At 73.4% G+C, this 57,671-nt stretch carries 49 protein-coding genes, 2 tRNA genes and 1 pseudogene (2 of these 52 running past the window's edge); 31 read left to right on the top strand and 21 right to left on the bottom strand.

Going from position 1 to position 57,671, the window contains the following annotated elements:
- Positions 1-948 carry the 5' portion of a dihydroxy-acid dehydratase gene (ilvD, locus tag CFP66_RS12670; RefSeq protein WP_094923311.1) on the bottom strand. The gene continues 894 nt to the left of window position 1, outside the view, so only the first 948 of its 1,842 coding nucleotides appear in the window; it begins with the start codon at positions 946-948; its stop codon lies beyond the left edge, outside the window.
- A gap of 193 nt (positions 949-1,141) precedes the next feature.
- Between ilvD and CFP66_RS12665 the strand changes: the two genes are divergently transcribed.
- Positions 1,142-1,765 (top strand): TetR/AcrR family transcriptional regulator, encoded by a 624-nt coding sequence (locus tag CFP66_RS12665; protein WP_158228080.1) that lies wholly within the window; start codon positions 1,142-1,144, stop codon positions 1,763-1,765.
- Positions 1,762-2,523 (top strand): maleylpyruvate isomerase family mycothiol-dependent enzyme, encoded by a 762-nt coding sequence (locus tag CFP66_RS12660; protein WP_198961416.1) that lies wholly within the window; start codon positions 1,762-1,764, stop codon positions 2,521-2,523. Before CFP66_RS12665 ends, CFP66_RS12660 begins: the two co-directional genes overlap by 4 nt.
- Positions 2,524-2,542: 19 nt before the next feature.
- On the opposite strand, the gene CFP66_RS12655 is transcribed toward CFP66_RS12660, so the two are convergent.
- From CFP66_RS12655 to CFP66_RS12640, 4 genes are all read right to left on the bottom strand, one after another.
- On the bottom strand, positions 2,543-2,977 hold the full coding sequence (locus CFP66_RS12655) for a PH domain-containing protein (protein WP_158228079.1): 435 nt from the start codon (positions 2,975-2,977) through the stop codon (positions 2,543-2,545).
- Between the two features lie 16 nt (positions 2,978-2,993).
- Positions 2,994-4,145 (bottom strand): lysophospholipid acyltransferase family protein, encoded by a 1,152-nt coding sequence (locus CFP66_RS12650; RefSeq protein WP_198961415.1) that lies wholly within the window; start codon positions 4,143-4,145, stop codon positions 2,994-2,996.
- A complete protein-coding gene (locus tag CFP66_RS12645; protein WP_094923303.1) occupies positions 4,142-4,975 on the bottom strand; it encodes a phosphatidate cytidylyltransferase in 834 nt (277 codons plus the stop codon). The genes CFP66_RS12650 and CFP66_RS12645 overlap by 4 nt, the downstream gene beginning before the upstream one ends.
- 361 nt (positions 4,976-5,336) lie before the next feature.
- The gene (locus tag CFP66_RS12640) at positions 5,337-5,930 is read right to left on the bottom strand and encodes a CDP-alcohol phosphatidyltransferase family protein (RefSeq protein WP_198961414.1); all 594 of its coding nucleotides are present in this window, start codon (positions 5,928-5,930) and stop codon (positions 5,337-5,339) included.
- A gap of 281 nt (positions 5,931-6,211) precedes the next feature.
- On the opposite strand from CFP66_RS12640, the gene CFP66_RS12635 reads away from it, so the two are divergent.
- The 9 genes from CFP66_RS12635 to CFP66_RS12595 all read left to right on the top strand — a co-directional run bounded on the left by CFP66_RS12635 (position 6,212) and on the right by CFP66_RS12595 (position 16,646).
- A complete protein-coding gene (locus CFP66_RS12635) occupies positions 6,212-8,128 on the top strand; it encodes an acetolactate synthase large subunit (protein WP_094923299.1) in 1,917 nt (638 codons plus the stop codon).
- A complete protein-coding gene (ilvN, locus tag CFP66_RS12630) occupies positions 8,128-8,634 on the top strand; it encodes an acetolactate synthase small subunit (RefSeq protein WP_094923861.1) in 507 nt (168 codons plus the stop codon). The genes CFP66_RS12635 and ilvN overlap by 1 nt, the downstream gene beginning before the upstream one ends.
- 43 nt (positions 8,635-8,677) lie before the next feature.
- The gene (gene ilvC, locus CFP66_RS12625; protein WP_094923297.1) at positions 8,678-9,682 is read left to right on the top strand and encodes a ketol-acid reductoisomerase; all 1,005 of its coding nucleotides are present in this window, start codon (positions 8,678-8,680) and stop codon (positions 9,680-9,682) included.
- 105 nt (positions 9,683-9,787) lie between these two features.
- Positions 9,788-10,957 (top strand): aminotransferase class V-fold PLP-dependent enzyme, encoded by a 1,170-nt coding sequence (locus tag CFP66_RS12620; RefSeq protein ID WP_369805032.1) that lies wholly within the window; start codon positions 9,788-9,790, stop codon positions 10,955-10,957.
- A 77-nt stretch (positions 10,958-11,034) separates the two neighbouring features.
- Positions 11,035-12,033 (top strand): LLM class flavin-dependent oxidoreductase, encoded by a 999-nt coding sequence (locus CFP66_RS12615; protein ID WP_094923295.1) that lies wholly within the window; start codon positions 11,035-11,037, stop codon positions 12,031-12,033.
- A 158-nt stretch (positions 12,034-12,191) separates the two neighbouring features.
- Positions 12,192-13,796 carry a phosphoglycerate dehydrogenase gene (serA, locus tag CFP66_RS12610; RefSeq protein WP_233159376.1) on the top strand — a complete coding sequence of 535 codons (1,605 nt, stop codon included), beginning with the start codon at positions 12,192-12,194 and terminating at the stop codon, positions 13,794-13,796.
- Between the two features lie 3 nt (positions 13,797-13,799).
- Entirely contained in the window at positions 13,800-14,714 is a 915-nt protein-coding gene (locus CFP66_RS12605; RefSeq protein WP_094923291.1) for a ribonuclease Z, read from the top strand.
- Between the two features lie 3 nt (positions 14,715-14,717).
- Positions 14,718-15,299, top strand: coding sequence for an RNA 2',3'-cyclic phosphodiesterase (thpR, locus tag CFP66_RS12600; protein ID WP_198961413.1), 582 nt, complete (start codon positions 14,718-14,720; stop codon positions 15,297-15,299).
- Between the two features lie 288 nt (positions 15,300-15,587).
- Complete coding sequence (locus CFP66_RS12595) at positions 15,588-16,646, top strand: 3-isopropylmalate dehydrogenase (RefSeq protein WP_094923289.1); 1,059 nt, start codon at positions 15,588-15,590, stop codon at positions 16,644-16,646.
- 43 nt (positions 16,647-16,689) lie between these two features.
- Here CFP66_RS12595 and CFP66_RS12590 read toward each other — a convergent pair whose 3' ends face one another.
- Both CFP66_RS12590 and CFP66_RS12585 read right to left on the bottom strand, forming a co-directional pair.
- The gene (locus CFP66_RS12590) at positions 16,690-17,091 is read right to left on the bottom strand and encodes a hypothetical protein (protein ID WP_143517237.1); all 402 of its coding nucleotides are present in this window, start codon (positions 17,089-17,091) and stop codon (positions 16,690-16,692) included.
- Complete coding sequence (locus tag CFP66_RS12585) at positions 17,091-17,687, bottom strand: hypothetical protein (protein ID WP_143517236.1); 597 nt, start codon at positions 17,685-17,687, stop codon at positions 17,091-17,093. The genes CFP66_RS12590 and CFP66_RS12585 overlap by 1 nt, the downstream gene beginning before the upstream one ends.
- A 160-nt stretch (positions 17,688-17,847) precedes the next feature.
- On the opposite strand from CFP66_RS12585, the gene CFP66_RS12580 reads away from it, so the two are divergent.
- The 3 genes from CFP66_RS12580 (at position 17,848) to cimA (ending at position 22,066) form a co-directional block, all read left to right on the top strand.
- Positions 17,848-19,209 (top strand): MFS transporter, encoded by a 1,362-nt coding sequence (locus CFP66_RS12580; RefSeq protein WP_233159375.1) that lies wholly within the window; start codon positions 17,848-17,850, stop codon positions 19,207-19,209.
- 47 nt (positions 19,210-19,256) lie between these two features.
- Positions 19,257-20,243 carry an iron-siderophore ABC transporter substrate-binding protein gene (locus tag CFP66_RS12575; protein ID WP_158228078.1) on the top strand — a complete coding sequence of 329 codons (987 nt, stop codon included), beginning with the start codon at positions 19,257-19,259 and terminating at the stop codon, positions 20,241-20,243.
- A gap of 197 nt (positions 20,244-20,440) precedes the next feature.
- Positions 20,441-22,066 (top strand): citramalate synthase, encoded by a 1,626-nt coding sequence (cimA, locus tag CFP66_RS12570; protein WP_094923282.1) that lies wholly within the window; start codon positions 20,441-20,443, stop codon positions 22,064-22,066.
- Here the strand turns inward: cimA and CFP66_RS12565 are convergent.
- Complete coding sequence (locus CFP66_RS12565; protein ID WP_094923280.1) at positions 22,063-22,455, bottom strand: hypothetical protein; 393 nt, start codon at positions 22,453-22,455, stop codon at positions 22,063-22,065. The genes cimA and CFP66_RS12565 overlap by 4 nt on opposite strands.
- A 1,057-nt stretch (positions 22,456-23,512) precedes the next feature.
- Between CFP66_RS12565 and CFP66_RS12555 the strand changes: the two genes are divergently transcribed.
- A complete protein-coding gene (locus tag CFP66_RS12555) occupies positions 23,513-23,968 on the top strand; it encodes a hypothetical protein (RefSeq protein WP_143517235.1) in 456 nt (151 codons plus the stop codon).
- A 59-nt stretch (positions 23,969-24,027) separates the two neighbouring features.
- On the opposite strand, the gene CFP66_RS12550 is transcribed toward CFP66_RS12555, so the two are convergent.
- On the bottom strand, positions 24,028-25,284 hold the full coding sequence (locus CFP66_RS12550) for an MFS transporter (RefSeq protein WP_198961412.1): 1,257 nt from the start codon (positions 25,282-25,284) through the stop codon (positions 24,028-24,030).
- A 137-nt stretch (positions 25,285-25,421) separates the two neighbouring features.
- Between CFP66_RS12550 and CFP66_RS12545 the strand changes: the two genes are divergently transcribed.
- Positions 25,422-26,351 (top strand): LysR family transcriptional regulator, encoded by a 930-nt coding sequence (locus CFP66_RS12545; protein WP_094923276.1) that lies wholly within the window; start codon positions 25,422-25,424, stop codon positions 26,349-26,351.
- A 6-nt stretch (positions 26,352-26,357) separates the two neighbouring features.
- On the opposite strand, the gene CFP66_RS12540 is transcribed toward CFP66_RS12545, so the two are convergent.
- Both CFP66_RS12540 and CFP66_RS12535 read right to left on the bottom strand, forming a co-directional pair.
- Complete coding sequence (locus CFP66_RS12540) at positions 26,358-27,224, bottom strand: alpha/beta fold hydrolase (protein WP_198961411.1); 867 nt, start codon at positions 27,222-27,224, stop codon at positions 26,358-26,360.
- 127 nt (positions 27,225-27,351) lie between these two features.
- Positions 27,352-28,653, bottom strand: coding sequence for an FAD-dependent oxidoreductase (locus CFP66_RS12535; RefSeq protein WP_094923274.1), 1,302 nt, complete (start codon positions 28,651-28,653; stop codon positions 27,352-27,354).
- 60 nt (positions 28,654-28,713) lie between these two features.
- Here CFP66_RS12535 and gltX point away from each other — a divergent pair, with 60 nt between their 5' ends.
- The 3 genes from gltX (at position 28,714) to CFP66_RS12520 (ending at position 30,445) form a co-directional block, all read left to right on the top strand.
- Positions 28,714-30,207, top strand: a complete 1,494-nt coding sequence (gltX, locus tag CFP66_RS12530; RefSeq protein ID WP_094923273.1) for a glutamate--tRNA ligase — start codon at positions 28,714-28,716, stop codon at positions 30,205-30,207.
- 46 nt (positions 30,208-30,253) lie between these two features.
- A tRNA-Gln gene (locus CFP66_RS12525) sits at positions 30,254-30,325 on the top strand.
- Between the two features lie 47 nt (positions 30,326-30,372).
- A tRNA-Glu gene (locus tag CFP66_RS12520) sits at positions 30,373-30,445 on the top strand.
- Positions 30,446-31,370: 925 nt separating this feature from the next.
- On the opposite strand, the gene CFP66_RS12510 is transcribed toward CFP66_RS12520, so the two are convergent.
- Both CFP66_RS12510 and CFP66_RS12505 read right to left on the bottom strand, forming a co-directional pair.
- A complete protein-coding gene (locus CFP66_RS12510; protein ID WP_198961410.1) occupies positions 31,371-33,284 on the bottom strand; it encodes an Hsp70 family protein in 1,914 nt (637 codons plus the stop codon).
- Positions 33,285-33,435: 151 nt separating this feature from the next.
- Entirely contained in the window at positions 33,436-34,137 is a 702-nt protein-coding gene (locus CFP66_RS12505; protein ID WP_094923271.1) for an IclR family transcriptional regulator, read from the bottom strand.
- Positions 34,138-34,188: 51 nt separating this feature from the next.
- Between CFP66_RS12505 and leuC the strand changes: the two genes are divergently transcribed.
- The 8 genes from leuC to CFP66_RS12465 all read left to right on the top strand — a co-directional run bounded on the left by leuC (position 34,189) and on the right by CFP66_RS12465 (position 42,736).
- Positions 34,189-35,601 carry a 3-isopropylmalate dehydratase large subunit gene (gene leuC / locus CFP66_RS12500; RefSeq protein WP_198961409.1) on the top strand — a complete coding sequence of 471 codons (1,413 nt, stop codon included), beginning with the start codon at positions 34,189-34,191 and terminating at the stop codon, positions 35,599-35,601.
- Positions 35,601-36,194 carry a 3-isopropylmalate dehydratase small subunit gene (gene leuD, locus CFP66_RS12495; RefSeq protein ID WP_094923268.1) on the top strand — a complete coding sequence of 198 codons (594 nt, stop codon included), beginning with the start codon at positions 35,601-35,603 and terminating at the stop codon, positions 36,192-36,194. Before leuC ends, leuD begins: the two co-directional genes overlap by 1 nt.
- 23 nt (positions 36,195-36,217) lie before the next feature.
- Positions 36,218-36,889 carry an HU family DNA-binding protein gene (locus tag CFP66_RS12490; protein ID WP_094923266.1) on the top strand — a complete coding sequence of 224 codons (672 nt, stop codon included), beginning with the start codon at positions 36,218-36,220 and terminating at the stop codon, positions 36,887-36,889.
- Between the two features lie 274 nt (positions 36,890-37,163).
- Positions 37,164-38,000, top strand: coding sequence for a MurR/RpiR family transcriptional regulator (locus tag CFP66_RS12485; protein ID WP_158228077.1), 837 nt, complete (start codon positions 37,164-37,166; stop codon positions 37,998-38,000).
- 26 nt (positions 38,001-38,026) lie between these two features.
- A complete protein-coding gene (locus CFP66_RS12480; RefSeq protein ID WP_094923262.1) occupies positions 38,027-39,220 on the top strand; it encodes an ABC transporter substrate-binding protein in 1,194 nt (397 codons plus the stop codon).
- 2 nt (positions 39,221-39,222) lie between these two features.
- On the top strand, positions 39,223-40,995 hold the full coding sequence (locus tag CFP66_RS12475; RefSeq protein ID WP_233159374.1) for an iron ABC transporter permease: 1,773 nt from the start codon (positions 39,223-39,225) through the stop codon (positions 40,993-40,995).
- Positions 40,992-42,125 carry an ABC transporter ATP-binding protein gene (locus tag CFP66_RS12470; protein ID WP_094923258.1) on the top strand — a complete coding sequence of 378 codons (1,134 nt, stop codon included), beginning with the start codon at positions 40,992-40,994 and terminating at the stop codon, positions 42,123-42,125. Before CFP66_RS12475 ends, CFP66_RS12470 begins: the two co-directional genes overlap by 4 nt.
- A complete protein-coding gene (locus CFP66_RS12465; protein WP_094923256.1) occupies positions 42,122-42,736 on the top strand; it encodes a histidine phosphatase family protein in 615 nt (204 codons plus the stop codon). Before CFP66_RS12470 ends, CFP66_RS12465 begins: the two co-directional genes overlap by 4 nt.
- On the opposite strand, the gene CFP66_RS12460 is transcribed toward CFP66_RS12465, so the two are convergent.
- The 6 genes from CFP66_RS12460 to cofC form a co-directional block, all read right to left on the bottom strand.
- Complete coding sequence (locus tag CFP66_RS12460) at positions 42,715-43,635, bottom strand: NUDIX hydrolase (protein WP_094923254.1); 921 nt, start codon at positions 43,633-43,635, stop codon at positions 42,715-42,717. The two genes, CFP66_RS12465 and CFP66_RS12460, sit on opposite strands and share 22 nt — an antisense overlap.
- On the bottom strand, positions 43,632-46,007 hold the full coding sequence (locus CFP66_RS12455) for an RNA degradosome polyphosphate kinase (RefSeq protein WP_198961408.1): 2,376 nt from the start codon (positions 46,005-46,007) through the stop codon (positions 43,632-43,634). The genes CFP66_RS12460 and CFP66_RS12455 overlap by 4 nt, the downstream gene beginning before the upstream one ends.
- 33 nt (positions 46,008-46,040) lie before the next feature.
- A complete protein-coding gene (locus CFP66_RS12450; RefSeq protein WP_094923250.1) occupies positions 46,041-46,487 on the bottom strand; it encodes a protein-tyrosine phosphatase family protein in 447 nt (148 codons plus the stop codon).
- Positions 46,484-46,888, bottom strand: a complete 405-nt coding sequence (locus CFP66_RS12445) for a helix-turn-helix domain-containing protein (protein WP_094923248.1) — start codon at positions 46,886-46,888, stop codon at positions 46,484-46,486. Before CFP66_RS12445 ends, CFP66_RS12450 begins: the two co-directional genes overlap by 4 nt.
- 40 nt (positions 46,889-46,928) lie before the next feature.
- Positions 46,929-49,721: a DEAD/DEAH box helicase family protein gene (locus tag CFP66_RS12440; RefSeq protein WP_158228076.1), complete on the bottom strand. Its 2,793-nt coding sequence runs from the start codon at positions 49,719-49,721 to the stop codon at positions 46,929-46,931.
- A 1,596-nt stretch (positions 49,722-51,317) separates the two neighbouring features.
- Positions 51,318-51,983 (bottom strand): 2-phospho-L-lactate guanylyltransferase, encoded by a 666-nt coding sequence (gene cofC / locus CFP66_RS12435; protein ID WP_094923847.1) that lies wholly within the window; start codon positions 51,981-51,983, stop codon positions 51,318-51,320.
- Between the two features lie 70 nt (positions 51,984-52,053).
- Between cofC and CFP66_RS12430 the strand changes: the two genes are divergently transcribed.
- The 4 genes and pseudogenes from CFP66_RS12430 to CFP66_RS49165 form a co-directional block, all read left to right on the top strand.
- Positions 52,054-52,761, top strand: coding sequence for a 1-acyl-sn-glycerol-3-phosphate acyltransferase (locus CFP66_RS12430; protein ID WP_094923244.1), 708 nt, complete (start codon positions 52,054-52,056; stop codon positions 52,759-52,761).
- 71 nt (positions 52,762-52,832) lie between these two features.
- Entirely contained in the window at positions 52,833-53,774 is a 942-nt protein-coding gene (locus CFP66_RS12425) for an NAD(P)H-dependent glycerol-3-phosphate dehydrogenase (RefSeq protein ID WP_233159409.1), read from the top strand.
- A gap of 61 nt (positions 53,775-53,835) precedes the next feature.
- Positions 53,836-54,936 carry a cystathionine gamma-lyase gene (locus CFP66_RS12420; RefSeq protein ID WP_094923242.1) on the top strand — a complete coding sequence of 367 codons (1,101 nt, stop codon included), beginning with the start codon at positions 53,836-53,838 and terminating at the stop codon, positions 54,934-54,936.
- Between the two features lie 301 nt (positions 54,937-55,237).
- Positions 55,238-55,579: pseudogene (locus CFP66_RS49165) on the top strand (transglycosylase family protein); the annotation flags it as partial.
- Positions 55,580-55,668: 89 nt separating this feature from the next.
- Here the strand turns inward: CFP66_RS49165 and CFP66_RS12410 are convergent.
- Together CFP66_RS12410 and CFP66_RS12405 are read right to left on the bottom strand one after the other, a co-directional pair.
- Positions 55,669-57,315: an ABC transporter substrate-binding protein gene (locus CFP66_RS12410; RefSeq protein ID WP_094923238.1), complete on the bottom strand. Its 1,647-nt coding sequence runs from the start codon at positions 57,313-57,315 to the stop codon at positions 55,669-55,671.
- Positions 57,316-57,335: 20 nt separating this feature from the next.
- Positions 57,336-57,671, bottom strand: the final stretch of a protein-coding gene (locus tag CFP66_RS12405) for an ABC transporter permease (RefSeq protein ID WP_094923236.1). Its footprint extends 534 nt past the window's final position; only the last 336 of its 870 coding nucleotides appear in the window; its start codon lies off the right edge, out of view; its stop codon occupies positions 57,336-57,338.

The following is a 57,671-nucleotide window of genomic DNA, read 5'->3' as shown; positions in this document are numbered from 1 at the left end:
GACCTTCGCCAGGCACGGCACCCGGCGCGACACCTCGTCGATGGCGGCGAGGTCGAAGTCGATCTCGCCCTCCTGTGCCGCCGCGAGGATGTGCAGCACGGTGTTGGTGGAGCCGCCCATCGCGACGTCGAGTGCCATCGCGTTCTCGAACGCGTGCCGGCCGGCGATCGAGCGCGGCAGCACCGACGCGTCGTCCTCGCCGTACCAGCGCTTCGCGAGCGCCATCACGGTGCGGCCCGCCTCGAGGAACAGCTCGCGGCGCGCGGCGTGGGTGGCCAGCGTGGAGCCGTTGCCGGGCAGCGCGAGCCCGAGCGCCTCGGTGAGACAGTTCATGGAGTTGGCGGTGAACATCCCGGAGCAGGAACCGCAGGTGGGGCACGCCGAGCGCTCGACCTCGGACAGCCCGGCGTCGTCGACCTCCGGGGACGCCGACGCCGAGATCGCGGTGATCAGGTCGGTCGGCGCCTGGGCGACGCCGCCGACGACCACGGCCTTGCCCGCCTCCATCGGCCCGCCGGAGACGAACACGGTGGGGATGTCGAGCCGCATCGCGGCGTTCAACATGCCGGGCGTGATCTTGTCGCAGTTCGAGATGCAGACCAGCGCGTCGGCGGCATGGCCGTTGACCATGTACTCGACGGCGTCGGCGATCACCTCGCGCGAGGGCAGCGAGTAGAGCATCCCGCCGTGGCCCATGGCGATGCCGTCGTCGACCGCGATGGTGTGGAACTCCCGCGCGACGCCGCCCGCCTCGCGGATCGCCCCCGCGACGAGGTCGCCCATGTCCTTGAGGTGCACGTGGCCGGGCACGAACTGGGTGTAGGAGTTGGCGATGGCGACGATCGGCTTGCCGAAGTCGTCGTCGCCCATGCCGGTGGCGCGCCAGAGCGAGCGCGCTCCGGCGGCGTTGCGGCCGTGGGTGGTGACGCGGGACCGGAGTGCCGGCACGGTTCTTCTTCCTCTCGCGGGGCCGGAACGTGCGCGCGGGCGGCCGGGAGCGGGTGGCCCGGCGCCGTCGCGGCGGTCCGCGCGATCGGACCGGGGGCGTCACCCGGTCGAGGCGCTGCGGATCGAGTCCACCGTACGCGCCGGGGCGGCCGGCCCTTGACGGGTGGTTGGGCCCCGAGGACGATTTCTTATCGTGTTAGGCAAAGCTACTGCTGATTGGCAGAGCAAACGACGTGAGGCAGCCCGGCGCGAGATCCTCGCCGCGGCGTGGGCGGTGGCGCGCGAGAGCGGGCTGGGCGCGCTGACCCTGCGTGAGGTCGCCGCCCGCGTCGGGATGCGGGCGCCGTCGCTCTACTCGCATTTCGCCTCCAAGCACGCGATCTACGACGCGATGTACGGCCAGGCGTGGGCCGAGTACGGACGGGCCGCGGAGTCGGCGGACCGGCGGCTGCCCACCGAGCCGCGGCGCGTGCTCCGGGAGGTCGCCCGGCGGTACTTCGAGTTCGCCACGGCCGACATGTCCCGCCACCAGCTGATGGACCTGCGCACGATCCCCGGCTTCACGCCCAGCGACGAGAGCTACGCCCACGCGGTGCGGGTGTACGACCGGTTCCGCACCGTGATGGCGTCGATCGGCATCACCGCCGGAGAGGACCTCGACCTCTTCGCCGCGCTCGTCGGCGGGCTCGCCGACTCCCAGTGGGCGAACGACCCCGGGGGCACCCGTTACGCCCGCCTCCTCGACCGCGCGGTCGACATGTACGCCGACGCGCTCCACCTGCCGCAGGTCGACGACGACCAGGAGGTATTGCCATGACCGCCACCGCCACCCGCCCGACGCCCCCACCCCGCCGCTCGCTGCTCGGCCGGAGCGCGGCGATGCGGCTCGCCGCCACCGAGTACGGCCGCTACGGCGACCAGCTGCGCTCGCTGGACGCCGCCGACTGGGAACGCCCGACCGACTGCACGCGCTGGGACGTCCGCGCCATGGCCGGCCACTGCCTCGGGATGGCCGAGCTCGCAGCCTCGCTGCCGACGTTCGTCCGGCAGAACACCGTGGCCGGGCGACGGGGTGGCGTGTTCATCGACGCGCTGACCGGCCTGCAGGTGGAGGAGCGGGCCGCGTTGAGCCCGGCGCAGCTCGTGGCGCGCTACGCCGCGGTGGCGCCGCGTGCCGTCCGTGGCCGTCGGCGCCGGTCGGTGCTCGCAGGCCGGCTTCCAATGCCGGGCGCGGAGACGGTCAACGGGACGCCGGAGCGGTGGACGTTCGGCTACCTGGTCGAGACGATCCTCACCCGCGACACCTGGATGCACCGCGTCGACACAGCCCGCGCCACCAGCCGCGACCTGGTGCTCACGCCCGAGCACGACGGCGCGATCGTCGCCGACGTCGTGGCGGAGTGGGCCGGCAGGCACGGCGGTGCCCACGCGCTGACGCTCACCGGCCCGGCAGGTGGGCGGTGGACCTCCGGCACCGACGGCCCCACGCTGGAGCTGGGCGCGGTGGAGTTCTGCCGGTTGCTCTCCGGTCGCGGCCACGCAGAGGGCCTGCTCGGCGTGGAGGTGCCCTTCTAGACGGTCGGAGCGGACTGCCTCACTCGCCGCTCGCCGTGGGGTCGGGGAGGCGGCCGCCGCTCACCGCGGCCAGCCGGGGCAGGTCGCGGACGTGCACGGCGGGCAGGGCGACCTCCGAGCCGTCCTCCAGCACCGCGCTGATCCGCGCGCTCGCCGGGTTGCGGGCCTTCCCGAGGTGCATCGAGGTGATGTCGCCCCACGGCACCCGGCGGCCACCGACGACCCGGCGCACGACCACGGCCTCCGGATCGGCGACGGTGCGCACGCGCAGCGTCCACACGACGACCGCGATCGGGAGCAGGTAGACCAGCCACAGGTACGGGCCGGCGGTCGCGACCGGTGTGACGCAGACGGCGAGCGTCAACGCCACCAGCACGACGAGCTGGGGGATGCGGAAGACCGCGCGCGGCGGGGCCGTGTGCTCGGGCGTCGTGTGCTCGGGGCTCGTGCTCACGAGGCCCATCCTCCCACTACGTCCACCCGCGGACGACGAGCACGAGGCCCGCGGTGAACAGCGCGTACCCGGCGAGGAGCACTGCGGGGTACGCCCGGGGCCACCGGTGCAGGCCGACGCCGAGCAGCGCGCACGCCGCGCCGACGGACGCGATGCGCAGACCCCGATGGGTGGCCGCCGCCGCGAGGAACGGCAGCGGAGCAACCCCCGCCCGGCCCGCCTCGGCGGCGTAGACCTTGAACGGGATCCCGGACAGCGGTTGGTGGCGCGCCGCGTATGCGCCCTCGGCCGCCGTCTGCTGCGCCGCCGCCACGCGCATCCGCTCGGTGACGAGCGGGGCCGCCGGGGCTGCGCCGGCCGCTCCCAGCGCGAGCGTGCACAGCCCGCCCGCCATGCTGGCGAGCACCGCGGTCGGCACCAGCCGGAGACCGGCCCGCGGTGCCGCCACCACCAGCGCGAACAGCACGCACTCCGGCAGCAACGGCCACACGACCGCTTCCGCCACCGCCCACACCGCTACGAGCGCGACGCCCGTCCGGGACGCTGCGAGCCGCGCGGCCCGCTCCCGCGACGGACGTCTGCTGGGCGCTGAGCGGGGCAGGCGCGCGAGGCGGGCCACCGCCTCGCGGGCGGCGTCCGCGTCCGCCGGGAGCGGCGTGCCGATGCGGACCTCCACCCGGTTGCGCCGCAGCTTGCCGTGCTTGGGCAGCAGGTCCGTGGTGCCCACGATGCCCACCGGCACCACCGGCACGCCCGCGGCGGCGGCCAGCCGGAATGCCCCGGCGTGGAAGCGGGCCGGGGCGCCGCTCCCGCGCGTCCCCTCCGGGTAGACGACGACCGCCCGCCCGGCCTGCAGCAGCGCGACGGCGGCGGCGATGTCCGCGCTGCCACCGCCGGTGCGCCGCACGGGGAACGCGGCGGCCAGCGCCCGGCAGATCGCGGAGCGCCACCCGCCGGCGAACCAGTAGTCGGCCGCGGCGGCGACGCGCGGGGCGTGGCGGCTGTCCATCGCGGCGAGCAGGGCCGCGGTGTCGGCGTGCGAACCGTGGTTGGCGACGACGACGCAGCCGCCACACGGCAGCGACCCGGTGACGGTGAGACCCCCGGTGATCGTGAGGACCACGCGCCACAGCAGATGCCGCAGCGCAGCGGCGGCCCGGGCCGTCACCACAGCCCCGGCAGCGTCGTGACCAGCACCGCGAGCGGCAGCGCCACCAGCAGCGAGTCGATCCGGTCGAGCAGGCCGCCGAATCCGGGCAGCCAGCCCCCGGCGTCCTTGCGCCCGGCCTCCCGCTTCAGCATCGACTCGAGCAGGTCGCCCAGCACACCCCCGGCGACGACCGCAACCAGTAGGCCGGCCGACGGCATGCCCAGCGCGAGCAGGACCGCGGCCGCGGCGAGCGTCGCGCCGACGACGCCACCCCAGGTCTTCGACGGCGACAGCGGTGAGAGCGGCCGCGCACCCGGCCCGTGCCTGCCGAGCAGCTTCCCGCCGCACCACGCGCCGACGTCCGCGACGGCCACGGCGAGGCAGACCGCCACGGCGACACCCGGTTCGAGCACGGCGAGACCCGCCAGGCCGCCGCCGATCCAGAGGGTCCCGAAGGTCCCGTACGCGGCGCGTCGCCCGCCGGTCGCCGTGTCGCCCGTCAGCAGCGCGGGCAGCGCCGCGGACACCGCGAGCACCGGCAGGAGCACGCCGAGCAGGTCCGGCCGCAGCAGCGCCACGCCCGGGATGCCGACGACCCGCAGCACCAGCCCGACGGCGTCGGCGCGGGGGAGGGCGGCCAGCCGGGCGAACTCGACGGCCGCGACGGCGCCCAGTGCGGCCGCGAGCAGAGCCCCACCGACCCGGCCCCCCAGCAGCAGCGGGCCGAGCACCAGCGGGGCGGCGAGCAGCCAGGTCCGCCAGCGGGCCGTCAGCTCTGCACGTCGCGCAGCACCGACCGCGGCCCCGCCGAGGCCGAGCGCGCCGAGGGTGAGGGTCACCGGATCCATGGGCCCAGCGTGTCGCCGATCACCCGGCCGGCCATCCGCGAGAGCACCGGATCGGGGTGCGTAGTCCTACGCGACGCGCCCGCCGGGCCCGGCCCGACACCGGCTGATCATTGCGATCCGTACGCGAGTGCGGTGGGCGCGACGGTGGTGTGCGTCTCGCCCGATCAATGCGGCATGATCACCGTGACCCGTGCACCGGAGTGGTCGCCGGGACGTTCAGGTGCGTCTCGTGCCGGTCTTGGGCCCGTGATCGCGGCTCGAAACGCTCATGGCGGGGTCGCATGCCGGGTGGACGGGCAGTTCCCGCCTTGTGTCTGGCCGGCGCCGCCCGGCGGGCCGAGGCTGCCGCCGGGCCGGGTGGTCACGGCGTGACGGTGCGGAGCGTCCGGTGCAGGGTCCGGAGCCGGAGCCCGGCCGTCACGGAGGAACCTGCCGCGAGCACGGCGAGCAGCACGCCGGCGTGGGCCGGCAGCGCGGCCAGGACGACCAGGAGCAGGCAGCGTTCGGTCTTGCCCACCGGGCCACCGTTGACCCGGGCCGCGCCGGCGGCCGCCCCGGCCAGCGCCACCCAGGACGGGGCGCTCGCGCACAGCATCGCGAGCAGCACCAGCCACGCGGGTGCGAGGGCGAGGCAACCGGCGAGGACGGCGAGTTCGGCAGCGCGGTCGCCCACCTCGTTGACGACCGCGCCCCAGCGGGTACTGGTACCGGTGTCACGGGCCAGGGCACCGTCCAGGTTCGCCGCGGCCAGGCGCAGCGCGAGCAGCGTGGCGACCAGTATCGCGGACATCGGAGGGTTCGGCACCGTGGCGAGGGCGAGCCCCGCGAGCGCGCCGAACCCGACACCTGCGGCGGTGACGGCGCCGGGCGGCACCCCGCGCGCGGCCAGGTGGCGGCGCGTCCCGGCGAGACGGTCGGCGTACCAGGGCTTGAGGGCGTAGAGGCCGCGGTTCACCCGGATCACGGTCGCGGAGATGCGTGGCTGTGGCATCCGGGGAACTACGGGGTTCGCTGTCCCACCATCTGGTACGGCCTTCTCACGGAATTGACGCGTGCTCGGCTCTGCAGCTACCGTCGCCCCCATGTCCGCCGTCCGGATTCTCGTACTTCGCAGGCGCGTCGCTGCCTGAGCGAAGTCACTCGGTCGTCGACGCGCCGCCCTCGTTCCGTCCTGCGTGACGGTCGGGGGTTTTTTTCTGTCCAGGTCCCGAAACCCCAATGCGGAGCGATCAGCAGATGACCACCGCAACGCCCCGATCCGGCCCCGCCGCCGCGTCGCAGGCCCCGAAGCCGGGGCCGCCTCCCGGCCGTCAGGGTCAGCCCTCGACCACGGGCCAGGCCGCCCCCGTAAAGCGCTTCGACGAGGTGCCGATGACCGGCGCCCAGTCGCTCGTGCGCTCGCTCGAGGAGGTGGGCTGCGAGGTCGTCTTCGGCATTCCCGGCGGCACGATCCTCCCGGCGTACGACCCGCTCCTCGACTCCACGAGGGTGCGGCACGTGCTGGTCCGCCACGAGCAGGGGGCGGGTCACGCCGCCACGGGGTACGCGCAGGCCACGGGCAGGGTCGGGGTCTGCATGGCGACCTCGGGTCCGGGGGCGACCAACCTCGTCACGCCGATCGCCGACGCGCACATGGACTCGATCCCGATGGTGGCGATCACCGGCCAGCAGAGCCGCGCGCTGATCGGCACCGACGCGTTCCAGGAAGCCGACATCACCGGCATCACCATGCCGGTGACCAAGCACAACATGCTCGTCACCGACGCCACGGAGATCCCGCAGGCGATCATGGAGGCGTTCCACCTGGCGTCCACGGGCCGACCCGGCCCGGTGCTGGTGGACATCCCGAAGGACGTGCTGCAGGAGCAGACCACGTTCTCCTGGCCGCCCGAGATGAAGCTGCCCGGTTACCGGCCGACGACCCGGCCGCACGGCAAGCAGATCCGGGAGGCCGCCAAGCTGCTCTGCGCGGCGAGGCAACCGGTGTTCTACGTCGGCGGCGGCGTGCTCAAGGCCGAGGCCACGGAGGAGCTGCTGGAGCTGGTGGAGCTCACCGGCATCCCGGTCGTCACCACGCTGATGGCGCGCGGGGCGTTCCCGGACAGCCACGACCAGCACGTCGGCATGCCGGGGATGCACGGCACGGTGACCGCCGTCGCCGCCATGCAGAAGGCCGACCTGCTGGTCGCGCTCGGCGCCCGCTTCGACGACCGGGTCACCGGCCAGCTCGAGACGTTCGCGCCGAACGCCGCGGTCGTGCACGCCGACATCGACCCGGCCGAGATCTCGAAGAACCGCCGCGCGGACGTCCCGATCGTGGGCGACTGCAGGGAGGTCATCGTCGAGCTGATCGAGGCCGTGCGCGCCGAGCAGGCGAACGGCGCCGCCGACCTCGGGCCGTGGTGGGCACACCTGAACGATCTGCGCTCGACGTACCCGCTGGGCTACGACTGGCCGGCCGACGGCTCGCTGTCCCCGGAGTACGTCATCGAGCGGATCGGGCAGATCGCCGGCCCGGACGCGGTCTACACGGCGGGCGTGGGCCAGCACCAGATGTGGGCGGCGCAGTTCATCAAGTACGAGAAGCCGCGGTCGTGGCTCAACTCCGGCGGCCTCGGCACGATGGGCTTCGCGGTGCCCGCGGCGATGGGCGCGAAGATGGCGCGTCCGGACGCGGTGGTCTGGTGCATCGACGGCGACGGCTGCTTCCAGATGACGAACCAGGAGCTCGCCACCTGCGCGATCGAGGGCATCCCGATCAAGGTCGCCATCATCAACAACGGCAACCTCGGCATGGTCCGGCAGTGGCAGAACCTGTTCTACTCCGAGCGCTACTCCAACACCGACCTCGGCACGCACAAGCACCGCATCCCGGACTTCAAACTCCTCGCCGAGGCGATGGGCTGCGTGGGGCTGCGCGCCGAGCACAAGGACGACGTCGACCGCGTGATCAAGCAGGCCATGGAGATCAACGACCAGCCCGTCGTGATCGACTTCGTCGTCGGCGCCGACGCCCAGGTCTGGCCGATGGTCGCGGCCGGCACCGGCAACGACCAGATCATGGCCGCCCGTGACATCCGGCCGCTGTTCGACTCGGACGAGATCGTCGCGGACGACGCGGCCGCCAGCACGCAGATGACGAGGGAAGCATGATCCAGCGACACACCCTGTCGGTGCTGGTCGAGGACAAGCCGGGCGTGCTCGCCCGTGTGTCGGGCCTGTTCTCGCGCCGGGGTTTCAACATCGAGTCCCTCGCCGTCGGCCCCACCGAGCACCCGGACGTCTCGCGCATGACGATCGTCGTGGCCGTCGACGACTTCCCCCTCGAGCAGGTCACGAAGCAGCTCAACAAGCTCATACACGTGATCAAGATCGTCGAGCTCGAGGCCACCGCCTCGGTGCAGCGCGAACTGCTGCTGGTGAAGGTGCGCGCCGACCCCGGCGTGCGCAGCCAGGTGCTCGAGATCGTGAACCTGTTCCGGGCCAAGGCCGTCGACGTGACGCCCGAGGCCCTCACCATCGAGGCCACCGGCACCGCTGACAAGCTCAGCGCGCTGCTGCGCAACCTCGAACCCTTCGGGATCCGGGAGATGGTGCAATCCGGGATGGTGGCCGTCGGCCGCGGTCCCCGCTCCATCACCGCCACCGCTGTTCGTTGAAGCTGTTCGTGAAGAAATCTCCGAGAGGACGACCCCACCCGTCATGAGCGTGAACATCTACTACGACGCCGACGCCGACCTGTCGATCATCCAGGGCCGCAAGGTCGCCGTGATCGGCTACGGCAGCCAGGGCCACGCGCACTCGCTGTCGCTGCGCGACTCGGGCGTCGAGGTCCGGATCGGTCTGCCCGAGGGCTCGAAGTCGCGGCAGAAGGCCCAGGACGAGGGCTTGACGGTGGGCACGCCCGCCGAGGTCTCCGCGTGGGCGGACCTGATCATGATCCTGGCGCCCGACACCAAGCAGCGCCACATCTACGCCGACGACATCGCGCCGAGCCTGAAGGACGGCGACGCGATCTTCTTCGGGCACGGCTTCAACATCCGCTACGAGCTGATCAAGGCCCCGGCCAACGTCGACGTGGCGATGGTGGCTCCGAAGGGCCCCGGCCACCTCGTGCGCCGCCAGTTCGTCGACGGCAAGGGCGTGCCCGCGCTCATCGCCGTGGAGCAGGACCCGAGCGGGAACGCGAAGGCCCTCGCCCTCTCCTACGCCGCGGCCATCGGCGGCGCCCGCGCGGGCGTCATCGAGACCACGTTCAAGGAGGAGACCGAGACCGACCTGTTCGGTGAGCAGGCGGTCCTCTGCGGCGGTGCCGCTGCGCTGGTGCAGACCGGGTTCGAGGTGCTCACCGAGGCCGGCTACGCCCCGGAGATCGCCTACTTCGAGTGCCTGCACGAGCTCAAGCTGATCGTCGACCTCATGTACGAGGGCGGCATCGCCAACGAGCGCTTCTCCATCTCCGACACCGCGGAGTACGGCGACCTCACCCGCGGCCCGCGCGTGATCACGCCCGCGGTCAAGGACGAGATGCGCAAGATCCTGACCGAGATCCAGGACGGCACCTTCGCCCGCGAGTGGGTGGCCGAGGACGACAACGGCCGACCCAACTTCACCAAGCTGCAGGCCGAGGGCCAGCAGCACCCGATCGAGCAGGTCGGGGAGAAGCTGCGCGGCCTGATGAGCTGGGTGGGCAGCAAGGCCACCTGAGCCACGCCCAGCTGTACGAACGGTCCTTTCGTCCCGCTCCATCGGACGAAGGGGCCGTTCGTACGCGATCTTGCGTGCTTGACCCGGTCGGGCAGGATCGGCCCCGTGGACGTCGACGCCCTGCGGGCCCTGACCCCCGGCTGCGCTCACCGGGTGCACCTCGACAACGCGGGCGCGGCGCTGCTCGCGCAGCCCACCCTCGACGCGATGCTCGGCCACCTGCAGCGCGAGGCCGAGATCGGCGGGTACGAGGCCGCGAACGCCGCGCAGGACGACATCGCGGCCGCCTACCGCGCGGTGGCGGAGCTGCTCGGCGGCTCCGCCGACGAGGTCGCGTTCTTCGACAACGCCACCCGTGCCTGGAACGCGGCGTTCTACTCGGTCCCGCTGCGGGCGGGCGACCGGATCCTCACCGGCCGCGCCGAGTACGGCAGCAACGTGCTGGCCTACCTCCAGGTGGCGCAGCGCACGGGTGCAGAGGTCGTCGTGGTGCCGAACGACGAGAGCGGGCAGCTCGACACCGCGGCCCTGGCCGAGCTCGTCGACGAGCGCACCCGGTTGATCGGGGTCAGCCACGTCCCGACGAGCGGCGGGCTGGTCAACCCGGCCGCGGAGATCGGACGGATCGCCCGGGAGGCCGGCGTGCTGTTCCTGCTCGACGCCACGCAGTCGGTGGGCCAGCTCCCGGTGGACGTCGAGGAGATCGGCTGCGACCTGCTGAGCGCCACGGGGCGCAAGTTCCTGCGCGGCCCGCGGGGCACCGGCTTCCTCTGGGTGCGCCCGGCCGCGCTCGAACGCCTCGAGCCCCACGTCGCCGAGATCCGCTCCGCCACCTGGGACGGCGGCCGCGGCTTCACCTGGGCCGAGGGGGCTCGGCGGTTCGAGACCTGGGAGAACAGCTACGTCAACCTGCTCGGCCTCGGCGCCGCGGTGCGCCAGGCCCTCGACCTGGGCATGGACGCGATCACCGCGCGCACCCTCGCGTTGGGGGAGCGGTTGCGCGAGCGGCTGGACGCGCTGCCCCGAGTGGCCACCCACGACCTGGGCAGCACCCGGTGCGCGATCGTCACCGCGAAGGTCGACGGGGTGCCGACGGCCGACGTCGTCGCCGCCCTCGCAGGGGCCGGGGTCAACGTGACCGCCACGGTGGCGCAGGACACGCAGTTCGACACCGAGGTCCGCGACGTGCACCCACTGGTGCGGCTGTCGCCGCACTACTACAACACCGAGGAGGAGCTCGACCGCGCCGTCGAGGTGGTCGCTGCACTCGGGTGAGACGTGACGAGGTCGCGGGAAGACGGGGCCGCGTCGGCGGGTTGATCCGGGTGTCCCCGCAACGAAAGGCCGCCGCCGTGTCCCTCCCCCTGCCCCTCTCGATCCTCGACCTCGCCACCGTCGGGGACGGCGAGACGATCCGCGAAGGCCTCGATGCGAGCGTCGCGCTCGCCCAGCGCGCGGAGGAGCAGGGCTTCCGGCGGATCTGGTACGCCGAGCACCACAACATGCGCGCCGTGGCCTCGTCGGCCACGAGCGTGCTCATCGCGCACGTCGCCGCGCACACCGAGCGGATCACGCTGGGCTCCGGTGGCGTCATGCTGCCCAACCACTCGCCGCTGGTGATCGCCGAGCAGTTCGGCACCCTCGCGACCCTGCACCCCGGCCGCATCGAGCTGGGCCTGGGCCGCGCCCCCGGCACCGACCAGCAGACCGTCGGCGCGCTGCGCCGCGACCCCCGGGCCTCCGAGCAGTTCCCGCAGGACGTCCAGGAGCTGCAGGCGTTCCTGTCCGACGAGAGCCTCGTGCCGGGCGTGCACGCCTTCCCGGGCCGGGGCACCGCGGTGCCGCTCACGATCCTGGGCTCGTCGCTGTACGGCGCGCAGGTGGCCGCAGCGCTCGGGCTGCCGTACGCGTTCGCCTCGCACTTCGCGCCGGACGCGCTGGAGCAGGCCGTGGCCGTCTACCGCCGAGAGTTCCGTCCCTCGGCGCAGCTCGCGGCGCCGCGGGTGCTGGCGGCCGTGAACGTCGTGGCGGCCGACTCCGCCGACGAGGCCGCGCAGAGCCTGCACGCCGTGCAGCGCGACCGCGTGAAGCGGTTCCTCTCGCGCGGCGGCCAGGAGCTCACCGACGACGAGGCCGAGGCCGTCCTCGACGCGCCGGCCGGCGCCCAGGTCCGGTCGATGACCCGCTACACGGCCTCCGGCACGCCGGACGTCGTGGTCGGCTACCTTGAGGAGTTCGCGCGCAAGGCCGACGCCGACGAGCTGATCGTGACGTTCCCGGTGGTCGACCGGCCCGCGTGGTTCCGCTCCTTCGAACTGCTCGCCGAGCAGGTGCGGCCCGTGGGTGTCTGACGGCACCGTGTGTGATGGCGTCCGCTTCGCTTCGGTCCGATCCTGGGGAGTTCGTCCCGCTCGCGTGTCACCCCGCCCACGCCGCCGGGACCGCACACGAGCTGCGGCTCTACGATCGGGCCCGTACCACCCCTCGATCCTGGAGCCATGCAACCGCCGTGAGCACCGTCGCCACCCGCCCTGTCGTCCTGCTCGCCGAGAAGCTCGCGCCGTCCGCGGTGGCCCTCCTCGGTGACGACGTCGAGATCCGGCACGTGGACGGCACCGACCGCCCCGCGTTGCTGGCCGCGATCGCCGACGCCGACGCGCTGCTCGTCCGCTCGGCCACCAAGGTCGACGCCGAGGCGCTCGGCGCCTCCACCCGGCTGAAGGTCGTGGCCCGGGCCGGTGTCGGGCTCGACAACGTCGACGTCCCCGCCGCCACCGCCCGCGGTGTCATGGTCGTCAACGCACCGACGTCCAACATCGTCTCCGCCGCCGAGCACGCCCTCGCGCTGCTCCTGGCCGCGGCCCGCCACATCCCGGCCGCCGACGCCAGCCTGCGGGCCGGCAAGTGGGCCCGCAGCTCGCTCACCGGCGTCGAGATCAACGGCAAGGTCGCCGGCATCGTCGGCCTCGGCAAGATCGGTCAGCTGGTGGCGCAGCGGCTCGCGGCGTTCGGCGTCGAGCTGATCGCCTACGACCCCTACGTCGCCCCCGCCCGCGCCGCCCAGCTGGGCATCGAGCTGGTCTCGCTCGACGAGCTGCTGCAGCGCGCGGAGCTGATCTCCATCCACCTCCCGAAGACGCCCGAGACGCTGGGGCTCATCGGCAAGGACCAGCTCGCGCTCACCAAGCCCGGCGTGATCATCGTCAACGCCGCCCGCGGTGGCCTCGTCGACGAGGACGCGCTGGCCGAGGCGGTGCGCAGCGGTCACGTCGGCGGCGCCGGCATCGACGTCTACGTCACCGAACCCACCACCTCCAGCCCGCTGTTCGAGCTGCCGCAGATCGTCGTGACGCCGCACCTCGGTGCGTCCACCGACGAGGCGCAGGACCGCGCAGGCACCGACGTCGCGCGGTCCGTGCAGCTGGCCCTCGCCGGCGAGTTCGTGCCGGACGCGGTCAACGTGCAGGTCGGCGGCGTGGTCGGCGAGGAGGTGCGGCCGTGGCTGCCGCTGGTGCAGAAGCTGGGCACCGTGCTCTACGCCGTGGCCGGGCGGGTGCCCACGTCGGTCACCGTGGACGTCGCGGGTGAGCTGGCCGCCGAGGACGTCTCGGTGCTGCAGCTCGCCGCCCTGCGCGGCGTGTTCACCAACGTCGTCGACGACCAGGTCACGTTCGTCAACACGCCGGCGCTGGCCGCCGAGCGCGGTGTCGACGTCGAGCTGGCCACGGCGCCGGAGAGCGAGAACCACCGCAGCGTCGTGCAGCTGCGCGCGGCGATGCCGGACGGCGAGTCGATCACCGTGTCCGGCACGCTCACCGGCCGCGCCCAGGTGGAGAAGCTGGTGGAGGTCAACGGCCGGCACTTCGACCTGCGCGCCGAGGGCGAGGTGCTGCTCCTGGAGTACACCGACCGTCCCGGCGTGATGGGCCGCGTCGGCTCGCTGCTCGGCGAGGCCGCCGTCAACATCGAGGCCGCGCAGATCAGCCAGACCACCGACGGCACCGACGCCATCATGCTGCTGCGCGTCGACCGGCCGGTCGACCCGGGCGTGCTGGAGCCGATCGGCGCCTCGGTCGGGGCCCGCACCACGCGGTTGATCTCCTTCGAGGGCTGAGCGTTGGCGCGTGAGCTCGTCGTGCTCGGCACGGCGAGCCAGGCGCCCACCCGCACGCGCAACCACAACGGCTACCTGCTGCGCTGGGACGGCCAGGGCTTCCTGTTCGACCCGGGGGAGGGCACGCAGCGGCAGATGCTGCGCGCCGGGGTGGCGGTCAGCGCGGTCACCCGGATCTGCCTGACGCACTTCCACGGCGACCACTGCCTCGGGCTGCCCGGCGTCATCCAGCGGCTCTCGCTGGACGGCGTCGCGCACCCGGTGGTGGCGCACTACCCGGCGTCCGGGCAGGAGTACTTCGCGCGGTTGCGCCACGCGAGCGCGTTCCACGAGGTCGCGGACCTGCGCGAGGAGCCCGTCGAGCGCGACGGGGTGCTCGCGTCCATCCCGGGCGGCACGCTGGAGGCGCGGCGCCTCGATCACCCGGTGGAGGCGTTCGGCTACCGCTTCGTCGAGCCGGACGGCCGGCGCATGTTGCCCGAACGGCTCGCCGCGCACGGCATCGCCGGCCCCGACGTCGGGCGGTTGCAGCGCGAGGGCGTGCTCGTCGTGGACGGGCGCGCGGTGCGGTTGGAGCAGGTCAGCGCGCCGCGGCGCGGGCAGCGGTTCGCCTTCGTGATGGACACCCGTCTGTGCGACGCCGTGCACGCGCTCGCCGACGGCGTCGACATGCTCGTCATCGAGTCGACGTTCCTCGACGAGGACGAGGCGCTCGCGCGTGCCTACGGGCACCTGACGGCGCGGCAGGCCGCGTCGGTGGCGGCGAGCTGCGGCGTGCGGCAGCTGGTGCTCACCCACTTCTCCCAGCGCTACCCCGACCCGACGCGGTTCGCGGCCGAGGCGGCCGCGGTGTTCGACGGCGAGATCGTGGTGGCGCAGGACCTGGCCCGCGTGCCGCTGCCGCCGCGGCGGAGCTGAGCGGTGCGGCTGTTCGTGGCGGTGACCCCGCCCGCGGGTGCGGTCGACGAGCTGGGGTCGGCCGTGACCGGCGTCCGTGCGGCGCACCCCGGCCTGCGGTGGACCCGACCCGAGCAGTGGCACCTCACGCTGGCGTTCCTCGGCGAGGTCGACGAGCGCACGCACGCGGACCTCACCACGCGGCTGGCCCGGGCGGCGGCGCGCCACGCCCCGCTTCGGCTCGCGCTGCACGGCGCGGGCCGCTTCGGCGACCGCGTGCTGTGGACGCGCGTCACCGGTGACGTCGCGGAGCTGAAGCGGCTCGTGGCGTCCGTCCAGGCGGCGGCCCGGCGGGCGCGGCTGCCCGTGGAGGAGCGGCCCTACCGTCCGCACCTCACCCTCGCCCGCGGACGTGAAGGCGTCGCGCTGCGGCCCGCGGTGGACGCGCTCGCCGGGTTCAGCGGCAGCACGTGGAGCGCGACGCAGCTGCACCTGGTGCGCAGCGACCTGGGAGCGGGCCCGGACCGGACCTCCCACCACGAGGTGATGGCGACCTGGCCGCTCGGGCGGCCTGCGACGGACACCGGAGTCGGGAAGCTTTGTTGATCACTCGCCGTCCCGCGACCTCCGCCCGCTCCGCCTTCCGGGGACGCATGTCCGCCGTCCGGGTGCGCGCGCGGGCGGGGGTCGGGTTCGGGCCGGTGGCGTCGCGCGGCAGAATGGCCCGCTCGGGGGTGTTCGCGTGCTTGCAGATCGGGCAGGCGGTCCGCCTCCGGCACCAGCTCGACCCGATCAGAGGACCACGATCGGGTGGTTGACGGAGGAGTGGTGCCGTCGCAGCCGGTAACGTGCGCGCGGCTGCTTCGGGCCAGACGGCAGAGAGGACATCGGCAAATGCGCCTTGCGGTCATTCCGGGCGACGGCATCGGGCCGGAGGTCATCGACGAGGCGCTCAAGGTCCTCAACGAGGTGTCGCCGGGAGCGGAAACCACCACGTACGACCTGGGTGCGGGGCGGTGGCACTCCACGGGGGAGCTGCTGCCCGAGTCCGTGCTCACCGAGCTGCAGGAGCACGACGCGATCCTGCTCGGTGCCATCGGCGACCCGTCGGTTCCCAGCGGCATCCTGGAGCGCGGGCTGCTGCTGCGCCTGCGCTTCGAGCTCGACCACCACGTCAACCTGCGTCCGGCCCGGCTCTACCCCGGCGTCCGGGGGCCGCTGTCGGGCGTCAACGAGGTCGACATGCTCGTGGTCCGCGAGGGCACCGAGGGGCCCTACGTGGGCACCGGTGGCCTGCTGCGCAAGGACACGCCGAACGAGATCGCCACCGAGGTGAGCGTCAACACCGCGTTCGGCGTGGAGCGGGTGGTGCGCGACGCGTTCGACCGCGCGTCCCGGCGCCCGCGCAAGCACCTCACCCTGGTGCACAAGACCAATGTGCTCACCTACTCCGGCCGGCTGTGGTCGCGGCTGGTGGAGGAGGTCTCGCTCGAGCACCCCGAGGTCTCGGTGGCCTACCAGCACATCGACGCCACCACGATCCACATGGTCACCGATCCCGGCCGGTTCGACGTGATCGTCACCGACAACCTCTTCGGCGACATCCTCACCGACCTCTCGGCCGCCATCACCGGTGGCATCGGGCTCGCCGCCAGCGGCAACCTCGACGTGAGCCGGCGCAACCCGAGCATGTTCGAGCCGGTGCACGGCAGCGCCCCCGACATCGCCGGCCAGGGCATCGCCGACCCCACCGCCGCCGTGCTGTCGGTGGCGCTGCTGCTCGACCACCTCGGCAACCGCGACGCGGCCCGCCGCATCGAGGCAGCCGTCGCCTTCGACCTGGCCACCCGCGACCACAGCGCCACGGGCCACACCCAGTCGATCGGCGACCGCCTGGCAGCCCTGGTGAGCGCAAGGGCCACCCCCAGCCCGAGTCCGTCGGCGTCGGCGTAAGCCCCCGGGAGGTTCAGGAAAGCCACATTCATGCCCCACAGGTTCATGAATGTGGCTTTCCTGAACCACGAGGGGCGGCTTTGAGGCCTGGGCGGGGTCTTGCTCGCGCCCGCTCATACGTCGCGCGCAGGGTTGCTGCGACGCCGTTCGGGTCCGTTCGGAACTTGCGTGGTTTCGTCGCGGTGTAGACGGCTCCCGCCGCGGTGAAGGCTGCGGCGCGCTCCACCGTCGCATCGTGGTCGGCCGGGCTCAGGTGCCACTCGGTCGATTCGGTCTCCCACACCATCGCTACGTCGTCCACCCAGCAGCCGGCGATCCCCAGGAACCCGCCGGCCTCGTCGTGCACGGCGACGTTCCAGGATGCCGGCGGCAGGCCCGTCCTGCGCCAGACCGCCTTCGCCTGCCGTTCGGCCGCCGAGCGGATGCCGGCAGCGACGTCACGCATCACACCGCGCGGAACCGCCGTGCCTCGGGTCGTGGTGTCCTCCAGTTCCTGGAGGAGCGCGCCGACCGTGCAGTGACCCTGTTGCACCGCGTCCGCGGGAGCTCCGTCACCTCTCCCGGCTCGTCGCGGCGGCGGGCTGCGTCGATGCAGGCCCGCGCCACGGGTGCGAGCGGCATCCCGCTTCGAACGACCGCTCGCGGCAACCGCGTCGTCCGTTCGACGTGCAGGTAGCCCACCGAGCGCACCTGACGACTCGCGGGAACGAGCACGTGGATCTCGATGGGACCGTTGCCGTTGCGGCCCGCCCTCAGCGGCCCTCGGCGCAGTCCGTGCCGCCGGCAGGCCTCCAATCCGGTGACCATGGCATCAGGGCCGCACAGCAACAGCGCGGCGAGCACGTACTGCTCCGGCGTCGGCGTTCCGGTGAAGAGCCCGATGACGCCGGGGAGCAGCCGCCGCCACGGGCCGCCCGGGAGGCAGCGCTTGTAGACCGTGCGCTCGGTGAACCCGACCGCGACGAGCTGCCGAACCGAGGCCACTCCGTACGGGAACGCAGCTCGAGCCTGCTCGGAGAGTGCACGGGTCCGCGAGGCCATGCCCGGAGATGATCCGGGAGAGGCCCCGGCAGAGGAGGCAGAACGACAAAACTCGGTTCAGGAAAGCCACATTCATGAACGTGCAGGGCATGAATGTGGCTTTCCTGACCTTCTTGGGGCGCGGGCTGCGGCCGCGTGGGTCACTGCTTACGATCTTGTGGTGAACGATCACGAGGGTGCAGTGCCGGCCGTCGGTGCTGCCGATGATGGCTCCGGCAACCGGGTCGATCCGCGCAATCTGCGCACGGCCGCCTGGGGCGGCCTGATCGGGACGGCGCTGGAACAGTACGACTTCGTCATCTACGGCACCGCGACCGCGATCATCTTCAACCGCATCTTCTTCACCGACGCGGACCCGGCGATCGGGGTGCTGGCCGGGTTCGCCACGTACGCGGTGGGTTTCCTCGCGCGGCCGTTGGGCGGGTTGTTCTTCTCCCGGTACGGCGACCGGCTGGGGCGCAAGTTCGTGCTCGTCGCCACGCTGTTCCTGATGGGGATCTCGACCTTCCTCATCGGGGCGTTGCCCAGCTACGACCAGGTGGGTGTGCTGGCGCCGGCGTTGCTCGTGGTGTTGCGGCTGTTGCAGGGGTTCGGGGCGGGCGCCGAGCAGGCGGGCGGTGTCGTGCTGCTCACCGAGGCGGCTCCTCGGGAGCGGCGTGGCCGGTATGCGGCGCTGGTGTTCGTGGGTGCGTCGGCGGGCACGGCGCTCGGGGCGGTGGTCTGGATCCTCGCCCAACTGCTGCCCGAGGACCAGCTGCTCGCGTGGGGCTGGCGGCTGGTGTTCTTCTCGAGCGCCTTCGTGACGATCGCGGCCTTCGTCCTGCGCAGGCGGCTGCGGGACGCGCCGGTCTTCGAGCAGGCCAAGCAGGAACAGGCGCAGGAGCGCAGGGTCGAGGTGTCGCCGGTCAAGAGCGTGTTCACGGTGGGGCGCAGGCCGTTCTTCCGGACGTTCGCGCTGAACATCGGCGGCAACACGCAGTCGTACGTGTTCCAGGTGTTCATGGGCAGCTACCTGATCCAGACGGTCGGGGTCGACGAGCGGCTGGTGCCGCAGGCGCTGCTGGTCGGTGCGTTGTTCGGCTGCGTGTCCGCGTTCGTGACGGGTGTGCTCACCGACCGGTTCGGGCGGCGGCCGGTGATCATCGCCGTGGCGGCGTTCCTGGTGGTCTTCCCGGCGCCGGCGTTCATGATGCTGGACACGGGCAACCCGGCGCTCGTCGTGTTCGTGATCGTGCTGGGCTTCATCTTCGCCGCGTACGGCACCGTGGGCTCGCAGGGCGCGGCGTTCGCGGAGCTCGCCGGCTCGCGCTACCGCTACGCGGGGGTGGCGCTCGGTCGGGAGTTCTCCGCGGTGCTGGGCGGTGGCATCGCGCCGCTGCTGTCGGGCGTGCTGGTCCAGGTCTTCGCGGGCTGGATCGGGGTGGCGGTCTACATGAGCGCCATCATGCTGGTGACCCTGATCACCGCGATCCGGATGCCCGAGACCCGGGGCCGTGACCTCCGCCTCGAAGCCGACGCCTGACGCGCCGGAGTTATGCAGCCTCACCTAACTTCGGGTACGCATACCCGGTGCCGCGCCGCCTGCTGATCGCCCTCGCCGCCACCGCGCTCCTCGCCGGGTGCGCCTCCGGAGCGGTGACGCCGGAGGCGGCCCCGGAACCGGGCTCGGCCTTCCCCGTGACGGTGGCGCACAAGTTCGGCGAGACCGTGGTCCCGGCCAGGCCGCAGCGGGTGGTGGCCCTCGGCTACACCGAGCAGGACGCCATCCTCGCCTTCGGGGTGGTGCCGGTCGGGGTGCGCCACGCGTTCGGCCCGCAGGACGACGTGTTCTTCCCGTGGGCCGACGCCGCGGCAGGCGACGCGCAGCCGGTGGTGTTGCCGCGCGAAGGGCTGGACATCGAGCAGGTCGCGGCACTGGCGCCCGACCTGATCATGGCGGTGACGGCCGGGCTCGACCAACAGCAGTACGACGTCTACAGCAAGATCGCTCCGACGGTCGTGCAGCCGGCCGAGTACGTCGACTTCGGCACGCCGTGGCAGGTGCAGACACGCGTGACCGGGCAGGCACTCGGGCAGCCCGAGCGCGCCGACGAGCTCGTCGCGGGGGTCGAGGCGAAGTTCGCCGAGGTCAAGGCTGCGCACCCGGAGCTGGAGGGGCGCAGCGTCGTGCTGTCCGGGCCGATGTACGACGGCAGCTACCCCTTCCACGCCACCGACGACACCCGCACGCGGTTCTTCGGCGCGCTCGGGATGGTCGTGCCGCCCGAGCTCGACGCCGCGGCGGGCGACAGCTTCTTCGGCACGATCAGCCGTGAGAACGCGAGCATGCTGAACGCCGACGTGCTGGTCTGGCAGTCGGGATCGCCGCAGGAACGTGCGGAGATCGAGTCCGACCCGATCCTCGCCGCGCAGCCCGTCGTGCAGCAGGGCCGGGCGCTGTTCCTCGAGGGCACCGACTACGACGCCCTGCAGTTCTCCAGCGTGCTCAGCCTGCCGCACCTGCTGGACTCGTTCGTCCCGCAGCTCGCGGCAGCGGCGCAGGTGGGAGCGCCGTGATCCCACGATGTGGGCAGTGCCTGTGACAGCGTGGAACGTCGCGTGCCACACTCGCGGCGTGCAGCACCTCACTGTGATCATTATTGACGAGCGCGTCGGCTAACCAGCACCACGGCCGACGCGCAGACCTCTCGCATTCGCGGGGGGTCTTTTTTGTTGCCCGGATCACGCCCGCAACCCGTCCAGGAGCCCCTCGCATGTCCCGCACCGCACCCGCCGGAACCCCGCTCGGCGACGCCTTCCACGTCTACGACACCACGCTGCGCGACGGGGCCCAGCGCGAGGGGATCAGCTACTCGGTCGCCGACAAGCTGGCCGTGGCGCGCCACCTCGACACCCTGGGCGTGGGGTTCATCGAGGGCGGCTGGCCGGGTGCGATGCCCAAGGACACGGAGTTCTTCGCCCGCGCCGCGGCGGGGGAGCTCGAACTGCGGCACGCGGCGCTCGTCGCGTTCGGCGCGACGCGCCGCGCCGGCACGACCGCCGCGCAGGACCCGCAGGTCCGGGCCCTGCTCGACAGCGGGGCACCGGTCGTCACGCTGGTCGCGAAGTCCGACCGGCGCCACATCGAGCGGGCGCTGCGCACCGACGTCGCCGAGAACTGCGCGATGGTGGCCGACACGGTGGCGTTCCTGACCGGCGAGGGCAGGCGGGTGTTCCTCGACGCCGAGCACTTCTTCGACGGCTACGCCTTCGACGCCGACACCGCGCTGCGCGTGCTGGAGGCGGCGGTGACGGCCGGCGCGGACGTCGCGGTGCTGTGCGACACGAACGGCGGCATGCTCCCGCTGGGCATCGCCGAGGTGGTGACGGAGGTGGCCGCGCGCACCGGCTTCCGCCTCGGCATCCACTGCCAGGACGACACGAGCTCCGCGGTGGCCAACTCGGTCACCGCGGTACAGGCCGGCGCGTCGCACGTGCAGTGCACCGCCAACGGCTACGGGGAGCGGGCCGGCAACGCCGATCTGTTCGCCGTGGTCGGGAACCTGGTGGCCAAGCTGGGCATGCCCGTCCTACCGGACGGCGCGCTCGGCGAGCTGACCCGCACCTCGCACGCGTTGGCGGAGATCGCCAACATCGCCCCCGACTCCCACCAGGCCTACGTCGGGGCCTCAGCGTTCGCTCACAAGGCGGGCCTGCACGCGAGTGCGATCAAGGTTGACCCCGAGCTGTACAACCACATGAACCCCGTGGATGTCGGCAACGGGCAGCGGGTGCTGGTCACCGAGATGGCCGGCCGGGCCAGCGTCGAGCTCAAGGGCTCTGAGCTCGGCCTGGACCTGGCCGGCCACCCCGACGCGGTGTCGTCGGTGGCGCGCACGGTCAAGGAACGGGAGGCGGCGGGCTGGTCGTTCGAGGCCGCCGACGCCTCCCTGGAACTGCTGATGCGCTCCGCGCTGGGCACCGACGCCGACCCGCCGTTCACGCTCGAGTCCTACCGGGTGATCACCGAGCACCGGGCGGACGGCGAGGTCGTCGCCGAGGCGACGGTCCGCGTGCGCGTGGACGGCGAGCGGCTGATCGGCACCCGGGAGGGCAACGGCCCGGTCAACGCCCTGGACGCCGCCCTGCGCGCCGCCCTCGCGCCGCGGCGCCCGTGGGTGGCCGGGGTGGAGCTGTCGGACTACAAGGTCCGCATCTTGTCCCACGGCACCGATGCCGTGACGCGGGTGTTGGTGGAGTCCACCGACCACGGCGGTTCCTGGACGACGGTGGGGGTGCACGGCAACGTCGTCGAGGCGTCCTGGCTGGCGTTGGTGGACGCCCTCGCCTACGCCGCCCTGCACGGGCGCCGTCCGGTGGCGGCCGGGGCCGGGAGCTAGCGCGTGGGGCGCTGCCGGGTAGCGGGGGTGTACGGCCGCGGCCATCCCACGGCCACGAGCTCGTCCGACCCGCCGACGACGAGAGCGCCGGGCGCAGGGAGCACGATCGGCCGGAAGTTGCGCTCGGTGGGCAGGTCCGCCCCCTCGAACGACCGCCGCACCACGCCGTCGGTCCGGCCGACGACCCTCAGGCGGAGGGAGTGGTCGCGGCTCGGCGGGCCGGCCTGCTCGACCAGGACGGCGACATCGTCGAGCAACGCGGCCCCGGTGACGGCCCGGTCGCCCACCAGGGGCGAGAAGCCGGGCGGCTGCCACCGGGGTCGGGCCGTGCCGGACTCGTACAGCGCCCCGGAGTTCGTGATCAGTTCGGTGGAGTCGTAGGCCAGCACCGAGGTTCGGTCCGGGCGTCCGTGCCGACGACGTGCGGGGGCCGGCTCCGGTGGCGGACCACCGTCGAGCCCGTGCGACGATCCCCGCTCTCCACGGCGGCGGTGTCCGTGCCGTGGCCTCGTCGTCGCGCCGGCGGAGCTCGCCGGTGAACGCGTCGAAGACGTGCACCCGGCCGTCGAACGACGCGACCACGGTCCGGCCGCCGTCGACGGCGACGAGATCCAGCGCGACCCGCATCCCATCCCGGTGGTAGCGCCAGCGCTCCTCGCCGGTGCGGCCGTCCAGCGCAACGACGCCGTGCCAAGTGGCGACGACGACCCCGGCCCCGGCGGCAACAGCGTCGACGATCCTCCCCCCGGACCAGCGCCACCGCACCCGGGTCGGATCGGCCGGCGGCGCGGTGGCCTCCGCCGCCGCGCCGGTGGTCGCGTCGATCCGGCCGGCCTCGCCCGCGGTGGTGACCACGGTGCCCGCTGCGATGGCCACGGCCAGCACGCCGCCGAGGAGCGCCTCGACGTCGGTCCGCGACCATGGACCGGGCGCCGCGCCGGACGACCACAGGCGCGTCCCGGCAACCTGCACAGCCACCGTGCCGACCAGCACGATCCCGTACGCCAACGCCAGCAGGAGCGCCCGGTCGCCCGGGAACGGGGCCTCGCCGGCCTGCACCGCGTGGTACCCGGCACCGCGCACACGGCCGCGAGCCCGAGCGACAGCCCGGGCCGGTACTGCTCCACCGCTTCGGGCCGGTAGTACTCCTCGTCGGCCACCGTCGGGTACACGCCCTCGGCGAGGACGACGGCCCACCCCAGCACACCGAGACCGGCGACGAGCACGCCGACGCCGGTCCACAGCACCGCCTGCCGGCGCGGGCGCGCCGGTGAGCCGCTCGATGTCGTCCCCTCGTTCATGGTGCCCCCCGCACGATCGATTCCTCCCCATCCTGTCCATCGCGTTCCCCCGGGGGGACCGTAGATCCACGGATGCACCGCACGCACCGGATCGGTCACGATGAGGTCCGTCAAGGCGCCGACGTCAGGGAACGGGTGATCCGACGTGCCGATGTGGTTGCGCATCACGCTGCTGCTCGCGATCGCGGGGTGGAGCATCTACGCCGCCTTCCGCTGGGAGGACCGCATGCTGCGCCGGATCACGAGAGCCGCGCGCGGAAGCGTCCGGCGGGCGCTCCTCGTGACCACCGCGGGCTACCTGGCGCTCGTGGCGGTCCTGGCGCTGTTCGGTCTGGCCGGTGCGATCGCCCACGGCGCCGGCCTGTCGTCGTTGACGGTCCTGGTGCTGCTCATCGGGCTGGCCACGACCGCGCCCTTCCTGTGGCTGCTCGCCCCCGCGGGGGAATCGGGCGGTCCGGCCACCTCGTTCCGCGACCTGCGGCGCAAGGGCGCGAAGCCGGGCGTGGCGCGCGCCATCGCCTACACGGCCGTCGTTCACCACTTCCTCCTGCTGGTGCCCGCGATGTCCGCGACGGCGATCGCCGTGGTCGTGATCGAGTAGCGGGCCCACGGCAGGTGGGGTGGGCATGGCCCGGTCCGCGGCGAGGTCGTGGGAGGCGCCTACGCGGCGCTGCGGTCAGGCACGCCCGGGCGCGGTCCGGTCGGGGGTCGAGCCTCGCGCACGCTGCGCGGCAGCAGGGCGGGCGTGGCCAGCAGCAGCGCTCCGGCCGCCGCGATGGCGGCGCGCGGGCCGAGGACGCTGCCCAGGAGACCCCAGAGCGCGGTGAGGGTCGCGATCATGGCGGTGCTGGTGATCGACCACGCGGTGAGGGCGCGAGCGGTCCGGTCGTTCGGGGTCTGGTCGAGGCGGTACGCGGCGAGCACCGGGTTGTAGATGCTCACCGCGGTGACCAGCCCGAGTTGAACGGCGATGACGGTGATCACGCCCACCGTGCCGGGCTGGACGAGGGCGAGCCCGATCGGCCAGCACACGCGCACGGTGCCGGCGACGCGCAGGACGCGGTGTTGCCCGTGACGGGGAACGAGGTGTCGGGCGAGCCGGGACCCGATGAGCCCGCCCAGGCACGGCGCGGCGAACGCCAGCCCGTACTGCCAGGGGCTGAACCCGAGTTCGCCGAGCATGAGGACGGCGGCGAGCGGTTCGGTCGCCATGATCAACCCGTTGACGAGGACGGTGTTGAGGAACAGCGGCCGCAGTGTGGGGTGGGTGAGCAGGAGGCGCCACCCGTCGAGCAGGTCGCGACTCCGCAGGGGACGTGTCCCGGTGCGTTCGGGGCGGTGCTCCTGGCCGGGGATCGCGGCGATGCCCAGCGCGGAGAGCAGGTAGCCGGCCGCGTTGGCGACGACGGCCACGACCGGGCCGAGCAGCCCGACCACCGCTCCTCCCAGCGGAGGGCCGAGGGTGATGGCGCCCCACGTGGTGGCCTCGAACCGGCTGTTGGCCACGACCAGGTCCTCGGGCGCCAGGAGCGCCTTGAGGTGGGCCCCCGCCGCCGCGTTGAAAGCGATCTTGGCCGCTGCGGCCACGACGGCGACGGCCACCAGCTGCGGGAGCCCGAGCCACCCGAGTGCGAACGTGGCGGGCACGCTGAGCAGCGCCGCGCAGCGGACGAGGTCCGCGGTGATCATCACCGGCCGCTTGCGCCGCGGCTCCATCCACGCCCCCAGCGGGAGGGCGAGCACCGCGCCGATCGCGAGTCCCGCGGCCGAGATGCCCGACACCGCGGCCGGACCGGCGTGCAGCAGCGTGATCGCGACGAGGGACAGCGCGCCGAACCCGAGGCCGGATCCGTACGCGCTCGCCGCGTAGGCCGCCCACAGCCACGCGAACGGCCGGCCCAGCGATCGCGTCGCCACCGCGCCTCCTCGTCCCACCGCGCTCCTCGTACAACGACCTGTGGTGCGGGAGCATCAGATCGAGAGGCGGGCCCTACGCACAAACAACGGCGTGATCGGCACGCCACAACTCGGAGTTGTACCTAGGATCGACCGTCGTGGAACTCGACGCGGTGCGTACCTTCGTCGCCGCGGTCCGCTCCGGCCAGTTCCGGCACGCCGCCACGGATCTCGGCCTGACCCAGCAGGCGGTCTCCAAGCGCATCGCCGCGCTCGAGAACGATCTCGGGGTGCCCCTGTTCCACCGGGGGGCCCGCGGGGTGACGCTCACCATCGACGGCGAGGCGTTCCTGCCGCACGCGCACGAGCTGCTGCGGGCCGAGGAACGCGCGGCCGACTCGGTGCGCAGCGGCAGGCGAGCACTGCGCGTGGACGTCATCAGCCGCCAGATCGCACCCGCGGATCTCCTGCGCGGCTTCCACGCCACCCGCCCGGACATCGCACTCGACGTCGTGGCGCTGGGCCAGACCAGCGTCGCTGCCGCCGCCGACGCGGTCGCCGCCGGCACGATCGACGCGTCGTTCCGGGCGGTGGCGCCGCCCCTGTGCGAGCTGCCCGACGGCGTCACGGCCACGCGGGTGCTCGACGAGCCGCACGAGCTGCTCTGCGGACCGCGGCACCCCCTCGCCGGGCGCGGGGCGGTCACCCCCGCGCAGCTCGTCGGGCACCGGCTGTGGATCCCCGGCGCCGTGGCGGGCACCGAGTGGGCCACCTACTACCAGGACCTCGCCGCGGCGTTCGGGCTCGGCATCGACACGGTCGGCCCGAGCTCCGGCACGGAGCACCTCCTGGACGTGCTCGCCGAGTCGTCGTCGGTGGCCACCCTCGTCGGTAGCCGCACCCGGATGCTCTGGCCCGACCGCTACGGCCTGCGCCGCATCCCGGTGCGTGACCCGCGACCGGTCTACCCGCATTCACTGCTCCGGCGGTGCGACAACCCCCACCCGGGTCTACGCGCGCTGCGCGAGCACCTCGGCCGCGCGGACCGGCTCGACGGCGCGAGCTGGGAGCCGTCCTGGGCGTGCTGACCGCCGTCACCCCTTGAGCAGCTCCAGCAGGTCGGTGTTGAGCTGCTCGGCGTGCGTGACGTGCAGACCGTGCCCGCCCGTCGGGTACTCGACGTAGCGGCAGCCGGGCACCAGCGCGGCGGTCCGGCGGCCGGTCAGGGCGACCGGGGCCGAGGTGTCGGCCGCACCGTGGACGACGAGCGTGGGCACCGTGATCTCGGCCAGCCCGGCCCGGTGGTCGGCGTGGAACATGGACCGGAACAGCTGGGTGGTCGCCCACGGCGAGGCCGACAGGCATTGCCCGATCGTGTGGTCGATGAGCGCGGGGGAGACCTCGTTGCCCAGGTGGGTGGCGTACCAGACCTGCGCCTGGCGGGCGAACCACTTCGGCCGGTCGGTCCGGAACTGCGCGATCGTCGCCTCGAGCGCGGCCTCGGGGAGCCCGTCCGGGTTGTCGTCGGTCTGCGTCACGAGCGGCAGGGCCGCGCTGACGAACGCGACCCGCGCCACGCGGCGCTGCCCGTGGCGGGCCAGGTAGCGGGCCACCTCGGCGCCGCCGAACGAGTGGCCGACCAGCGTCACGCCGGTGAGGTCGAGGTGCTCGAGCAGCGCGCCCAGGTCGTCGGCGGTGGTGTCGACGTCGTAGCCGGTCGAGGGGCGGTCCGATCGGCCGTGCCCGCGGCGGTCGAGTGCGATGCAGCGGTAGCCGCGCTCGACGAGGTACGGGATCTGGTACTCCCACATGTCGGCGTTGAGGGCCCAGCTGGCTGCGAAGACGACGGCCTCGCCGGTGCCCCCGCCGAGCTCGTAGTCCTCGTAGGCGAGCCGGGTTCCGTCGGTGGTGGTGAAGTGCGGCATCGGGACCTCCTGGTGCGCGTCGCTGTCGGGCTCCACGATGGCGCCGCACGGGTAGCGCGGTCGATGACGTCGCAGGTAAGGGAGCGCGTCCCCCCGCGTCGCACACCGATTGCTGTGCTCGCGCACCGACTGCAGTCGGTGTACGAGGCCCGAAGTCGGTGTGTCAGCGCTCGCCGGCGGTCGGGACGGGCTCCGGCTCGCGGCGGGCCCACGCCGGGGCGTGCTCGGGCAGCGGGCCGATGGCGATCAGCCGGGCCGGGATGCCCTGCAGCACCGGGAAGCGCTGGGCCAGCCGCAGGGGCAGTGGCAACGTGTCGACCGGTGCGGGTGTCGTCGGCGCGGTGGGCGGCAGCGGGTCGTCCGCCGTGGCGGCGCGGCGCCCGATCACGACGCGGTGGGCGAGGCGCTGGCCGCCTTGGATGAGGGCCGTGGGCAACCACCGGCGCCGCTGCAGCCGTGCCAGCACCGAGGTCGGCACGATCCCGCCGGAGCGCAGCGCGGGCCCGAGCAGTCGGGCCGCTGCCACCGCGTCCTGGACCGCGAGGTTGATGCCGACCCCGCCGACCGGCGACATGGCGTGCGCGGCGTCGCCGATCAGCAGCAGCCCGTCGCGGTGCCAGTGGCGCAGCCGGTCCAGCCGCACGTCCAGCAGCTTGACGTCGTCGAGCGACTCGAGCGCGTCCAGCCGGTCGGCCACCCAGGGCGTCAGCGCGGCGAGGCGCTCCCGGAACCGCTCGGGACCGGCCGCCCGCAGTGTCGCGTCGGAGCCCTTGCGGATGAGGAAGGCGCACTGCCAGTAGTCGCCCCGGTCGATCATGACCATGAACTGGCCGCTCGAGACTCGGCCGAGCCCGCCCGCCGGGTCGTCGTCGTGGCGCGGGAGCCGGAACCACCACACGTCGATGGGCACCCCGAAGGAGCGCGGGTGCAGCCCTGCCGCCGCCCGCACGGCCGACCCGCGCCCGTCGCAGGCGATGGTGAGGCTCGCGTACAGCTCGTGCACCGTGGCGTCGGTCCGGTCCCGGTACCGCACCCCGGCTACCCGGCCCTCGTCGTGCAGCACATCGACGACCTCGGCGTTGCGCAGCAGCGTGAACGTCGGTTCGGCCTCGGCGGCGTCGGCGATCAGGTCGAGCAGGTCCCACTGCGGCACCAGTGCGATGTGCTGGTGGGCGCCGGGGGCCCGGCGCATGTCGGCGACGGTGGCGCTGCCCGTGTCCAGCTGCACCCGGGCCTGCTCGATGCGCCGCTGCGGCAGCTCCGCGAACCGCGGGCCGAGGCCGAGCTCGTCGAGGAGGGTGAGGGTGGACGCGTGAACGGTGTCGCCGCGGAAGTCGCGCAGGAAGTCGGCGTGCTTCTCCAGGACCGTGACCTCCACCCCGGCCCTGGCGAGGATCAGTCCCAGCACCAGCCCGGCGGGGCCGCCTCCGACGACGGCGCAGGTCGTGCGCTCGTTGTTCACCATGCGTTGAATTCTACGCCGGTCGGTCGCCGCGCGCGACCCCTCGTTAGGCTGGCGACCATCATGGACGCAGCCAACGCCGTACGGGTCCGGTTCTGCCCGTCGCCGACCGGCACCCCGCACGTCGGTCTCATCCGCACCGCGCTGTTCAACTGGGCCCACGCGCGCCACCACGGTGGCACGTTCGTGTTCCGGATCGAGGACACCGACGCCCAGCGCGACTCCGTCGAGTCCTACGAAGCGCTCCTCGACGCGCTGCGCTGGCTCGGCCTGGACTGGGACGAGGGCCCGGAGGTCGGCGGCCCGCACGGCCCGTACCGGCAGAGCGAGCGGCGCGACTCGTACCGCAACGCGCTCGGGCTCCTCGTGCAGGCGGGCGAGGTCTACGAGTCGTACTCCACGGGCGAGGAGATCGAGGCCCGCCACCGCGCCGCGGGCCGCGACCCGAAGCTCGGCTACGACAACGCCGACCGCGAGCTCACCGAGGACCAGAAGGCGGCGTTCCGCGCCGAAGGGCGTGCGCCGGTGTTCCGGCTGCGGATGCCCGACCGCGACATCTCGTTCGACGACCTCGTCCGCGGCCCCATCACTTTCAAGTCGGGCACGGTGCCCGACTTCGTGCTCGCCCGCGGCGACGGCACCCCGCTCTACCCGCTCACCAACCCGCTCGACGACGCGTTGATGGGCATCACGGACGTCCTGCGCGGCGAGGACCTGCTCTCCTCCACCCCGCGTCAGATCGCGCTGCTGGAGGCGCTGCAGCGGGTGGGGATCGGCAACGGGCCCTTCCGCTACGGCCACCTCCCGCTCGTCACCGGCGAGGGCAACCGCAAGCTCTCCAAGCGCGATCCGCAGTCGAACATCTTCCACTACCGCGAGCGCGGATTCGTGCCCGAAGGTCTGCTGAACTACCTCGCGCTCCTCGGCTGGTCCATCGCCGAGGACCGCGACGTGTTCACGCTCACCGAGATGATCGATGCGTTCGACGTCACACGGGTATCCAGCAATGCGGCGCGCTTCGATCTCAAGAAGGCCGAGGCGATCAATGCCGCGCACCTGCGCGCGTTGTCGGCCGAGGACTTCGCGGCGCGCGTGGAGCCCTACCTCGAGGCCGAAGGCGTGATGACCGGCACTCCCACCGACGAGCAGCGCGCGCTGCTGGCCGCCGCCGCGCCGCTGGTGCAGGAGCGCAGCGTCGTCCTGTCGGACGCGGCGCGGATGCTGCGCTTCCTGTTCGTCGCGGAGGAGGGCTTCGCGCCCGACGAGGACGCCGCGGAGAAGAACCTCGGCGCAGACGCCGCCCCCGTGCTCGACGCCGCTCTGACCGGCCTCGATGCACTCCCCGGGTGGTCTGCGGGCGAGATCGAGGCGGCGTTGAAGGCCGCGCTCGTCGACGAGCTCGGGCTCAAGCCCCGCAAGGCGTTCGCGCCCGTGCGCGTGGCGGTCAGCGGCCGCACGGTCTCGCCGCCGCTCTACGAGTCGATGGAGCTGCTGGGTCGCGAGCGCTCGCTGGCCCGGTTGAGGGCCGGTTTGGAACGCGCCGGAGGCCTCGGCTAGAGTGGAGCACGCAGGGCACGGACACCCCCGGGTGAACGTGAGCCCTTGGGGTATGGTGTAATTGGCAGCACGACTGATTCTGGTTCAGTTAGTCTAGGTTCGAGTCCTGGTACCCCAGCGGAAACGCACCAGAGCGGTCTGATAAGCTCATAGCGTTCTCCACGAGGCCCCGTCGTCTAGCGGCCTAGGACGCCGCCCTCTCAAGGCGGTAGCGCGGGTTCAAATCCCGTCGGGGCTACATCAGAAAAGGCTCGTTCCGGAAATCCGGAACGAGCCTTTTCCGCGTTCACTGCCGGACGCGCCCCGGGCATCACTCCCGAGAACCCGCGAGTCGCGCTCCGGGTGTGGCTGTGTCGGGGTCTGGCGTTCGGCGTGTCGAGCTGCAGGTGCGTGTGTGTCGCGGTCGGCATTCCGCGAGTCGGGCTGCAGGTGCGTGTGTGTCGCGGTCTGGGGTCCGCTCGGCTCGGGCAGCGGTGCGGCCGGAGACGCGGACGGCCTCGTCGCCGGCTCCCATCACGTACCGGGCAGCGCCGGCCATGATCGCTTCGAGTCGTACGTCGTGGTGGTGCTCGCCGCGCTGAGGTACGCCTCGCGTGCGCTGATCGTTGCGAGCCGTACGGGGAGGCTGTTGCCGCAACCGCTGAGTGCTGATCGCGGCGATCACGGAACTGGTCACCCGTTGCGGGGGTGAACCTGGCCCCGAGCCCCACGGGGACGAGCGAGGGCGGGTCGCTCCCGCCCTCGCCGTCGCCCCCCGCCTCTGCTCGCGGGCCGCGCTCCCCGTCGACGGGAGCGTGCCCTCCCCGGCTGAGGGTGCGTGAGCCGGCGCGGGGTGCCTGAGTCGCCGCTGGCGCGGCGGGCGGCGGCGCCATGATCGCCGCGAGCCGTACGTGACGGTCGTGCTCGCAGCACTGAGGTACGTCTCGGGCTGGGTGATCGTTGCGATCCGTACGTGGGAGCTCCCGCCGGAGCCGTCAGGTGCGGGTCGCGGCGATCATCGACTCCTCAGCGGGTGGCAGCGTGGCGAGTGGGCGTGGCGGTGGCGGTGGCGGCGACCAACCGGGTGGAGCTGTTGATCGCCGGCCCGGCGCCTGCGCGAGCAGATCCACGGGGGTGCACCGTCGGCGATGGTCGGCTGCCGAAGCGCTTGCGTTGCTCGTGGGTCAGACGGGAGGTGGTGCCGCGGCCTCACCGGGGCCGGTGTCCGCCCCTCCGTCATCGGCGTTGTTTCCTCCGCCCGTTTCGTTGCCCGGTCCGCTGCCGCCGCCTCCGGTGCCGTCTCCGGTGCCGTCTCCACCTCCGCCGGTGCCTCCGCCCCCGGTGCCGCCTCCGCCGTTGCCGTCACCCGGCGGAACGGAGGGAGCGCCTGTCGGTTCGGTCGGACGCGGGTCCTCCGTCGTGGGCTCCGGCGGCTCCGTGGTCGTCGTCTCCGGCGGCTCGGTCGTCGTCGTCACCGGCGGCCGGGTCGTCGTGACCGGCGGCGGGACGACCTGGGTCGGCCGCTCCTGCTCCGTGGTGGGTGCCGGCTCCCTCGAGGGCTCTGGGCGGGGCTCGGCGCTCTCCTCGGTGGGGGCGACCGAGGCGGGGGTGCTGGCGGTGGGCTGCGTGTCGGGTTGTGGCCACAGGAAGACGGCGGCGATGACGGCGACGGCGGCACCGACACCGCCGAGGCTCACCAGCCAGCCAGGGGTGCGGCCGCGGCGTTCCGGGGCGTAGCCGTACGCGGGCCCGTCGTCGTAGTCCGGGGCGAAGGCCGCGGCGGCGGGTCGGGGCGACGGCGCCGGTGGGCGCTGGGGGGCGGGCCGGTGCGGCGGGAGGCTCGAGCTCGCTCCGGCGGGGCCGTAGGCGCCGGTGGCTGCGGGCGGCCCGTGTGGCGGGCGCGGAGGAGATGCACCGGGTCCGCCGAACGGCGGCGCGGCGCCGGCTGCGGCGGCCCGGACGGGGTTGCGTCCGGAGCCGCTCGCCCGCGGCGCCGGCACCTGCGGGGACCACGCGCCGGTGCCGGGCGGCGCCGGCGCCAGCGACAGGGCGGCGCCCATCGCGATCGCGTTCTTCGGGTCGACGTCGACGGAGACGGGGCGGCCGAGCAGTTCGGAGACGAGCTGGCCGACGAGCGGGATGCGGGAGGAACCGCCGACCAGCAGTACCGCGGACAGCTGCGCGGGGGCCAGGCGTGCCGACGCAACCGCGCGGCGCAGCGCCTCGACGGTCTCCTCGACCTCGGGCCGGATCGCCGCCTCGAACTCGCTGCGGTGCAGCCGCACGGAGCCCTGGGCGAGGGGGGTGATCACCTGGATCGAGACGTCGGTGTCGCTGGAGAGCGCCTCCTTCGCCTCGACGCACTCGCGCCGGATCGCGGCGACGGCCGAGAGCACCGCGGGATCGGTCTCGTCGAGGCCCTCGAACGCCTCCGGCATCCCGTTCATGACGTGCTGGAACACGATCTCGTCGAAGTCGACGCCGCCGAGGCGGTCGACGCCCTCGGGGCGGCCGAGAAGGGTGAAGTTGTGGCCGTCCTTGTGGACGACGGCGGCGTCGAAGGTGCCGCCGCCGAAGTCGTAGACGGCGATCGTCGAACCGGGCTCGACGCGTTCTGCGGACGCGTAGTGCAGCGCGGCGGCCTGCGGCTCGGCGAGGAACGTGACCGGGAGGCCCTGCGCCGCGAGCGCGCCCCCGAGCCGCTCCTTCTTGTGGCTGCCCCACGCCGCCGGGTGCGTGACGGCGATGCGCGCCGCGGGCCCGCCCTCGCGTTGCGCGACGCGGTCGACGACCCAGCGCACCAGCCGGGCCGACAGCTCTTCCGGTGCCCAGGGGCGGCCGGCGACGACGAGCGGGGTGGGATCGCCGATGCGGCGCTTGAACTCGCGCACGACGTTGCCGGGGGAGCTCACGGCACGGCGCTCGGCGGCCTCCCCGACGACGACGCTGCCGTCGTCCCCGATGTACAGGACGGACGGCATGGCGCTGGCCCGGTCGCCGAGGTTGACGATCTCGGTCTCGCCGGGGCGTGCGCCGAGCCTGCCGATGGCGGCAGCCGTGCGCGTGGTGCCCAGGTCGATGCCGAGTAGATAACTCATCGCCACCTGTCTTCGTGTTCGACGACCTTGCTTGGCGTTGCGGACATCGTCCCTCGACGACTGTGTGTGCTCATCGGGGACGACAAGGCCACGTTAGCGGTCGGAGGCTCACCCGATCAGCGGGGTGCGGCGACGTGCCACCATCGTGCGGTCACAGGCGGTGCTGCAACGCCTCTGCGGCGGCCAGCAGATCCGCCGCCCAGCGCACGCCGGGGCGCCTGCCGATGCGGTCGACGGGCCCGGACACCGAGACCGCCGCCACGACCTGCCCCGCGCTGTCGCGCACGGGTGCGGAGACGCTCGCGACGCCCGATTCGCGCTCGGCCACGCTCTGCGCCCATCCGCGCCTGCGGACGTCGACGAGCACGCGGTCGCCGAACGTCGCCTCCCCGAGCACGGCTCGCTGCACCGCCGGTTCGGCCCACGCCGCGAGCACCTTGGCGCCCGATCCCGCGGTCATCGGCATCCGGGTGCCCACCGGCACGGTGTCGCGCAGCCCGCTGCTGGGTTCCGCGGAGGCCACGCAGATGCGGTGGATCCCGTCGCGCCGGTAGAGCTGCACGCTCTCGCCGGTGATGTCGCGCAGCCGGGGCAGCACGTGGCTCGCCGCCTCCAGCAACGGGTCGACGCCGCCGGCCGCGAGCTCGGCGAGCGCCGGGCCGGGGCGCCAGCGGCCGTCGGCGCCGCGGTGCAGCAGGCCGTGCACCTCCAGCCCCACGGCGAGCCGGTGTGCGGTGGCGCGCGGCAGGCCGGTGCGCTCGCACAGCTCGGCGAGCCCGCACGGTTCCTTCGCGGTGGCCCGCAGCACCCCCACGGCCTTGTCCAGGACGCCGATGCCGCTATGCTGTCTCACGAGCCGATACTAACTTCCCGAAATGTGAGACGTCCAGCGAGGAGGGCCGCCGTGGGACGCACGCTGGCCGAGAAGGTCTGGGACCTGCACCTGGTCCGCAAGGGCGAGGGTCAGGAACCCGACCTGCTCTACATCGACCTGCACCTGGTGCACGAGGTCACCAGCCCGCAGGCGTTCGAGGGGCTGCGCCTCGCCGGACGCCCCGTGCGACGGCCCGACCTCACGGTGGCCACCGAGGACCACAACGTCCCCACCACCGACGTCGAGCTGCCGATCGCCGACCCGGTGTCGCGCACCCAGGTCGAGACGCTGCGCAAGAACTGCGCCGAGTTCGGTGTGCCGCTCTACCCGATGAACCACGCCGAGCAGGGCATCGTGCACGTCGTCGGGCCGCAGCTCGGGCTCACGCAGCCGGGCACCACGGTGGTCTGCGGCGACAGCCACACCTCCACGCACGGTGCCTTCGGCGCGATGGCGTTCGGGATCGGCACCTCCGAGGTCGAGCACGTGCTCGCCACGCAGACGCTGCCGCTCAAGCGGTTCAAGACGATGGCCATCAACGTCAACTCGGCGGACGGCACCCTGCGTCCCGGCGTCACCAGCAAGGACGTCGTGCTGGCGATCATCGCGCAGATCGGCACCGGCGGTGGCCAGGGCTACGTGCTGGAGTACCGCGGCAACGTCATCGAGAACCTCTCGATGGAGGCCCGGATGACGATCTGCAACATGTCGATCGAGGCGGGCGCCCGCGCCGGGATGATCGCGCCGGACGAGACGACGTTCGCCTACCTGAACGGTCGCGACCGCGCACCCAAGGGCGCCGAGTGGGACGAGGCCGTCGCGGCGTGGCGCGAGCTGCGCACCGACGACGACGCCGAGTTCGACACCGTGGTCGACATCGACGCCGACACGCTCACCCCGTTCGTCACCTGGGGCACCAACCCCGGGCAGGGGCTGCCGCTGGGCGAGCGGGTGCCGGACCCGGCGCGGATCGTCGACGAGAACGAGCGCGTGGCCGCCGAGAAGGCGCTGACCTACATGGGCCTGGAGGCGGGCACACCGCTGCGCGAGGTGGCCGTCGACACGGTGTTCGTCGGCTCCTGCACCAACGGGCGCATGGAGGACCTGCGCGCCGCGGCCGAGGTCATCAAGGGCCGCAAGGTCGCCGACGGCGTGCGGATGCTGGTGGTGCCGGGCTCGATGCGGGTGCGGTTCCAGGCCGAGGCCGAGGGTCTCGACGATGTCTTCCGCGCGGCGGGCGCCGAGTGGCGTTCCGCGGGCTGCTCGATGTGCCTGGGGATGAACCCCGACCAGCTCGCGCCCGGCGAGCGCAGCGCGTCCACGTCGAACCGCAACTTCGAGGGTCGCCAGGGCAAGGGCGGCCGAACGCACCTGGTGTCGCCGCTGGTGGCCGCCGCGACCGCGGTCCGGGGCACCCTGAGCAGCCCGGAGGACCTGAGCTGATGGAACCGATCGGCACCCACACCGGCATCGGCGTCCCGATGCGGCGCTCGAACGTCGACACCGACCAGATCATCCCGGCCGTCTACCTCAAGCGCGTCACGCGCACCGGCTTCGAGGACGGGCTGTTCTCGGCCTGGCGCCAGCAGGAGGACTTCATCCTCAACGCCGAGCCGTTCTCGCGCGGCTCGGTGCTGGTGGCCGGCCCGGACTTCGGCACCGGTTCCTCGCGCGAGCACGCGGTGTGGGCCCTGATGGACTACGGGTTCCGCGTGGTGATCTCCGCCCGGTTCGGCGACATCTTCCGCGGCAACTCCGCCAAGGGCGGCCTGCTCACCGCGCAGGTGGCGCAGCCCGACGTCGAGCTGCTGTGGAAGGTGCTGGAGAACGAGCCGGGCACCGAGGTCACCGTCGACCTGCAGGAGAAGACGGTGCAGGCGCGCGACCTCACGGTGCCCTTCGACATCGACGACTACACGCGCTGGCGGCTGCTCGAGGGTCTGGACGACATCGGCCTGACACTGCGGCACGCCGACGACATCTCGACGTTCGAGTCGGCGCGTCCGGCCCGGATGCCCACGACCGCCCAGGTCTGACCCGGCCCAGGTAGATTCGCGGCATGAACAAGACCCAGCTCGTGGATGCGCTGGCCGAGCGCCTCGGGGGCGACCGGCGCACGGCTGCCTCTGCCGTCGAAGGGTTGCTCGAGACCATCGTCGACACCGTCCGCTCGGGCGACTCGGTGACGATCACGGGTTTCGGGGTCTTCGAGGGCCGCGCCCGGGCGGCGCGCACCGCGCGCAACCCGCGCACGGGTGAGGCCGTCGACGTGCCGGCCACCACCGTGCCCGCCTTCCGTCCGGGTGCGTCGTTCCGCAGCGCCGTCGGCGGGAGCGCGACGCCCGCCCCGCGGGCCGCCGCCACCCGCTCACGCCCGGCGCAGACCGCCAAGGCGGCGGCTTCCTTTGCGGAGCAGCAGGCGGCGACCGAGGCGGAGACCGGCGCCGCGGTGCCCCGGAAGCAGCCGCGGACCCGCAAGGCGGCGACGCCGGTGAAGGCCGCGCCCGCCAAGGCTGCGCCCGCCAAGGCCGCGCCCGCGAAGGCTGCGCCCGCGAAGGCAGGGCCGACGAAGGCCGCGTCCACAAAGGCTGCGCCCACCAAGTCGACACCGGCGAAGGCGGGGAAGGTCGAGAAGGCCGCGAAGGCGAAGCCCGCCGCCCCGGTGAAGGGCCCGGTGAAGGACGCCGAGAAGGTCAAGAAGGCGGAGAAGGCCAAGAAGGCGAAGAAGTAGCGCCGTTCGGGAGCGGCGCGGGCCGCCGACCGGGCTCGGGCGGAAGATCGGCCCGAGCCGCACGTGGTTGTCGCCGGTACGACCGTCAGGTACTTCTCGCAGCCGGCGATCGTTGCGAGTCGTCACCCAGCGCTGTGCTGGCGACCGTCCTGTATGGCTCATGGCGATCATCGGTGTCCGGCCCCGGCTCGTAACCTTCGCGACGACCGCTGTTGAATATTTCTTTGCAGTCGCTCCATTGGCTGCAAGTTTCTTTGCAGATACTGTCGTCGCCGTGCCCCTCCGCGACCGGATCGACGAGCACCGCGGACGCCTGTCGCCCGCGGACCGCAGCGTCGTCGACGTCCTGCTCTCCCACCCCACCGAGGCGGCGTTCCTGCCCGCCGAGCAGGTGGCCGAGCGCGCCGGGGTGCATGTGGCGGCCGCGACCCGGCTGGCCAAGAAGCTGGGCTACACCGGCTATCCGCAGCTGCGCTCGGCGCTGCAGTCCGAGTTGCTCGACGGTGTGGACGCCGCCGCCCGCGTCCGCAGGCGCCTGGACCGCAGTCCGGACGACGACCTGGTCTCCGCCCTCGTCGACGACGAGACCGCCGCGCTGCGCGGGGTGCCGCGGGCGGTGGCGCAGGAAGATCTGGACGCGGTGGCCGCTCGTGTCCTCGCTGCGCGGCGGGTTCTGGTCTACGCGCGGGGCAACGCCACCGTCCTGTCGGCCCTGCTCGCGCGGCGGCTGCGCCGGTTCGGGCTGCCGGCCGTCGACCTGCCCGGTTCCGACCGCGACCTCGCCGAGGAGCTGGTGTCGCTGCACCGCGACGACCTGGTCGTCGCGCTCGCCTTCCGCCGCCCGCCGCGCACGCTCGGCCCGCTGCTCGCCACCGCGCACGAGGTGGGCACCCCGGTGGTGCTGGTCACCGACGTGCTGGGCGACGACCACGGCGGCGTCACCACCACCGTGCTGGCCGCCCCCAGGGGGAACGGCCGCGAGTTCCAGTCCCTCACCGTGCCGATGGCCGTCGTCAACGCCCTCGTGCTGACCATCGCCCGCGCCGCGGCGGGCCGCACCACCACGGCGCTCGAGCGGCTCGAGGAGCTGCTCGAGCGTTTCGACACCTGATCCCACCCCCTTCCAGCGGAGCGACCATGACCGCGTCCTGTCCGTCCACTGTGGACAACTACTCGAAGCGCTCCCTCGCCGCGGGCGCCGCCGCCCTCGCGCTGCTGCTGACCGCCTGCGGCGGCGGCAGTCCCACCCCGGCCTCGGCGCCGCCCCCGGTCGCCGACCCCCTCGACACCGCGACCGTCGAGGAGCTGCACGCCCAGGCCCGGCAGGAGGGGCGGGTAGCGGTCTACTCGTTCACCAGCCGCATCGCCGAGGTCGAGGCGGAGTTCGAGGCGACGTACCCGGGCGTCGACGTCGTCGCCACCGACATCTCCTCCACCGAGCAGATCGCGCGCATCAAGGCCGAGGCCGCGGCGGGCGCGCCCGGCGCCGACGTCGCCTACCTCTCCGACGCCCCCGTGGTGCTCGACGAGCTGCTGGCCGCGGGCCTGCTGCGCAACTACGTGCCGCCCCGGGTGGCCGACGCGCTCCCCGCGGAGCACACCGCGCCGCTGCTGGCGAACCGCCTCTCGACCAAGACCCTGGTGTACAACGAGGAGGCCCACCCCGCCGGGCCGCCGGTCACCAACTTGTGGCAGCTCACCGACCCGGAGTGGAACGGCCGGGTGGTGATGGTGGACCCGCAGGTCCGCGGCGACTACCTGGACCTGATGACCGAGGTCGTGCTGCGATCGGACGAGATGGCGGCCGCGCACGATCAGTTGCGCGGCGCGCCCGTGCAGCTCGACGAGGGCATCGCGACTGCGGGCGAACAGTGGATCGCCGATCTCTACGCCAACGGCCTGGTCCTGGTCGACGACACCGACACCGTCAACGCCGCGATCGGGCAGCGTGGCCAGGCTGCGCCGCCGATCGGGTTCACCTCCTACTCCGACCGGCGCGACAACGAGGACGAGGGCTGGGCGCTGCAGGCCGCGACCGGCGTGGCGCCTGCCCCGGGGATCGCGTTCCCGGCCCTGCTGGCCCTCACCGCGGACACCCCGCACCCGGCCGCCGCGCGGCTGCTGGTCGACTTCCTGATGGGCGACGGCTCCGCGACCGGCGGTCCCGCCTACGCGCCGTTCTACGTGCCCGGCGACTACCCGACCCGCACCGACGTCACCCCGCCTGCCGACGCCGTGTCCCTCGACGAGCTCGGGGTGTGGTCGATCGACCCGGCCGCCGTCGCGGAGCGCCGCCGCGAGGTCGCCGACCTGCTGCTGACGCTGGAGTGACGGTGCCGACGACGACGCGGGAACGAGCGCCCGGCCTGCGGGCGGCAGCGGCCGATCCGGTCGTGTGGCTCGGGTGCGTCGTCGCCCTCGTGCTCGTGGTGCTGGTGCTCGCGCCGGTGATCGGGCTGACGGTCACGACCCTGCGCCCGGACGGGATCGGTGCCTGGGCGGACGTGCTCACCGGCAGGCTCGCGCCGTCGTTGTTCCACGAGCCGCTGGCGAACTCGCTGCTCGTCGGCACCACGACCGCGGTGGGGTCGGTGCTGCTGGGCGGCTCGATGGCGTGGCTGGTCGTGATGACCGACGCGCCGGCGCGCCGCACGATCGCGCTGCTGGCGACGGTCCCGTTCGCGCTGCCCAGCTTCGCGCTGGCGCTGGCCTGGGAGACGGTGTTCCGCAACGACCTGGTCGGCGGGCGCGTGGGCCTGCTCGCCGACCTCGGGGTCGTCGTGCCCGACTGGATCGCCTGGGGTCCGCTGCCGATCTCGGCCACGCTGGTGGCCCACTACTACTCGCTGACCTTCCTGCTCGCCGCCGCCGCGCTCGCCACCGTGAACGGGGAGCTGATGGAGGCCGCCGAGATGACAGGAGCGAGCAGGTTCCGGGTGGCGCGCTCCATCGCGCTGCCCGTGGTGGCGCCTGCGCTGGTGTCCGGTGGGCTGCTCGCGTTCGCCGAGGGTGTAAGCAACTTCGCCTCGCCCGCCCTGCTCGGGCTGCCGGTCCGGTTCCAGACGCTCTCCACGCGCCTCTACGGGGCGATCTCCACGGGCGAGACGGCGCGCGGCTACGTGCTCGCGTTGCTGCTCATCGCGGTGGCCGCGACGGTGCTGTTCGCCAGCAACCGGCTGGCGGGCGGGCGCCGCTCCTACGCGACGATCACCGGCAAGGGAGGCAGGCGCAGCCGGGTGGGGCTGGGGCCGTGGCGGGTCCCGCTGACGGTGCTGGCCGTGGCGCTGTGCCTGGCCACCACCGTGCTGCCCGGCCTGGTGCTGCTCGCCTCCAGCTTCGCCCGCCGCACGAACTCGTTCCTCGGCGGCTTCACCACGCACTTCTGGACCGGTGTGTCCGACCCGGCGATCGCGCAGGGACAGCGCGGCGTGCTGCGCAACCCGCAGGTGGTGGACGCGGTGCTGACCACGGTGGGGCTCGGGCTGGCCGTCGCGGTGGCCGCCACCGTGCTGGGCACGGCCGTCGGCTACGCCGTGGTGCGGCTGCGGACCCGGCACGAGCGGGCCCCGCGGGCGCTGGCCGGGGCGCTGTCGACCCTGTCCTACCTGCCCTTCCTGATCCCCGGCATCGCGCTGGGAGCGGCGTTCATCGCGCAGTTCGGCCGGCCGATCGGGCCGCTGCCCGCCCTCTACGGGACGTTCGCGCTGCTGGTGATCGCCGGGGCGGCGTACACGCTCCCGTTCGCCGCGCAGGCCGGGCGCTCCGCGGTCGGGCAGATCGCGCCGGACGTGGAGGAGGCGGCCGTGATGGCGGGCGCGGGCCTCGCCCGGCGCGCGGGCCGCATCGTCGTACCACTGGCGGCGCGCGGCCTGCTGGCCGGCGCGGTGCTCGTGTTCGTCAACATCGTGCGCGACCTGTCGCTGGTGGTCCTGCTCGTGACGCCGGCGACCCCGCTGCTGTCGGTGCTGACCTACCGCTACGCGTCCGAGGGCTTCGCGCAGTTCGCGAACGCCATCACCGTGATCATCGTCGTGATCTCCGTGGCCGCCACCGTGTTGGCGCGCCGGCTGGAGGGTGCGGCGCAACCCTGGCAGGAGGACAGATGACGACGGGTATCCGGCTGGCCGGGCTGCGCAAGGACTTCGGCGCCACGGCGGCCGTCGACGGGATCGACCTCGAGGTGCCCGCAGGGGCGTTCCTCGTGCTGCTGGGCCCGTCGGGCTGCGGCAAGACGACGACGCTGCGCATGCTGGCGGGCCTGGAGCACCCGACGGGCGGCGAGATCCGCTTCGGCGAGCGGGTCGTCGCGGGCCCCGGTGTGGCGCTGGCTCCGGGCCGTCGCGACGCCGGGCTGGTGTTCCAGAGCTACGCGCTGTGGCCCCACATGACGGTGCGCAGCAACGTCGAGTGGCCGCTGGTGGTGGCGCGGACTCCGGCGGCGCAGCGTCGGGAACGCGTGGAGGAGGTGCTGGAGCTGCTCGCGATCGAGCGGCTCGCCGGCCGCTACCCGGGGGAGATCTCCGGGGGGCAGCAGCAGCGCGTGGCGATCGCCCGGATGATCGCGCCGCGGCCGAGCGTGCTGCTGTTCGACGAGCCGCTGTCCAACCTCGACGCCAAGCTGCGGGTGGAGACCCGCGCCGAGCTGCTGCGCATCCACCGGGCGACCGGGGCGACCAGCGTCTACGTCACGCACGACCAGGTGGAGGCGATGACCATGGCCACGCACGTGGCACTGATGCGCGACGGCCGGGTCGAGCAGTTCGGCCCGCCCGCCGACCTGCTCGACGATCCGGCCAGCGACTTCGTCGCGACGTTCATGGGCACGCCCGCGGCCAACGTCCTCGACGCGGTCGTCCGGAACGGGCGCCTCGACCACGGGGGCACCGACCACGGGGGCACCGACCGCGGGGGCACCGATCTCGGCCCGGCGAACGGCCTGGCCGACGGCACCGAGGTGCGCGTGATGTACCGACCGGAGTCCCTGTGGCTGAGCTCGGCCGGCGCCGGCGGGCCGGTGCTGCGCATCGCGTTCGCGGAGGCCACGCCGATGGCCGGGCGCGTGGTCGTCACCGGTGTCGTGGGGGACCCGGCGCGCCGGGTGCGGGTATCGGTGCTCGAGGACCGCCGTCCCGCCGTCGAGCCGGGTGACCCGCTGCTCGTGGCCCTCCCCGAGCGGCCCGACCGGATCTTCGACGCCGCGACCGGCCGCCGGGTCGACCTGGTGCGCGCCGCATGAGGCTGCTGCTGGTGCGCCACGGCGAGACCGTGTGGAACGCCGAGCGCCGCCTGCAGGGCGACCGGGACATCCCGCTGTCGGCCGCCGGACGCGCGCAGGCGATCGCGCTGGCCCCGGTGGTGGCCGCGCACGCCCCCGCGCACGTGGTGACGTCGCCGCTGGCGCGGACCCGCGAGACCGCGGAGCTGCTCGGCTTCCCCGGAGAGCGCCGCGACGCCCGCTGGCAGGAAGCCGACCTCGGGGACTGGACCGGCCTGAGCATCGCCGTGCTGCGCGAGCGCGATGGGGCCTACGCCGACTGGCGGGCCGGGCGGTTCACCCCGCCCGGCGGTGAGCCGTTCGCGGCGCTGACCGAGCGGGTGGCGGCCGGTGTGGCCGACCTGCGGGCCGATCCGGGTGCAGGCGTGGTGCTGGTCGTCACCCACGGCGGGCCGATCCGCGCGGTCGTGCGGCACCTGCTGGGGCTGGAGCCGGCGCGGATCGTGCCGGTCGGGCCGGCCAGCCTCACCGTGCTCGACCTCGACCCCGGCGGCCCCCGCCTGCGCGGCTACAACATCGGCCCCGCCGTCGAACGGGCCGTCGAGGCGGTTCAGCCGGTGGGGCGCTCGTAGTAGTCGGCCGCGCGCAGGTCGCCGTCGGGCCCGAAGGTCAGCAGCCAGGTGCTGCCCTTCTTCGCCGGCAGGTCGTCCGGATCGATCCCGGGCAGGCGGGCGGGCGTCACGAGGGCCCTTACCAGGCCCGGGATGACCCCGCCCTGGCTGCACACAACGGTGACGCCGGGCGCGTCGGCGAGCTCGCGGAACCGGGCGAGCGCGCCGGCCTGGTCGTCCCAGTAGGCGGCCTCGCCGAACAGCGGCTCGTCGCCGATCGCCATGTCCAGCTGCGCCGCCAGGGGGACGAGGGTGTCGCGGCAGCGCACGGGCGGCGCGCTCATCAGCCGGTCGGGCCCGAACAGCCGCAGCAGCGGGTCGAGGTGCTGGGCCTGCTCGTGGCCGGAGCCCGAGAGCGGGCGCAGCGCGTCGTCGCCCTCCCACTGGTTGCGGCTGCCCGCCTTCGCATGCCGCACGAGGGCGACCACCGATGCGGGCGGCCCGAGCCGGGTGAACTGCTCGAGCAGCTCGACGTCGTGCCGGTAGGTCAGCAGCTCGACGGCCTGCGCCGGCTCGACCCAGCGGAGCTCGTCGGTCTCGTCGCCGGGGACGAAATCGCCACCGCGGGCCTCGGCCGCCCAGTACCGCACGAGCTTCCCGCCCTCGGGCACGGCGTAGCGGACGTCGCCGAGCACCGGCCCGAGCCGGGCCTGCTGCCCGGTCTCCTCGGCGATCTCGCGCACCGCGGCGAACGGCATCGTCTCGTCCGCGTCGAGCTTGCCCTTGGGGAACGACCAGTCGTCGTAGCGGGGCCGGTGCACCAGCGCGATCTCGACGCCGTGCGGGACGCGGCGCCACAGCACGGCGCCGGCGGCGAGCACGTCAGCGGCGGTGGGCTCCGTGACGCGGGGCGCGGTCACTCGGACTCCGTGGCCGGCGGGGCGGCGTGGCGCAGCATCATCTCGGCCTGGTGGTCGCGTACCGGTGAGACGCCCGAACCGGGGGCGGGGGACGGTTCCCACGGGCCTCCGGCGTGCAGGGTCCAGCACCGGGTGGCCGGGTCCATGCAGGAGTCGAACATCTCGCCGAGGTTGCCGGCCAGGCGCGGGTCGGCGACCCGCAGCAGCACCTCGACGCGGCGGTCGAGGTTGCGGTGCATCATGTCGGCGCTGCCGAGCCAGTACTCGTCCGCGTCGACGAAGTGGAACACCCGCGAGTGCTCCAGGAAGCGGCCGAGGATCGAGCGCACCCGGATGTTCTCCGACAGACCCGGACGGCCGGGCCGCAGCGCGCAGATCCCGCGGACCACGACGTCGACCGGCACGCCGGCCTGCGAGGCGCGGTACAGCGCGTCGATCACCTGCTCGTCCACGAGCGAGTTGACCTTGATGCGGACGCCGGCGTCGCGCCCCGCCCGCTTGGCCTCGATCTCGTCCTCGATGCGTCGCACGATGCCGCGCCGCACGCCGTAGGGCGCGACGAGCAGGCTGCGGTAGGAGGTCTGGCGGGAGTAGCCGGTGAGGGAGTTGAACAGGTCGGCGAGGTCGGCGCCGATGACCGGATCGGCGGTGAGCACCCCCAGGTCCTCGTAGAGCCGCGCGGTCTTGGGGTTGTAGTTGCCGGTGCCGACGTGGCAGTAGCGGCGGATCGTGGAGCCCTCCTGGCGCACCACCAGCGAGGTCTTGCAGTGCGTCTTCAGGCCCACCAGCCCGTAGACGACGTGCACGCCCGCCTTCTCCAGCTCGCGCGCCCAGCGGATGTTGGCCTGCTCGTCGAAGCGCGCCTTGATCTCGACGAGCGCGACGACCTGCTTGCCGGCCGCCGCGGCGTCGATGAGGGCGTCGACGATGGGGGAGTCGCCGGACGTGCGGTAGAGCGTCTGCTTGATCGCGAGGACGTTCGGGTCGGCGGCGGCCTGCTCGATGAACCGCTGCACGCTCGTGGAGAACGAGTCGTAGGGGTGGTGCACCAGGACGTCGCCCTCGCGCAGGGTGGCGAAGACGCTGCGCGGGGTCTCGCGGTCGGCGAAGGCCGGGTGCGTGGCCGGCACCCAGGTGTCGTCCTTGAGGTCGGGGCGGTCCACGCCGTGCACCGCCCACAGGGCGGTGAGGTCGAGCAGTCCCGGCACCGTGATGACGTCGTGCGGGTCGACGTCGAGCTCGCGCAGCAGCAGCTCCAGCACGTGCTCGCTCATCGTGTCGGTGACCTCGAGGCGCACCGGCGGGCCGAACCGGCGACGGGCGAGCTCGCGCTCGAGCGACTGCAGCAGGTCCTCGTCGCGGTCCTCCTCCACCTCGAGGTCGGCGTTGCGCGTGACGCGGAACGCGTGCACCTCGGCGACCTCGACACCCGTGAACAGCTCGTGCAGGTGGGCGGAGATCAGGTCCTCGATGGGCAGGAACGTGACGGTGTCGTCGTCGGTGCCCACGCGCACGAGCCGCGGCACGTTGTTGGGCACCTTGACCCGGGCGAAGCGTTCCGTGCGCGCGTCGGGATCCCGGACGGTGACGGCCAGGTTGAGCGAGAGCCCCGAGATGTAGGGGAACGGGTGCGCCGGGTCCACCGCCAGCGGCGTGAGCACCGGGAAGACCTGCGCGGTGAAGTACGCCGACAGCCGTTCGCGCTGCTGGTCGGACAGGTCGCTCCAGCGCAGGATGCAGATGCCCTGCCCCTCCAGCTCGGGGCGCACGTCGTCGAGGAAGACGCGGGCGTGCGCCTCCTGGATCGCCTGCGTGCGGGACGCGATGCGGGCGAGCTGCTCGCGCGGTGTGAGGCCGTCGGCGCTGCGGACGGCGAGACCGGTCTCGTCGCGGCGCTTCAGGCCCGCGACGCGGACCATGTAGAACTCGTCGAGGTTCGAGGCGAAGATCGCCAGGAACTTGGCGCGCTCCAGCAGCGGCTGGCTCGGGTCCTCGGCGAGGGCGAGCACCCGCGCGTTGAAGTCCAGCCAGGACAGCTCGCGGTTGAAGTAGCGGTCGTCGGGGAGCTCCGAGACCGGGGCGGGCGTGCGCGCGGGCGGGCTGACCGGCACCGCGGCGGCCGCCGACGAGGCCGAGCCCGTGGGCGGGTTCGCGGTACGCACCCCGGTGGCGGGCGCGGCCGGTCCGGGCGCGGCTCGTTCCGCGGGGGCCGAGGTCCCCGCGGGTAGCGTGCTGCTCGCCGCGTGCACCCGGCGTGTGGACGGCCGGGGGGCGCGCCGTCCTGCACGGGGGCGTCGGGCGGGCGTTTCCTCGCCCGAACCGTTGGTCGGGGTCTTGCTCGCGTCCTCACCCACAACGCGATTGTTCCGCACGACCGCGCGGAGTGCTCGTGAGCGTGACCGACGTCAGGATGAACGGTGGGTGGCGAACCACCCGATGAAGCGGCGCTGGCCCGGTGTCTCGACCGCGCGGGGGCGGTAGTGGGCGCGGGTCCACGCGAGCGCGTCGGCGGCAGGGTGCCCGGCGAGCACCGCCATGCACGCGATCACCGTGCCGGTCCGTCCCGTGCCGCCGGTGCAGGCGACCTCGACGCGCTGCCCGGACCGGGCGAGCCGGTACGCCTCGACGATCTTCGCGGCGGCGTCCTCGGGCTCGCGGGGCACGCGGAAGTCGGGCCAGTCGATCCACGCGGCGGGCCAGTCGGGCCGCCACGGGTTCCGCCGCGGGCGGTCGGGGCGGCCCAGGTACAGGCCGTACTCGGGCAGGGGGCCCGGGGGGAACGCCTCGCGGCGCCCGCGACCGCGGACGAGGGTGCCGTCGGGTAGCGCCACCGTGCCGGTGAGCGGGTTCATGCGGCGTCCTCGGTCAGGGTCCGGACGAACCGCAGCAGCTCGACGGTCTCGTCGATCCGCGCGATGATCACGATCTTCAGGCGGGCCCGCGCGGGGTCGTGGACCGTCTCGATGCGCGGCGCCGGGTCCTCGGTGCCCCGGGGCAGGTCCGTGAGGACGCTCGCGATCCGATCCGCACCGGTGGCGTCGACGGCGTCGACGTCCACGATGCTCGTGACCTCCACCCCGCGAGTGGGCGCCGGACGTCCGGTCAGAGCCTCCAGATCGGCGCGGGCGATGCGGTACTGCTTCCCGATGCGGACCGCGTCGAGCCGCCCGTCCCGCACGTAGCCGCGCACCGTGCGCACGTGCAGGCCGAGCCGATCGGCGACCTGCTCCACCGAGTACCAATCCTGCTGCATTCTTCCTCATCCTTCCCTGTACAGGGAATTATAGGGAAGTTCACTCCCACGTGATTCGCAGGGCCGTGTGCGCGTCGAGCGGGGAGAGGCCCCGGCACGCGGCGAGCAGCAGCGCACCTTCCGTGCTGCGGGTGTAGATCGGGCCGGCACCCTGGCTGACCCAGCACCACCAGGCGATCCCGAAGGCGTCCGCGCGCTCGCGCTTGTCCCCGAGGACGGTCGGCACCGCGTGCCGGGCGATCGCGAGCCGAGGGTCCCGGGGCGCACGCCACCCGGCCCGCACCGCGGCCCAGCGGCCGTCGCCCGGATCGGGCACGACGTAGCGGCCGATGAGGTAGCGGGGGTCGGCGGGTGCGCTGAGCACCTCGTCCAGCGCGGTGGCGTAGCGCTGCGATGCATCGGCGTCGACGCCGGTGAGGTGGAACTGCCAGGCCCCGGACCCGTCCGGCTCCACCGTCACCGCGTCGGCGCCACGGTCGGTCAGCCCGGCCGTGTGCAGCGCGTCCGCCGTGGCGTATGCCATGGCCGTCAGGTCGGGGCTCGAGCGGGCGACCTCGCGCAGCCGGCGGCCCCGCTCGTGCGCGTGCCGGACGTGCGTGCCCAGCGACACCAGCGTGGCGAGGACCAGCAGCAGGCCGGCGACTCCCGGCCCGGTGCCGAGCAGGGTGGCGGTGCTCGCCACCACGAGCACGGTGTCGACCAGCCAGCGCACCGACCGCGCGTCGGTCGAGAGGCCGGTGGCGGCCGGCACCACGGCAGGCGGTTGCGGCGGCAGGTCCCGGACGGCGGCGGGTGTCACCACCCGCACCGCGTGCGCCGGCCGGTCGGCGTAGGGCTCGCCGATCCGCCACAGCTCCCGCGTCCGATCCCGGTCGCGGCAACGCCGCAGCATCCGCTGCTCGACCTCCTCGAGTGCGGCGACCGAAGGCGGGCCGAACGCCGAGAGCCCGGCGTCGACGTGCGCCACCCCGGCCAGCACGACGCCGTGCTCGGTGGCGCCGTAGTAGCCGTCGTGCTTGCGGACGAAGCGCGCGTAGTCCGCTGCGCCCTTGGGGTGGCGCCGATCCACGCACACCACGGACCAGGTGTGCGCCACCTTGTCCGGCTGCTCCGGATCCAGGCGCAGTGCGCGCCCTCGCAGCTGCACGACCGACGTGGCGGTGGTGGCCTCGGTGAGATCGACCAGCGTGTTCACCACCGCGCAGTCCCATCCCTCGCCGAGCAGGGCGCGCGTGCCGATCAGGGTCAGCGACGCGCCGGACTCGAAGTACCGCGTCACCAGGGGCACCCACTGGCGGGAGGTCCAGCTGCCCCGGACCTCGACCACGCCGGCGGCGTCGACCGGCACCGGTGCGAGCCGGAGCTCGGGGGCGACCTCCGCCGCGTAGGAGACGAGCGCCCGCGCGACGCCCGCGTCCGCGGCGACCGTGCGCCCGGTGACCAGGACCGGCCGCAGGTCGGGCAGCTCCCGCTGCAGGAGCCGCAGTGCCAGCCGCGCCGAGCCGGCCTCGTCGTCGAGCACGCCGACCAGCCCGGCGGGCACGGTCGCCCGTGCCTGCTCGTGGTCGCAGACCACCACGGCCCGTAGCCGCTCGCCGAGGTTCTGGTGCTCGTCGGCCAGGATCCGGCAGGCAGAGTCGATCTTGGCCGAGCTCCGTGCGAGCACCCGGTCGACGGGGGAGCGGCCGGCGCGGATCCCGCCACGGGTGATCCGGTATCCGAAGCCCCGCAAGGCCTCGCGGATCGCCGCGTGCGCGTGCTCGTCGCGCGGGTCGTGGCTGCGGGCGAGGAACTGGTGGACGTAGAGGTGCAGCAGCTGCATCCAGTCGTCGGAGTCCGGCGGGCGCCGGTGCCGCTCGTGCAACCGGGCGCCCTCGGGCAGGGCCAGCAGCGAGGCGTGGTGGAAGCGCAGCGCAGCGTCGGCCGTCTCGGGCCGCTCGCGCGCGAAGCGGTGCCACGGAACCGCCGGTCCCTCGCCCGCGTGGTGCTCGCGCCGCACGACGGAGCGGTCCAGCCACGGCAGGAAGCCGACGCCGGCGAACCCCGGGTCGAGCAGGTCGGAGGTGAGCGCGTCGAACCGTTCGGCCTGCGTGGCCAGCCACGTCTCCTCCCGCCCGGTCGGGACGGTGATCCGGGCGAGCTCCGCGTAGGGGGCCAGCAGGCCGTCACGCACCATCGCCGGGATCGACGGGCCGGTCACCAGCCGCCCGAAGAGGCGGTCCACCAGCACGCGCTCGGCCTGGGTGAGCGCATCCGGCGGGGTCGCGGTCAGCCCGATCACGGTGGCGTCGGGCAGGCGCTCGAGCACCTCGGCGAGCAGCTCGCCCCACACGTCGAGCAGGTGGTGGCACTCGTCGAGCAGCAGCGTGACCGGCTGCCGGCCCAGCGCGTCGACCAGCTCCCGACCGGCCGGGCGCAGCCGCCGGATGTGCGGGTCGCGGTCGCGCCCGTCGGCGTCGACCTCGGCGTCGGGGTCGAAGCTGGCGAGGCTCTGGTAGGTCAGGGCCGTCAGCGGCGCATCGAGCGCGCGGTCGGAGGAGCCGGGCGGGGGCTCGGGGACGAACCGGGCCCACTCCGCGAGCCACTGACCCTGGATGGCCGTGTTCGGGGCGAAGGCGACGATCGGGCGCCCCAGGCGGCGGGCCGCCTCCAACCCGACGACGGTCTTCCCCGCGCCGGGTGGCAGCACCACCCACGCCCGGCGCTGCTCCGCCAGCACGCCGGCGAGCCCGTCGAGCGCGTCCAGCTGGTGGGGGCGCAGCGACACGCCGGGCCGCAGCGTCGCGAACCGCCCCGCCACGTCGGTCAACCCGCCCACCCCGTCGTCGATCACGGCGGAGCCTAGTTGGACAGCGGTCGATCGGTGCCAGGCACGTGATCGGTCCGAGCCTCGCGCCGGCCTGTCGCGGTGATCGTCAGGAATGATGTCAGGACGACAGATCTGAGCGTGTTGCCGAATTGGGGCCCGCGGCCGCGCGATGGTGATCGCTGCGAGAAGCACCTGACGTCGCCACGACAGCACCCCCGTACTTCTCGGACCGATCACCCGGCCCTGATCGCCCCGAGAAGTACGCCACCGTCGCAACACCCACCCCCCGTGCTGCTCGGACCGATCACCCGGCGGTGATCGCCCCGAGAAGTACGCCACCGTCGGAGCACCCACCCCCCGTGCTGCTCGGACCGATCACCCGGCGGTGATCGCCCCGAGAAGTACGCCACCGTCGCAGCACCCACATCCAGGTACTGATCAGACCGATCACCGCGGACCGCGTCCCGACCGGCAGTGTCGAGCACGGGCGGATGGTCGTGGCCGAAGATCGACCACCATGTGCCCGTGATCGACGTAGCGCTCGCGGTGCGGGCGCCTGACCGATTCGGCATCAGCCCGGTGCAGCGCATGTCCCGATCCCGCCGATCATGGCAGCGAACGCGCCTCGAGCCAGCCCGATGATCATCGTGAGGCGGTGGATCGGGACCACCGCAAGGCGGGCACGCACCCAGCAGGGCGGGCTCGTCCCGAACGGGCCTGGGCCCGCGCCGGGGACGGCCGCCCACCCAGCCACGATATTCGGCAGTTCTGCCAACCCGGCCACCCCGCCGACCGGCAGGAGCAGGGGAAACCCGGCCGACTACGCCGAAGACCAGGGCCGGGCCGTGAGGCAATGGTCACGAGCCGGGAACGGCCCGCCCACAGGAGATCCCACGACGACGTAGACGTGAGCGGGGTTGGATCTTCCCCGAACCCCGCTCACGTCTACCTGGTCGTGCAACGGGCGCGGAACGCGGAACCTGGACGGCTACGTCCGCGGGATGCGCCACGAGCGAGACGTCAGCGGGGTTGGATCTCCAGCAGACCCCGCTCACGTCTCATTGATCATGCAACGGTCGCGTTCCGGAACGTGAGGTGGCCGTGATCAGCGGAAATGGTGGGAGGTCGACAGATCGAGCGTGTGGCCGGCTCGGGCCTCGGATGCCCGGTGGTGATCGCTGCGAGAAGCACCTGACGTCGCCGCGACAGCACCCGCGCACTTCTCGGACCGATCACCCGGCCCTGATCACTCCGACAAGTGCGCCGCTGTCGCAGTGACCGCTCGTAGGTACTGCTGGGATCGATCAGCTGGCCGTGATCGCTCGAGAAGTGCGCCACTGTCGCAGCGACCGCTCGCAGGTACTGATCGGATCGATCACCGCGGGCCGCGTCCCCGACCGGCAGCGCCCGCGGTGCGGGCCGTGACCGATTCGGCAACAGGCTCATCTGTCGCGCCGGCACCACTCCTGCTGATCATGGGCAGGACGAGGTAGACCTCAGCGGGGTTCGCCGAAGATCGAACCCCGCTGACGTCTACGTGGTGATGAGGCCTCCTGTGGGCGGGACATTCCCGGCTCGAGGCGCTGGCCCGGTTCGGCGAGGAGACCGCTTCCGGCCGGGTCAGCAGCGGGGGGTGGGGGTCAGCACGCCGCTGGTGTTGCGGCCGAGGCCCAGGGCGGCGGCCTCGCGCAGGTCGTCGGCCGTGTCGACGTCGCGGCGCAGGCCCGGCCACTCCCCGGCCAACGGGCGGGCGCCGGACTCCTCGTGGCGCCGCGCCGAGCCCACGCCGAACCGCGGGTCGAGGGGCGTGCCCGGGGCGGCGAGCAGGAAGGTGGTGCCGGTGCCCTCGGCGTCGGCCACGAACGCCCGCGCTGCGCCGGCCGTGAAGAGGGCGACGGCGGCGGCCACCGCGTCGTCGAGGTCTGCGGGGTGCAGGGCGGGCAGGTCGGCCTGCAGCGCGCCCACCACGGCGTGCGGATCGCGGTCGCGCAGGAAGGCGGCGCCCCGCTCGTAGGCGAGGTTCAGGCCGGGCACCGGACCGTCCGGGAGCACCTCGACGCCGAATACGCCCAGCTCGGCGGCCACCACCGGGTCGGAACTCACCACCAGTAGGTGCCGGACGGACGGGGCGGCCCGCACCGCCTCGATCGTGTCGCGCGCGAGCGCCATCGCCAGCCGGGCGTGCGCCCGGGGCTCACCGATGCCGCCGTCGGCGGCACCACGCAGCCGCGACTTCGCCTTCGTGAGCGGCTTGACCGGGATCACCAGGTCCACCGTCGAGGTCATCGAACCCACCCCTCCATCGTGCCCGACCCCGTGGTGGACCGTGGGCGCCCGGCCAGGAAGACTCTGGCACGTGGTCAGGCGTGAGAAGGGTGGGTTCTGGATCGCGTTCTGCGCGGTCTTCTTCTACCCGATCAGCTGGCTGGTCGGCCGCTCCCGTTTCGAGGGCAGGGAACACGTCCCCGCGTCCGGCGGGGCACTGATGGTCGCGAACCACCTCTCCCACATCGACCCGATCTTCAGCGGGCTCGTGGTGCACCGGTCGCGCCGGGTGCCGCGGTTCCTCGCCAAGCACAGCCTGTGGCGCGCGCCCGTGCTCGGCTGGGCGCTCGCCGGGAGCGGCCAGATCCCGGTCTACCGGGACACCGCCGACGCGCAGCAGAGCCTGCGCGAGGGCACCCGGGCGCTGCAGGACGGCAAGGTCGTGGTGATCTACCCGGAGGGCACCATCACCCGCGACCCGGACGGCTGGCCGATGCAGGCGCGCACCGGGGTCGCCCGGCTGGCGCTGTCGTCCGACGTGCCCGTGGTGCCCTTCGTCCACTGGGGCACGCGCGAGGTGCTCGACGGCTACAACAAGACGTTCCGGCCCTTGCCGCGCAAACCGATCACGATCCGGTGTGCCGAGCCCATCGACCTCTCCGCCTACCGCGGCCGCCCGATCGACGCCGCGATCCTGCGCGAGGTCACCGACCTGATCATGGTGCGGGTGCGTGATCTGCTCGCCGAGGTGCGGGGCGAGCAGGCGCCCGCGGAGTTCTACCGGCGGAGCCCTTCGTGAGCGGCGCCGTGGAGGTCCGCCGGGTCGCGGTGCTCGGCGCGGGGTCGTGGGGCACGGCGTTCGCGAAGGTGATGGCCGACGCGGGCCGGGAGGTGCGGTTGTGGGCGCGTCGGCCGGAGGTGGCCGCCGCGGTGAACGAGCGGCACGCGAACCCCGGCTACCTGCCCGGCGTCGTCCTGCCGACGCTGCTGACGGCCACGGCCCACGCCGGCGAGGCCCTGGAGGGCGCCGACGCGGTGGTGCTCGCGGTGCCGTCGCAGACGCTGCGGGCCAACCTCGCGGGCTGGCGCCCCCTGCTGCCGCCCGGGCGCACGGTGGTGAGCCTCGCGAAGGGTGTGGAGCTGGGCACTCTGCAGCGGATGAGCGAGGTGGTCACGGAGGTCGCGGGCGTGCCCGCGGACCAGGTGGCCGTGGTGTCCGGGCCGAACCTCGCCCGCGAGATCGCCGCCGAGGAGCCGACCGCCACGGTGATCGCCTGCGCCGACCACGACCGCGCGGTGGCGCTGCAACACGCCTGCACCACCGGCTACTTCCGCTCCTACACCAACACCGACGTGGTCGGCTGCGAGCTGGGCGGCGCCGGCAAGAACGTCATCGCGCTGGCGTGCGGGATCGCCGCGGGCATGGGGTTCGGCGACAACACCCGGGCGTCGCTGATCACGCGCGGGCTCGCCGAGACCGCCCGCCTGGGCGTCGCCCTGGGTGCCGACCCGTTGACGTTCGCCGGTCTGGCCGGGCTCGGCGACCTGGTGGCCACCTGCTCGTCGCCGCTCTCGCGCAACCGGACCTTCGGCGAGCACCTCGGCCGCGGCGATTCGCTGGCCCGGGCCGAGGCGGCCAACCACGGCCAGGTCGCCGAGGGCGTGAAGTCGTGCAAGTCGATCTGCGCTCTGGGTGACCGGCACGGCATCGAGCTCCCGATCGCCGACGCCGTGCGCCGCGTCTGCCACGAGGGCCTGTCGGCGGCGGAGATGGGCAAGGAGCTGATCAGCCGAGCCCCCCGGCCCGAATAGCCCGTGCGTGGATACGAGTGCTCCAGCACCCGTATCCACTCACGGCCGTAAGGTCTTCCGCGTGGCTGGGGACGGGACGCGGTGCACGCACGGGGGGCACGCGCGCGGCGTGCCGGGGGACCCGGTGCACCCGGGGCCGGTGCTGTCGTCGACCTTCCACCTCGGCGCCCCCGCCGACCCCACGCCCGCCGACTTCTACGGCCGCGCCGACAACCCCACCTGGCGGGCGCTGGAGGCCGCGATCGGGGAGCTCGACGGCGGCGAGTGCGTGGTGTTCGCATCCGGGATGGCCGCGATCGCCGCGGTGCTGCGGATCGCCGCCCGCGACGGCGCGCTCGTGCTGCCGTCGGACGGCTACTACCTCGCGCGCGCGCTCGCGCACGACGAGCTCGGGCCGATGGGCGTCGAGGTCCGCGAGACGGTGACGGCCGCGCCGCTCCCACCGCTGGACGGCGTCGCGCTCCTGCTGCTGGAGACGCCGTCGAACCCAGGGCTCGACGTCGCCGACATCGCCGCGGCCGCCGCGACCGCCCACGCCGCAGGCGCGCTGCTGGCCGTCGACAACACCACGGCCACCCCGCTGGGGCAGCGCCCGCTCGAGCTGGGCGCCGACCTGGTGATCGCGTCGGACACCAAGGCCCTCGCCGGGCACGGCGACGTGGTGCTCGGGCACGTCAGCACCCGCGATCCCGCGCTGCTCGCCCGGCTGCGGGAGGCGCGATCGCGGGGTGGGGCGGTGCCCGGGCCGATGGAGGCGTGGCTCGCCCACCGCGGGCTCGCGACGCTGGACCTGCGGCTGGCCCGGCAGGCGCAGAACGCCGCCGCGCTCGTGCCGGTGCTGCGGGCACACCCGGCCGTCGCCGACGTGCGCTGGCCCGGCGACCCGCACGACCCGGCCCACGCCGTGGCGTCCCGGCAGATGCGCCGCTGGAACGGCGTGCTGCGCTTCACCCTGGCTTCGGAAGCGGCGGTCGGGCAGTTCCTCGCGGCGTCGCGCCTGGTCGGCTCGGCCACCAGCTTCGGCGGCCCCCGCAGCACGGCCGACCGCAGGCAGCGGTGGGGCGACGACGTGGCAGCCGGTCTCCTGCGCTTCTCGGCGGGCTGCGAGGACACCGAGGACCTGGTCGCCGACGTCCGCGCCGCGCTGGATGCGATCCGCTGACCTGCGGGTTCCGATCATGTTGGCGGTCACATTTCTGCATGATCGTCGTGTGAGCCGCGCCTCTATCACGGCCTGATCACGAAAGCCATTCACTGAAGCGCGTCGTGATCAATTCGCCTTGTGCGCTGCGTGGATATGCCCGGAGCTTCTCGGAGAAGCACTGTTACGTGACTCTCCTCACCCGTCGACTTGGTTTGACGCGGGCCGCTGACCTGCACGTACGGTCGTTGCAGTCGGCAGGATGAATGAGCCGCCGATGCCCCGAGAGGCAATCCCCCCGCATCGAGGAGAAACCCCAAGAATGGCTTCGCGCTCCCGTATGTCCACCCCCAAGCACTTCCTCCGGCTCGCCGTGGCCGGAGCGATCGCGGTCGGCGCCCCGCTCGCCATGGCCGGTACCGCCAACGCCGCCCCGTCCGGCGTCTGGGACAAGCTCGCCCAGTGCGAGAGCAGCGGCAACTGGTCGGCGAACACCGGCAACGGCTTCTCCGGTGGCCTGCAGTTCACGCAGTCCACCTGGAAGGCCTTCGGCGGCGAGGGCAAGGCGCACAACGCCAGCCGCGCCGAGCAGATCGCCGTGGCCGAGCGCGTCCAGGACGGCCAGGGCTGGAACGCTTGGCCCGCCTGCTCGGACAAGCTCGGCCTGCGCTGATCCCGGGCGCCCGCAGCGCTGAACGAACGGCACTCTCGTCGGCTAGGTAGCGACGAGAGTGCCGTTCGTCGTGTGCGGGGTTACTCGCGGCCAGGGGCCTCCGGGCCCAGCCAGATCCGCGCCTGGTGGCGGGTGCCGTAGTCCGGGTGGGGCCAGGCGTCGTGCACGTACGGCGCGGAGATCGACAGGCCGTCGTAGACGTAGAGCGGCACCGGGTTGGACACGTTCTCGATGATGTAGCGCTGGATCTCGTGCAGTTGCTGCTCGCGCGTGGCCCGGTCCAGCTCGCCCCGCTGCTCGGTGATCATCTGGTCGAGCGCCGGGTCGGCGATGCCGTACCAGTTGCGCGGGCCCTCGGAGGCCCACTCGCTGCTGAGGTAGTCGTCGGCGGTGAGCATCGGGGTCTGCAGCCCGTAGCCCATGTCGTAGTTCTCGCCCGCGAAGCTCTCGGTGAAGTACGTGGCGTAGTCCTGCAGCACGAGCTCCACCTGGATCCCGACCTCGGCGAGGTCCTGCTGCACCCACTGCGCCTCGCGCACCACGTTCTCCCCGTACCCGTCGGTGAGGATCATCCGCGTGGAGAGGCCCTGCGGGAAGCCGGCTTCGGCGAGCAGGGCGCGCGCCTGCTCCGGGTCGTGCGGCTGCAGCGCAGCGGCCTCCTCGGAGGGCAGCCCGCCGAACAGCGTGGGGGTGACGGGGCCCGTGACGGCGCCGCCGGCCCGGATCGTCTCCAACATCCCCTGCCGGTCGATCGCGAGCGCGACGGCACGGCGCACGCGCAGGTCGTCGAACGGCGCGCGGCCCTGGTTCATGTACAACCGGGCCTGGGTCAGACCTTGCTCGCGGGTGAGCTTGGCGTCCGGGTCCTCGGTGAGGATGCGCTCGGCCTGCGCGAGGTCGAGCGACAGCGCGCTGAGGTAGTCGGTCTGGCCGGTGCGGAACGCGGCGATCGCCGCGGTCTGGTCCGGCACGATCGAGACCTGGACGCGCTCCATGTAGGGCTGGCCCTCGACGTAGTAGTCGGGGTGGGCCGTGAGCACGCGCTCGCGGTCGCGTTCCCAGCGCTCGAGCACGTAGGGCCCGGTGCCGATCGCGGTGGTGGACACGTCGAACTCGCCGCGGGCGGCCTCGCACGGCAGCATCCACATGAAGTGGCCCGCCATGTTGGTGTCGAACTCGGCGTAGGGCTCGGTGAGCTGGAAGACCACGGTGTACGGGTCGGGCGCGGAGACCTCCTGCACCATCGAGAGCTGGCTGACCTGCTGGCCGGGCAGCTCCCGGATGCGCTGGACGGTGCACAGCACGTCGTCGGAGGTGAACTCCCGCCCGTTGACCGGGGCGACGTCGTGGAACCGCACCCCCTGGCGGAGGTGGAACGTCCACGTGGTGCCGTCCGCGGAGGTCTCCCAGCTCTGCGCGAGGTCACCTTCGAGCTCCGGTGCGCCGTAGGGGACGTCCGGGCCGGTCTTGAAGTCGACCAGCTTGCTGTAGGTGGAGCCGATCGCGATGTGGGTGTTGAACGACGACTCCTCGTGCGGGTCGAGCGAGCGCGCGTCCGAGGGCAGCGCGTAGCGGAACGTGCCGCCGGCCTGGGCCGGACCGGCATCCTCCCGCGGGCTGCTCTCGTCGAGGGAGACGCCGCCCGGTCCGCCGCCGGGGGCGCTGAAGCACGCCGTGCCGAGCAGCGCGACGAGCACGAGGGCGAGCACCAGCCGGTACGAGCGCATGTGGACTCCCAGGTGGTCGGCTAGCGGGACTGTTTGGGGTCGAAGACGTCGCGCAGCGCGTCGCCGAGCAGGTTGAAGGCGAGCACCCCGACGGTGAGCGCACCGCCGGGGAACACGACCATCCACGGGGCGATCTCCATGTACCGCGAGCCGTCGGAGAGCATCGCGCCCCACGACGGCGTGGGCGGCGGGGTGCCGATGCCGAGGAAGCTCAGGGCCGACTCGGCGATGATGACGATCGCGAACATGAGGCTGGTGACCACGAGGATCGGCGCCAGCAGGTTGGGCAGCCCGTGGTGGCGCAGGATCCGCCAGGTGCTGCAGCCGCTGGCGCGGGCCGACTCGACGTAGAGCTC

The sequence above is a fragment of the Pseudonocardia sp. MH-G8 genome (genome assembly GCF_002262885.1).
Taxonomy (GTDB): domain Bacteria; phylum Actinomycetota; class Actinomycetes; order Mycobacteriales; family Pseudonocardiaceae; genus Pseudonocardia.
Note: the sequence above shows the minus strand (reverse complement) of the source record. Positions and strands in the feature narration are given on the sequence as shown.

What these genes read in the sequence shown, in the direction of transcription:
- CFP66_RS12445 (WP_094923248.1), bottom strand. Translation starts at nt 46,888, where the DNA reads ATGCAGCAGGATTGGTACTCGGTGGAGCAGGTCGCCGATCGGCTCGGC.
- CFP66_RS12595 (WP_094923289.1), top strand. Translation starts at nt 15,588, where the DNA reads ATGCGCCTTGCGGTCATTCCGGGCGACGGCATCGGGCCGGAGGTCATC.
- CFP66_RS12585 (WP_143517236.1), bottom strand. Translation starts at nt 17,687, where the DNA reads ATGGCCTCGCGGACCCGTGCACTCTCCGAGCAGGCTCGAGCTGCGTTC.
- leuD (WP_094923268.1), top strand. Translation starts at nt 35,601, where the DNA reads ATGGAACCGATCGGCACCCACACCGGCATCGGCGTCCCGATGCGGCGC.
- ilvC (WP_094923297.1), top strand. Translation starts at nt 8,678, where the DNA reads ATGAGCGTGAACATCTACTACGACGCCGACGCCGACCTGTCGATCATC.
- CFP66_RS12465 (WP_094923256.1), top strand. Translation starts at nt 42,122, where the DNA reads ATGAGGCTGCTGCTGGTGCGCCACGGCGAGACCGTGTGGAACGCCGAG.
- CFP66_RS12510 (WP_198961410.1), bottom strand. Translation starts at nt 33,284, where the DNA reads ATGAGTTATCTACTCGGCATCGACCTGGGCACCACGCGCACGGCTGCC.
- CFP66_RS12535 (WP_094923274.1), bottom strand. Translation starts at nt 28,653, where the DNA reads ATGGTGAACAACGAGCGCACGACCTGCGCCGTCGTCGGAGGCGGCCCC.
- CFP66_RS12470 (WP_094923258.1), top strand. Translation starts at nt 40,992, where the DNA reads ATGACGACGGGTATCCGGCTGGCCGGGCTGCGCAAGGACTTCGGCGCC.
- CFP66_RS12660 (WP_198961416.1), top strand. Translation starts at nt 1,762, where the DNA reads ATGACCGCCACCGCCACCCGCCCGACGCCCCCACCCCGCCGCTCGCTG.
- CFP66_RS12450 (WP_094923250.1), bottom strand. Translation starts at nt 46,487, where the DNA reads ATGAACCCGCTCACCGGCACGGTGGCGCTACCCGACGGCACCCTCGTC.
- cofC (WP_094923847.1), bottom strand. Translation starts at nt 51,983, where the DNA reads ATGACCTCGACGGTGGACCTGGTGATCCCGGTCAAGCCGCTCACGAAG.
- CFP66_RS12410 (WP_094923238.1), bottom strand. Translation starts at nt 57,315, where the DNA reads ATGCGCTCGTACCGGCTGGTGCTCGCCCTCGTGCTCGTCGCGCTGCTC.
- CFP66_RS12635 (WP_094923299.1), top strand. Translation starts at nt 6,212, where the DNA reads ATGACCACCGCAACGCCCCGATCCGGCCCCGCCGCCGCGTCGCAGGCC.
- CFP66_RS12590 (WP_143517237.1), bottom strand. Translation starts at nt 17,091, where the DNA reads ATGCGTGACGTCGCTGCCGGCATCCGCTCGGCGGCCGAACGGCAGGCG.
- cimA (WP_094923282.1), top strand. Translation starts at nt 20,441, where the DNA reads ATGTCCCGCACCGCACCCGCCGGAACCCCGCTCGGCGACGCCTTCCAC.
- CFP66_RS12490 (WP_094923266.1), top strand. Translation starts at nt 36,218, where the DNA reads ATGAACAAGACCCAGCTCGTGGATGCGCTGGCCGAGCGCCTCGGGGGC.
- CFP66_RS12645 (WP_094923303.1), bottom strand. Translation starts at nt 4,975, where the DNA reads ATGGATCCGGTGACCCTCACCCTCGGCGCGCTCGGCCTCGGCGGGGCC.
- gltX (WP_094923273.1), top strand. Translation starts at nt 28,714, where the DNA reads ATGGACGCAGCCAACGCCGTACGGGTCCGGTTCTGCCCGTCGCCGACC.
- CFP66_RS12425 (WP_233159409.1), top strand. Translation starts at nt 52,833, where the DNA reads ATGGCCGACGCGGGCCGGGAGGTGCGGTTGTGGGCGCGTCGGCCGGAG.
- CFP66_RS12480 (WP_094923262.1), top strand. Translation starts at nt 38,027, where the DNA reads ATGACCGCGTCCTGTCCGTCCACTGTGGACAACTACTCGAAGCGCTCC.